At 55.4% G+C, this 57,671-nt stretch carries 44 protein-coding genes and 4 pseudogenes (1 of these 48 cut by a window edge); 10 read left to right on the plus strand and 38 right to left on the minus strand.

What is annotated here, in order from left to right; genetic code table 11:
- Both BLL42_RS28795 and BLL42_RS28800 read left to right on the plus strand, forming a co-directional pair.
- Positions 1 to 4,112, plus strand: partial view of a PAS domain-containing hybrid sensor histidine kinase/response regulator gene (locus tag BLL42_RS28795; RefSeq protein ID WP_071556084.1) — the 3' portion only. The gene continues 436 nt to the left of window position 1, outside the view; only the last 4,112 of its 4,548 coding nucleotides appear in the window; its start codon lies beyond the left edge, outside the window; the stop codon is at positions 4,110 to 4,112.
- 11 nt (positions 4,113 to 4,123) lie between these two features.
- On the plus strand, positions 4,124 to 5,059 hold the full coding sequence (locus BLL42_RS28800) for a diguanylate cyclase (RefSeq protein ID WP_071556085.1): 936 nt from the start codon (positions 4,124 to 4,126) through the stop codon (positions 5,057 to 5,059).
- Positions 5,060 to 5,381: 322 nt separating this feature from the next.
- Here BLL42_RS28800 and BLL42_RS28805 read toward each other — a convergent pair whose 3' ends face one another.
- The 14 genes from BLL42_RS28805 to wbpA all read right to left on the minus strand — a co-directional run bounded on the left by BLL42_RS28805 (position 5,382) and on the right by wbpA (position 24,124).
- On the minus strand, positions 5,382 to 6,611 hold the full coding sequence (locus BLL42_RS28805; RefSeq protein WP_071556086.1) for a glycosyltransferase family 4 protein: 1,230 nt from the start codon (positions 6,609 to 6,611) through the stop codon (positions 5,382 to 5,384).
- Positions 6,608 to 7,849 (minus strand): glycosyltransferase family 4 protein, encoded by a 1,242-nt coding sequence (locus BLL42_RS28810; RefSeq protein ID WP_071556087.1) that lies wholly within the window; start codon positions 7,847 to 7,849, stop codon positions 6,608 to 6,610. The genes BLL42_RS28805 and BLL42_RS28810 overlap by 4 nt, the downstream gene beginning before the upstream one ends.
- Entirely contained in the window at positions 7,839 to 9,767 is a 1,929-nt protein-coding gene (asnB, locus tag BLL42_RS28815) for an asparagine synthase (glutamine-hydrolyzing) (protein ID WP_071556088.1), read from the minus strand. Before asnB ends, BLL42_RS28810 begins: the two co-directional genes overlap by 11 nt.
- Positions 9,768 to 9,781: 14 nt before the next feature.
- Positions 9,782 to 12,874, minus strand: coding sequence for an NHL repeat-containing protein (locus BLL42_RS28820; protein ID WP_071556089.1), 3,093 nt, complete (start codon positions 12,872 to 12,874; stop codon positions 9,782 to 9,784).
- Between the two features lie 81 nt (positions 12,875 to 12,955).
- Positions 12,956 to 14,287, minus strand: a complete 1,332-nt coding sequence (locus tag BLL42_RS28825; protein ID WP_081427392.1) for a glycosyltransferase — start codon at positions 14,285 to 14,287, stop codon at positions 12,956 to 12,958.
- A gap of 14 nt (positions 14,288 to 14,301) precedes the next feature.
- Entirely contained in the window at positions 14,302 to 15,507 is a 1,206-nt protein-coding gene (locus BLL42_RS28830; RefSeq protein WP_071556091.1) for a synaptonemal complex protein 1, read from the minus strand.
- Between the two features lies 1 nt (position 15,508).
- Entirely contained in the window at positions 15,509 to 16,384 is an 876-nt protein-coding gene (locus BLL42_RS28835; RefSeq protein ID WP_071556092.1) for a class I SAM-dependent methyltransferase, read from the minus strand.
- Positions 16,381 to 18,156, minus strand: a complete 1,776-nt coding sequence (locus BLL42_RS28840; RefSeq protein ID WP_071556093.1) for an ABC transporter ATP-binding protein — start codon at positions 18,154 to 18,156, stop codon at positions 16,381 to 16,383. The genes BLL42_RS28835 and BLL42_RS28840 overlap by 4 nt, the downstream gene beginning before the upstream one ends.
- Positions 18,156 to 18,938, minus strand: coding sequence for an ABC transporter permease (locus BLL42_RS28845; RefSeq protein WP_071556094.1), 783 nt, complete (start codon positions 18,936 to 18,938; stop codon positions 18,156 to 18,158). Before BLL42_RS28845 ends, BLL42_RS28840 begins: the two co-directional genes overlap by 1 nt.
- 2 nt (positions 18,939 to 18,940) lie before the next feature.
- Positions 18,941 to 20,029, minus strand: coding sequence for a non-hydrolyzing UDP-N-acetylglucosamine 2-epimerase (gene wecB / locus BLL42_RS28850; RefSeq protein WP_071556095.1), 1,089 nt, complete (start codon positions 20,027 to 20,029; stop codon positions 18,941 to 18,943).
- On the minus strand, positions 20,026 to 21,120 hold the full coding sequence (locus tag BLL42_RS28855) for a DegT/DnrJ/EryC1/StrS family aminotransferase (RefSeq protein WP_071556096.1): 1,095 nt from the start codon (positions 21,118 to 21,120) through the stop codon (positions 20,026 to 20,028). The genes wecB and BLL42_RS28855 overlap by 4 nt, the downstream gene beginning before the upstream one ends.
- On the minus strand, positions 21,117 to 21,701 hold the full coding sequence (locus BLL42_RS28860) for an acyltransferase (RefSeq protein WP_071556097.1): 585 nt from the start codon (positions 21,699 to 21,701) through the stop codon (positions 21,117 to 21,119). Before BLL42_RS28860 ends, BLL42_RS28855 begins: the two co-directional genes overlap by 4 nt.
- 7 nt (positions 21,702 to 21,708) lie before the next feature.
- Positions 21,709 to 22,659: a Gfo/Idh/MocA family protein gene (locus BLL42_RS28865; protein WP_071556098.1), complete on the minus strand. Its 951-nt coding sequence runs from the start codon at positions 22,657 to 22,659 to the stop codon at positions 21,709 to 21,711.
- 121 nt (positions 22,660 to 22,780) lie between these two features.
- Positions 22,781 to 24,124 carry a UDP-N-acetyl-D-glucosamine 6-dehydrogenase gene (wbpA, locus tag BLL42_RS28870; RefSeq protein WP_071556159.1) on the minus strand — a complete coding sequence of 448 codons (1,344 nt, stop codon included), beginning with the start codon at positions 24,122 to 24,124 and terminating at the stop codon, positions 22,781 to 22,783.
- A gap of 555 nt (positions 24,125 to 24,679) precedes the next feature.
- Between wbpA and BLL42_RS28875 the strand changes: the two genes are divergently transcribed.
- Complete coding sequence (locus BLL42_RS28875) at positions 24,680 to 25,120, plus strand: DeoR family transcriptional regulator (protein ID WP_071556099.1); 441 nt, start codon at positions 24,680 to 24,682, stop codon at positions 25,118 to 25,120.
- A 111-nt stretch (positions 25,121 to 25,231) separates the two neighbouring features.
- Here the strand turns inward: BLL42_RS28875 and BLL42_RS28880 are convergent, their stop codons facing one another.
- From BLL42_RS28880 to BLL42_RS28915, 7 genes are all read right to left on the minus strand, one after another.
- On the minus strand, positions 25,232 to 25,714 hold the full coding sequence (locus tag BLL42_RS28880) for a hypothetical protein (RefSeq protein WP_071556100.1): 483 nt from the start codon (positions 25,712 to 25,714) through the stop codon (positions 25,232 to 25,234).
- On the minus strand, positions 25,702 to 26,502 hold the full coding sequence (locus BLL42_RS28885; protein ID WP_071556101.1) for a winged helix-turn-helix domain-containing protein: 801 nt from the start codon (positions 26,500 to 26,502) through the stop codon (positions 25,702 to 25,704). Before BLL42_RS28885 ends, BLL42_RS28880 begins: the two co-directional genes overlap by 13 nt.
- Entirely contained in the window at positions 26,502 to 28,166 is a 1,665-nt protein-coding gene (locus tag BLL42_RS28890) for an EAL domain-containing protein (protein ID WP_129587045.1), read from the minus strand. The genes BLL42_RS28885 and BLL42_RS28890 overlap by 1 nt, the downstream gene beginning before the upstream one ends.
- 531 nt (positions 28,167 to 28,697) lie before the next feature.
- Positions 28,698 to 29,729, minus strand: a complete 1,032-nt coding sequence (locus BLL42_RS28900; protein WP_071556104.1) for a hypothetical protein — start codon at positions 29,727 to 29,729, stop codon at positions 28,698 to 28,700.
- 58 nt (positions 29,730 to 29,787) lie between these two features.
- Positions 29,788 to 30,435, minus strand: a complete 648-nt coding sequence (locus BLL42_RS28905) for a ZirU family protein (RefSeq protein WP_071556105.1) — start codon at positions 30,433 to 30,435, stop codon at positions 29,788 to 29,790.
- Positions 30,436 to 30,534: 99 nt separating this feature from the next.
- A complete protein-coding gene (locus BLL42_RS28910; protein ID WP_071556106.1) occupies positions 30,535 to 31,104 on the minus strand; it encodes a hypothetical protein in 570 nt (189 codons plus the stop codon).
- A 15-nt stretch (positions 31,105 to 31,119) separates the two neighbouring features.
- Positions 31,120 to 32,787, minus strand: coding sequence for an inverse autotransporter beta domain-containing protein (locus BLL42_RS28915; RefSeq protein WP_071556107.1), 1,668 nt, complete (start codon positions 32,785 to 32,787; stop codon positions 31,120 to 31,122).
- 356 nt (positions 32,788 to 33,143) lie between these two features.
- Here BLL42_RS28915 and BLL42_RS28920 point away from each other — a divergent pair, with 356 nt between their 5' ends.
- The 3 genes and pseudogenes from BLL42_RS28920 to BLL42_RS31220 form a co-directional block, all read left to right on the plus strand.
- Complete coding sequence (locus BLL42_RS28920) at positions 33,144 to 34,121, plus strand: IS5 family transposase (protein WP_071550144.1); 978 nt, start codon at positions 33,144 to 33,146, stop codon at positions 34,119 to 34,121.
- 1,643 nt (positions 34,122 to 35,764) lie between these two features.
- Positions 35,765 to 35,989, plus strand: a pseudogene (locus BLL42_RS30690) (SDR family oxidoreductase); the annotation flags it as partial.
- 48 nt (positions 35,990 to 36,037) lie between these two features.
- Positions 36,038 to 36,217: pseudogene (locus BLL42_RS31220) on the plus strand (IS3 family transposase); the annotation flags it as partial.
- A gap of 13 nt (positions 36,218 to 36,230) precedes the next feature.
- On the opposite strand, the gene BLL42_RS28930 reads toward BLL42_RS31220, so the two are convergent.
- The 7 genes from BLL42_RS28930 to glcD form a co-directional block, all read right to left on the minus strand.
- Complete coding sequence (locus BLL42_RS28930; protein ID WP_071556108.1) at positions 36,231 to 36,668, minus strand: hypothetical protein; 438 nt, start codon at positions 36,666 to 36,668, stop codon at positions 36,231 to 36,233.
- Positions 36,669 to 36,892: 224 nt separating this feature from the next.
- Complete coding sequence (locus BLL42_RS28935; protein WP_071556109.1) at positions 36,893 to 38,593, minus strand: L-lactate permease; 1,701 nt, start codon at positions 38,591 to 38,593, stop codon at positions 36,893 to 36,895.
- Positions 38,594 to 38,747: 154 nt separating this feature from the next.
- A complete protein-coding gene (locus BLL42_RS28940) occupies positions 38,748 to 40,961 on the minus strand; it encodes a malate synthase G (RefSeq protein WP_071556110.1) in 2,214 nt (737 codons plus the stop codon).
- A gap of 102 nt (positions 40,962 to 41,063) precedes the next feature.
- Positions 41,064 to 41,462, minus strand: coding sequence for a heme-binding protein (locus tag BLL42_RS28945; protein ID WP_071556111.1), 399 nt, complete (start codon positions 41,460 to 41,462; stop codon positions 41,064 to 41,066).
- 95 nt (positions 41,463 to 41,557) lie between these two features.
- On the minus strand, positions 41,558 to 42,775 hold the full coding sequence (gene glcF / locus BLL42_RS28950; RefSeq protein ID WP_071556112.1) for a glycolate oxidase subunit GlcF: 1,218 nt from the start codon (positions 42,773 to 42,775) through the stop codon (positions 41,558 to 41,560).
- Positions 42,776 to 43,831 (minus strand): glycolate oxidase subunit GlcE, encoded by a 1,056-nt coding sequence (gene glcE, locus BLL42_RS28955; protein WP_071556113.1) that lies wholly within the window; start codon positions 43,829 to 43,831, stop codon positions 42,776 to 42,778.
- Positions 43,831 to 45,330, minus strand: coding sequence for a glycolate oxidase subunit GlcD (glcD, locus tag BLL42_RS28960; protein ID WP_071556114.1), 1,500 nt, complete (start codon positions 45,328 to 45,330; stop codon positions 43,831 to 43,833). The genes glcE and glcD overlap by 1 nt, the downstream gene beginning before the upstream one ends.
- Positions 45,331 to 45,586: 256 nt before the next feature.
- On the opposite strand from glcD, the gene glcC reads away from it, so the two are divergent.
- Positions 45,587 to 46,357 carry a transcriptional regulator GlcC gene (glcC, locus tag BLL42_RS28965; RefSeq protein WP_071556115.1) on the plus strand — a complete coding sequence of 257 codons (771 nt, stop codon included), beginning with the start codon at positions 45,587 to 45,589 and terminating at the stop codon, positions 46,355 to 46,357.
- Positions 46,358 to 46,667: 310 nt separating this feature from the next.
- Here the strand turns inward: glcC and BLL42_RS31225 are convergent.
- Positions 46,668 to 46,856: pseudogene (locus BLL42_RS31225) on the minus strand (hypothetical protein); the annotation flags it as partial.
- Between the two features lie 213 nt (positions 46,857 to 47,069).
- Between BLL42_RS31225 and BLL42_RS30155 the strand changes: the two are divergent.
- Positions 47,070 to 47,216 carry a hypothetical protein gene (locus BLL42_RS30155; RefSeq protein ID WP_161492376.1) on the plus strand — a complete coding sequence of 49 codons (147 nt, stop codon included), beginning with the start codon at positions 47,070 to 47,072 and terminating at the stop codon, positions 47,214 to 47,216.
- Positions 47,217 to 47,701: 485 nt separating this feature from the next.
- On the opposite strand, the gene BLL42_RS28970 is transcribed toward BLL42_RS30155, so the two are convergent.
- Entirely contained in the window at positions 47,702 to 48,205 is a 504-nt protein-coding gene (locus tag BLL42_RS28970; protein WP_071556116.1) for a winged helix-turn-helix domain-containing protein, read from the minus strand.
- An 811-nt stretch (positions 48,206 to 49,016) separates the two neighbouring features.
- Here BLL42_RS28970 and BLL42_RS30700 point away from each other — a divergent pair.
- Positions 49,017 to 49,975 (plus strand): annotated as a pseudogene (locus BLL42_RS30700) (MFS transporter); the annotation flags it as partial.
- A 151-nt stretch (positions 49,976 to 50,126) separates the two neighbouring features.
- Entirely contained in the window at positions 50,127 to 50,780 is a 654-nt protein-coding gene (locus tag BLL42_RS28980; protein WP_236722021.1) for a DUF3313 family protein, read from the plus strand.
- A 233-nt stretch (positions 50,781 to 51,013) separates the two neighbouring features.
- Here the strand turns inward: BLL42_RS28980 and BLL42_RS31270 are convergent, their stop codons facing one another.
- The 8 genes from BLL42_RS31270 to BLL42_RS29010 all read right to left on the minus strand — a co-directional run bounded on the left by BLL42_RS31270 (position 51,014) and on the right by BLL42_RS29010 (position 57,603).
- On the minus strand, positions 51,014 to 51,247 hold the full coding sequence (locus tag BLL42_RS31270) for a YuaM family protein (protein WP_071556118.1): 234 nt from the start codon (positions 51,245 to 51,247) through the stop codon (positions 51,014 to 51,016).
- Positions 51,248 to 51,671: 424 nt separating this feature from the next.
- Positions 51,672 to 52,646 (minus strand): OmpA family protein, encoded by a 975-nt coding sequence (locus BLL42_RS28990; protein WP_330220791.1) that lies wholly within the window; start codon positions 52,644 to 52,646, stop codon positions 51,672 to 51,674.
- 15 nt (positions 52,647 to 52,661) lie between these two features.
- The gene (locus tag BLL42_RS30910; protein WP_330220792.1) at positions 52,662 to 52,796 is read right to left on the minus strand and encodes a hypothetical protein; all 135 of its coding nucleotides are present in this window, start codon (positions 52,794 to 52,796) and stop codon (positions 52,662 to 52,664) included.
- A gap of 23 nt (positions 52,797 to 52,819) precedes the next feature.
- Complete coding sequence (gene tssE / locus BLL42_RS28995; protein WP_071556119.1) at positions 52,820 to 53,260, minus strand: type VI secretion system baseplate subunit TssE; 441 nt, start codon at positions 53,258 to 53,260, stop codon at positions 52,820 to 52,822.
- Positions 53,261 to 53,263: 3 nt separating this feature from the next.
- On the minus strand, positions 53,264 to 53,722 hold the full coding sequence (gene tssJ, locus BLL42_RS29000) for a type VI secretion system lipoprotein TssJ (protein ID WP_408004043.1): 459 nt from the start codon (positions 53,720 to 53,722) through the stop codon (positions 53,264 to 53,266).
- 350 nt (positions 53,723 to 54,072) lie between these two features.
- Positions 54,073 to 54,912 carry a MipA/OmpV family protein gene (locus tag BLL42_RS29005; RefSeq protein WP_236722022.1) on the minus strand — a complete coding sequence of 280 codons (840 nt, stop codon included), beginning with the start codon at positions 54,910 to 54,912 and terminating at the stop codon, positions 54,073 to 54,075.
- A gap of 1,408 nt (positions 54,913 to 56,320) precedes the next feature.
- The gene (locus BLL42_RS29990) at positions 56,321 to 56,545 is read right to left on the minus strand and encodes a hypothetical protein (RefSeq protein ID WP_129587046.1); all 225 of its coding nucleotides are present in this window, start codon (positions 56,543 to 56,545) and stop codon (positions 56,321 to 56,323) included.
- A gap of 119 nt (positions 56,546 to 56,664) precedes the next feature.
- Positions 56,665 to 57,603, minus strand: coding sequence for a p-hydroxyphenylacetate 3-hydroxylase reductase component (locus tag BLL42_RS29010; RefSeq protein ID WP_071556121.1), 939 nt, complete (start codon positions 57,601 to 57,603; stop codon positions 56,665 to 56,667).
- Positions 57,604 to 57,671: the final 68 nt, after the last annotated feature.

The following is a 57,671-nucleotide window of genomic DNA, read 5'->3' on the forward strand; positions in this document are numbered from 1 at the left end:
TTGTCCAGTATGTCGCACCGGTTGAGGGAAACCAGCCTGCAATTGGTTTGGACATCGCTTCGGAAACGTCGCGGCGGGAGGCTGCCCAGTCCGCGATACAAAGCGGCGTAGCCCGGATTACTGGGCCCATCACTCTGGTGACCGCATCGAAACCGCAGCAGTCTTTCCTCGTTTTGATGCCCATCTTTCGCGGTGGTGTGACTCCGACGACCGTTGCTGAACGAGAGGCAGCAGCTTTTGGCTGGAGCTATGTCGTGTTGCAGACAGAGGAGGTACTCAGAGGCTTACGCATAGAAAATGAGACAGTGCATTTGCGATTGAGGGATATCACTGTCCCAGGGCAAGAGAAGCTATTTTATGAAAGCATCGACGACTCGACTAGCCATGGAACGCTGATGACCCACCAGCTGGAGCGTGAGGTATACGGGAGACGATGGCAAGTTGAACTCAGCGCGCACCCATTGTTCATCCAGCGCCTGAATCAGGTTTCACCAAAGGTCGTCCTGTTGATGGGTGGTTTGCTTACTCTACTCCTGGCTACGCTGGCAGGTGTTGTGAATGTCAGCCGTCAACATCGGCGCCAGATATTCGCGGAGCAGGCAAGGCTGGCCGTCATTGTCGAAAGCTCGGCCGATGGCATTATTGGAAAAACACTCGATGGCATCGTCACCAACTGGAACAAGGGAGCCGAGCACCTTTTTGGCTATACCGCCGAGGAGGCTGTGGGCCAAACACTGGTCAGTTTGATTGTTCCTGAGGCGCTTGTAGCTGAGGAAGCCCATATCCTTGCCAGCATAAGGGCGGGGGAGCGTGTCCCCAGCTTTGATACCCAGCGCCGTCGCAAAGATAGCCGGTTGATCGATATCTCCGCTAGCATCTCGCCCATTTATGGCGAGGGTGGTCGCGTCATTGGAGCCTCCACGACGTTAAGGGATATCTCGGCGAAAAAAGCATCAGAGGCCCGAATTCTCGAACTCAACTCCAACCTGGAGGAACAGGTGGCGCAGCGAACTTCAGAGTTGCGGCATCTCAATCTGTTGTTGGGCTCTGTGTTGCGTTCGGCCACCAAGGTTTCGATCATTGCGACGGATCTCGATGGGGTTATCCGTGTGTTTAATAAAGGCGCCGAGCATTTGTTGGGTTATGACGCTGATGAGTTGCTGGAGCAGCGCACACCCGAATCGATACATATGCCAGAGGAAATCGCTGCTCGCAGCATTGAACTGAGCGAGGAGTACGCTCAGGCAATCGATGGTTTCCGTGTGTTTGCCCATAAGCCTGAGCTTGAAGGCGCAGAAACCCGAGAGTGGACTTACATACGTAAAGACGGCTCGCGTTTTCCTGTCACGCTGGTGGTCACCTCCATGCGAGATACCGATGGGGTACTGAGCGGTTACCTGGGCATCGCGGTAGACATCACCGAACGTAAAGAGGCGGAAAGGGAACTGGCTGCGAGCCTGAAGACGACACTGGAACAACGTAGCGAACTGATGGCGGTGCATGATCAGCTGCTGATGGCTGCTGAAGTGGCCGAACTGGGCATCTGGTCCTGGACGTTGGCAGACAATGTCTTGACGTGGAATGACCGCATGTTCGAGTTCTACGGGCAGCCACTGATGTTGCGCAATACTGGCCTGAGTTATATGCACTGGTACTCGCGTATTCATCCCGAGGATGCTATAGCTGCGGCTGCAAAGCTGAATGCCGCCGTCGAGGGGACTGATGTGTATGACACAGTTTTCCGTGTCGTTCGCCCGGATGGACAGGTCCGCTTCATACATGCAGGCGCGCAGGTCGAACGCAGTCCAAACGGTGCAGCTTTGCGCGTGACGGGTATCAATCGGGACATCACTGTCCAACGCGAGCTAGAGTCACATCTGCTTTACGCCAAGGAACAGGCCGATGCAGGGAGCGCGGCAAAATCGTCGTTCCTGGCCAACATGAGCCATGAAATACGTACTCCGATGAACGCCGTGCTGGGTATGTTGCAGTTGGTGCAGAATACTGACCTGAATGATCGTCAACTCGACTATGTGACCAAAGCGCAGACTGCTGCGAAATCACTTCTGGGTTTGCTCAATGACATCCTCGATTACTCCAAGATTGAGGCCGGCAAGCTGCAACTCGATGTGCACCCATTCGAACTCGAACCGCTCATGCGTGACCTCGCCGTTGTGCTGGCCGGCAACCAGGGCCAGAAAGAAGTAGAGGTCATGTTCGACCTGGACTCCAATCTACCCAACGACCTGATAGGCGATAGCCTACGACTGCAACAGGTGCTGATCAACCTGGCGGGTAATGCTCTCAAGTTCACCATGGAAGGCCAGATCGTGGTCAGCGTCGAGCAACTGCTGCGCACGGAAAATGCTGTGAGCTTGCGCATCGCGGTTTCTGATACTGGCATCGGCATCAGTTCGGAGCAGCTTCAGCGCATTTTTGAAGGATTCACTCAGGCCGAGGCTTCAACCTCTCGGCGCTTTGGTGGCACAGGTCTGGGCCTGGTGATCTGCAAGCGGTTGGTCACCTTAATGGGTGGTGAACTTCAGGTGGAGAGCCAGCAGGGTGTCGGTAGTCACTTCTGGTTTGATATCACCCTGGATGTAGCGCCGACTTCGCTGCTGAAATCTGCCTGCCCTAAAGTCGATGTGTCTTTACGGATACTGGTAGTCGACGACAACGCCATGGCGGGTGAATTGCTGTTACGAACCGTTCATGCATTGGGATGGGAGGCCGACCACGTGAGTGGTGGCACGCAAGCGGTGGAATGGGTGAAGAAAGCCCAGGCGCGAGGCACAGCCTACGACGTGGTGCTGATGGACTGGCGGATGTCCGATATGGATGGGCTGAGCGCTGCGCAATTGATCCATCAACAGGGCAACGGCGTACCTCCTCCAATGATCATTATGATTACCGCTTACGGCCGCGAAGTGTTGGCAGACGCCCACCAGGCGGGAGACGCTCCATTCGTGGGGTTTCTCACCAAGCCTGTAACTCCCAAGCAGTTGGCCGACGCTGTTAAGCGAGCGCTCAACGGCAAAGGTCTGCCGCAGTCACTCCCGTCCAAATCAACTGTTGACAGGTCGCAGCGTCTGGCCGGGCTGCGGCTATTAGTGGTGGAAGACAACATGCTCAATCGGCAGGTTGCCGATGAGTTACTGACAGGGGAAGGCGCTCAGGTAACACTGGCTGAGGGTGGACTGGAAGGTGTGAGCAGGGTGATGGCAGAGAGCGTGCCCTTCGACGTCGTGTTGATGGATATCCAGATGCCGGATATTGATGGCTTGGAGGCGACCCGTCGCATTCGATCAAATCCACGCTTTGCAGCGCTGCCGATTGTGGCGATGACCGCGAACGCCTCCTATACCGACCGTGAGGCGTGTCTTGCGGCGGGGATGAATGATCATGTCGGCAAACCTATAGACCTGGAGCAACTTGTCGTAACGCTGCTCTTTCAAGCGGGTCGCGAGGATAGCCAAGCATCTCAAACTGTGGGGCAAGCCAATACAGGAGAAGGCGTCATTGAGCCTCGTGCATCGATCATCGGCCGCTTTGGCGGTAACCTAGGGTTGATCCGCAACGTGCTGCGTAACTTTGGCCCCGAACTGGAAACACAGCTTGTCCGGTTGCGCGATCAGATCCAGCGGCAAGACGCACCGGGGGCAGCTTCTGTGCTCCACACCATTAAAGGGAGCAGCGGCACCATGGGTGCCAAGGCGGTGTCGCTGCTGGCCGGTAACCTGGAGCACACACTAAAACACGGAGATGCAGAATCTGTGGCGAGCATCTTTGCAGACCCAGCATGGTTTGACGAATTGAGCAGGTTACTGCAACGAAGCCTTGAGCAAATGGATGACGATTTTGGTCAGAGCCCGCGTGCAAAAAGCAGTGCTGACGAAAGCCCCTTGGCTCCGGCGCAATGGAAAGAGTCCCTAGAGGAGATTTTGCTGTTGCTGGAAGCAGGTAACCTTCAAGCCATAGAGATGGCAGACGCATTGGCGTCAAAAACACCACAAGCCTTGCGCCCGCAGTTCGACGAGATGGTTGCCATGCTGCAGTCGCTAGACTTTTCTGCTGCGGCGCAGATTGGTCGTGAACTTTTGAGATCTGCCTGATGGAACAATCGATGGGAACCTGGTTAACGCATCCCCATAACCGTCAAAAACTGCTTATTGTCGACGACCAACCGACTAATATCCGGGTACTCCATGAGCTGTTTCGTGAGGACTGTGATGTGTTCATGGCCACCAGCGGTGAGCAGGCGATCACACTATGTCGGACTCAGCTACCCGATCTGATTCTGCTTGACGTGGTCATGGAGGGCATGGACGGGCATGAAGTATGCCGTCGACTCAAGGCTGACCCTGCGACCCAGGATATCCCCATCATATTCATTACCGCACAGCAGCAGGAGTCGGATGAGGTACTAGGTCTGGAACTTGGCGCGGTGGACTTCATCAGCAAACCCATCAATCCGATCATTGTTAGAGCCCGTGTGCGAACACACCTGACCCTGAAACTACAGAACGATCTGCTGCGCTCCATGGCGTTGATGGATGGCCTTACTGGAGTGGCAAATCGACGAAAATTCGATGAGGGTATATTGGCGGATTGGAGGCAGTGTTTTCGAGAGCAAAAGCCACTTTCGCTTATTTTAGTGGATGTCGACTTTTTTAAACGCTACAACGATCAATACGGACACCAGGCAGGAGATAGCTGCCTGAAATCCGTTGCCCAAGCATTATCTGAAATGGTTAGACGGCCCTATGACTTGGTCGCTAGGTATGGTGGCGAAGAGTTTGCCTGCGTTTTGCCCAATACAGGTATTTCTGGGGCGGTCGAAATTGCAGAAAAAATGCAAGAGCGTATCCGAGCACTGGGTATCGAGCACTCGGCTTCTGATGTAGATCGTGTGGTAACTATTTCTCTGGGCGTCGCAACATTGACGCCCAGTGGTGATCTTGAATTCCAGGCTTTGATAGAAGCTGCGGACAAGCAACTCTACGAAGCGAAGAAAGCTGGCAGGGCGAGGGTATGTTCATCTGCAATATCGTCCAGTTAAGAGCCCCCTTTTCTTATTACATTTTTTGGTTGGGTCTCAAGGGCGAGCATTGAATCAAGAACTTGCGCCAATCGAGAACACCCAGTAACTGTCCGCATTTTACCGAAAGCCTCTAGGTGTAACGGCTCGCGTTTGAAAGCATCCGGGCTCACAATCAAAGCGATTTCCAGCTCAGAGTAACCGCAACCGACGGACTGGCCAATTGATAAAGTCGTCAACGCCATGAACTAACTGACCAAGGATAGCCAGCCTCCACGCATCAAGCCTACAAGGGCACTAACCTTCGAGACGGGGCAGATCTCCAATTGACTGCGCGAAAGTCTCAGCCAGGTCCAACAACTTTCTGTAATAACTCAGTCATCGTCGCTCGGCTTGAAGCCGCTTCAAAATTACTTTGAATGTACCGTACCGCGCTGCTGCCCATATCGAGCCGGCGAGTCTCATCACTCATCAACTCACTGACAAAGGTTGAAAGCTGCAGAGCACAATTCGGAGCAAATATAATGCCCGCATGAGCAGCCTTAACTATCCCGGCAGCCTCCCCACCTACACCACATAACACCGGCCGACCGCAGGCCATGTAATCCAGTAACTTTGTAGGAATAGCTCCTTTGAATAGAGGAATATCCTGCAAAGTTACTAGACACAAATCCGCGGCATTAATGAAACCACGCGCCAAATTTTTGGATACCGGAGCCAGCAGCAGCACATTATCGACCTTCAACTCTGCAATACGACCCTCGATATGCGAGCGTTTCATACCATCGCCAATCAACACGAAAAGTGTTTTTTGATCCTGACAATGCATGGCAGCATCAACAATCACATCCAGATTATTGGCCTCGCCCATCGCCCCAAAATACAAAACAATGCTTCGTCCGTCCCAGCCATGTATTCGACGAATCTCGGCCCCCGCGTCGGGATCGGGATAAAGCATCTGGGTATCGATACCACAGGTAATCACTTCTAGCTTTTCTGCGGGCCAGCCACGCCGATGAATATCGTCGCGAATGCCATGGGTCAAGGTAACAATTCGCTCTGCCTTGTCGTAAAGCAGTCGCTCCATCCATGACATAACGGCAATCAGAGGTCGGTTACTCAGAATCCCCATCTGCACGGCAGACTCTGGCCACAGATCTCGCACCTCTAAAACCATCGGAATACCGCGCAGCTTGCAGACCAGCCAGACGGAGAACATAGGGAAAATGGGTGGTGAAGAAACGAGTACGACATCCGGATTTCCAGCCCGCAACAGTCCAATGGGCGCCGTCAGTGAAAATGAAATGAAACTAAGCAAGCGTCCCAAGTAGCTGCGGTGCAGTTCGCTGTAGGTGTAGGTACGAATGATCCGCACCGCACCGTCCTGCTCCCGCCGCAACAGGCGCCTGTACCAAGGGAGAACCGGTTGATCGCGGCGCATGTAGCCGGCCTCGCCAGAGACCACTGTTACCTCATGGCCATTGGTAGCCAGATGCTGGGTGAGTTCATACACCAGCGAGTGCCCCGGCGATGAGTGCCCCTGATAGTACTGGTAAACCACCGCGACCTTCATTTGAACGCCCTGTAGAGATGCTTGAGGTTCTCACCTTCCCTCTGCCAACTGAGCTCCTGTCGAACGACAGCAAGGCGCTCACGCCAGCATTGTTGGCGCAGTTCATCGGCAAAGAATTGCTCGATCATCTTCGCCATGGCCAACGGCGTGGTCAAATCACCAACACAACCGATCTGATTGCCCTCAACCAAACGCCGCAACTCCGGTAAGTCGCTGGCCAGGATGGGTAACCCGGCAGCAATGAACTCGAACAACTTGTTCGGCGTGCAGTAGTAATTGTTCAGGCAAATCGCCTGATAAGGAATCACACCAGCGTCCGCTGCTGCCGTCACCTCAAGCAATTGCGTTTGGGCGACTGCCGGATGCAGATGTACGCGCGACTGCAGCCCCTTGCGCTTGATCAAGCGCTGCAGAGCATCGGCAAGCTGGCCATCCCCCAGCAATACAAGATGAACCCCTGAATCGCGCAGCAACAGCATAGCCTCGACCAGTTCAAGCAAGTTGCGTCCGGCAGAAAACCCACCCTGAAACAACAAGACGCGATGCTCGCGAGGAATGCCGAAGCATTCATGCAAATACCAAGAGCGTGGCCCAAGCGGTTTGATGCGCTCGGCGTTATGAATGACTGCCACTTCTGTCAACCCATAGCGCGCCTCTAGCTCACGAGCAATCGACGGATTAACTGTAATCACCCGATCACAGGCATGGATATACCGGCGCTCAATCTTCGCCCATCTCGCCCGCTGCCCGCGCGCGAACTCTTGCGCGCTGTACAACTCATGGCTGTCATAGATCAAACGGGCGCCAAACTCACTGGCCAACGCCCGACCAACAGCAAGCATCGGCAGATCATGCGCAACCACGATATCAGCCACATGCTGACGGCCATCAGCAAGAAACAGATTCAGATAAAAGCGCTCCTGATCGACCAAAAATCGCCAGGCAAAAGACTTCAGCAATCGCATCAATTGGCCATTCATTGGCAGATACCGACGAACCAGCCTATATACCTCGAGCACGCAATTCTCCCGCCGCGCCATTGACTCGGCCCGGGCACCGATTCGTACAACGCGCGGATCGCCCAACACTACCGATCCATCCAGTGGCCTCGCCAAAATGGTGACCCGCCAGCCGTCCTCCTCCAAGCTGTCTGCTTGGAGAAGTATCCGTCGATCAATCTGCCGGTCGTCGCACAACATCAGCACTCGCCGCGCAGGCGCCTTGAGGTCAGATGCCACTGGGCTTCATATCTCCGTCGATGAAAATGCGGTGCCACAGTTCCAAGCACAGCAGGCCCCAGACTACACGACCGAACTCGCGCTCGTTGCCCAGGATTTTCTCCACCGCTGTCACGTCATACAAGCCGCGCTGACGTGCACGATCAGACAGCAGTGTGTCGCGCACAAAGTCGCGCGCCACGCCCTTGGTCCACTGCGTGAGCGGCGTCGGAAAGCCCATCTTGTCCTTACGATCGAAAATGCTCTGCGGCACCGCACTGCGCACCGATTCCTTGAACAGGTGCTTCATCCGCCCTTCGGCGAACTTGATGTTTGGCGGGATGGTGGCCATGAACTCCACGATGCGGTGATCCAGCAACGGCACCCGCGACTCAATGGAGGCTGCCATGCTGGTACGGTCCTCCACATGCAACAGTGCCGGCAGCGAACCCTTCAAGTCGAAATAGGTCATCCGGTTGACCAGCGAATGCATCTCGCCACGGTTGAAAATGCGCTGGAACGACTCGAACGACGAGTAGCCGCTGCCGCTATGCAACGCGCCCTGATTGAACAGTTGCGCCATGCCCTCGCTGCGGTCCAGCAAGCTGAAATAACGCTGGTCATAAGAGGCGAACAGGCCGTTTTTCCACAGACCTTGCAGCATCGGCTGGTAGGTCGCCAGCAGCGGCAGGTTGGGCACGATAGATTCCAGCGATACGGCATAACGGTTCTGGTTAGCCGTCTGATAAATGGCGCCCGACAGGCACTTCTCCAAGTACAACGCCATATAGCGGGCGTAACCGATAAACAGTTCATCACCGCCCTGCCCGCCCATGACTACCTTTACATGCTTGGCAGCCAACTGCGACACGTAGTACTGCGGAATCACCCCAGGACCGGCCAGCGGTTCGTCCATGTAATACATGAGGCGCGGCAGCATATCCGCCAGCTCGTTGCTGGCCGGAATATAGATTTCATTGTATTGGGTGCCGGCAAACGCAGCGACATCCTTCGCGTATCCGGTCTCGTCGAACTGCGGCCCTTCGTTGAACGCTCCGGTAAAGGTGTTCATCTTTTCGCCGCCCAGCATGCGCGAGGCCAGACAGACGATGGCGCTGGAATCCAGACCACCAGACAAATGCGCACCCAGCGGCACATCCGACCGCATATGCAGGCGGATCGAGTCGTCGATCAAGCCCGACAGCGTATCGACGAAATAACGCTCATCGTGTTCTTCATCAATGTTGTAATGCAGGTCCCAGTACTGGCGCGTCTGCACCTTGAGCGTTTCGCCCTCGTACCATGCCGACAGGCAATGGCCCGGCTCCAGTTTATCCACACCTTGGAACAGGGTTTTCTCATTCAGGCAGAACTGGAACGTCAGGTAATCCTGCAGACCGTCGGGGTTGGCCTGCGCCTTAACGCCGCCGTCGGCAGTGATCGCCTTGATCTCCGAGGCGAACAGCAAACGGCGACCATCGAAGTGGTAATAGAACGGCTTGATGCCGATGCGATCACGGGCGCAAAACAGGCGCTGTTCATGCTTGTCCCAGATGGCAAACGCGAACATCCCCAGCAGGCGATCCACAAAACGCTCGCCCCATTCGCGGTAGGCGTACAGCAGCACTTCGGTATCCGAATAGCTGTGAATGGGATGGCCCTTACCGATCAACTCGCGGCGCAACTCCAGGTAATTGTAGATGGCGCCGTTGAACACCACGATAAAGCGACCGTCTTCGGTCACCATCGGTTGTTTGCCGTGTTCGGGGTCGATGATGGCCAGGCGCACATGGCCCAGGCCAACCGGCCGGCGTTCGTCCAACCAGATGCCATCTCCGTCGGGGCCGCGATGGCGGATGGCGGACATCATTTTTTTCAGCGAGTGAGTGATTTCATCGCTGTTCCCGAATGTTGCTAGCGACCCTGCTATTCCACACATACAACACACCTAAATTAAAAATATGGAGAAATCAAATCACGTGACGAGGAGTAAACATTCTTTATGTTCGCCCCATAAAAAAAACCTGCCCCTCTAAACGCCCTAAGCACCGGATTAACTTGATAGAAACTCGGATCCGCAGAGTACTTACACGCCCCATCTATCATCGCTGAGAGGGAGCAGCGATATTCAATGCCAAGAGTCGGGTCATATACATATTTCTCACGATCAAACTCGAGCTCAACAACACTGTGCACACGGCCATCATTTGCACTTACATCGTAAACTTTCCACACCGTATTTTTAGGTAACTTACTAACAAAAACTAAAGCATAGTTCCCACAGTGCGCATTTTCGGCAGAAGCAATAAGACGCTCAAGATCATCCAACGACTGCTTGGTGTTATGGGATGCAGAACTAACGCCGACTCCATAATGAAGATTCTTGCTGACGGCACGGGCAAGTCGCCGCGCGGCGGCATTGCCACCGGTTCCTTCCACGGAGTAAATCGGGGTAAACGATCTAAGAAGAAGCCTGCCCTGGCCTTTGCCTTCCAACAATCGAACCCTATAAAATGGATACCTGCTCTGGGGCTTGACGGCGATGTCTGAAAAGAAAAAATTCGAAATACTATATGGATCCCCGACATTAAACTTACCGACAGAAACCTCTCTACTAAATGTCGGACTGGCAGAACCAAAAACCTGAACAAGCGTGCCAACCTCGTCAGCCGAATACCAACCCAAATTGAGACCCACAAGTGAACTATCAGAAGAACTAGAAAAACAGACCGAAGAGGTTTCTAAGCTTTGCGCCGATAGATAGTCATTTAGAGAGTTAGTTTCAAGCGCTTCTGTGCCATACCCTAGATAGTTACCTCCCATAGGACAGTGTACAAAAGCGAACAGGTGAGACGGTACCATGGCGGATTTCGCAGCAGCACTAAGAATTGGTTTCACCTGGCGTAAAATCAAGCGATTTTGCACCCCGCCGTTTAGCACTTTTATATAAAATTTGGAAAAGTCACTTTTATTATCAAATGTAAACTGCGAAGTCGCATAACCACCAACCACAACAACCTTAATTCCGGAGTACTTTTTTAAAAGCTCCCAATGACTGCCCTCACCGCCATCTCTTCCATATATCTCAAGAGACTTCGGCGCCGTTTCTACATCATTCCAAATCACGTCAAGACCAATTACAGATGCATCCCCTTTAACCGACACACAAAGGGACGAGCTTGGCAAGTCAACTGCCGAAAGGTAATCGTTCAAGGTATCTGTTTTTAGAATTTCCACCCCATATCCCTGATAGTAGGTGGCGCCTTCACACCCCTGATAATCCACGTTAACTTTTTGCGAGGCCATCGGTGAGATGCCACTTATCATGCCGACCAGCGAGTACTCATCAAGCGAAATGTAAGGTAAGTTAGAAGTTTCTCTAAAATAAGAATAAGCAGCTTTTTTGAGTGCGGAACGATCACAAGTAGACTCAGAGCATTGGTCATACGCAAGTTTGAACTCTCGACCTGCAGCAGTTGCAAAAGCCGCATCGAGACGGGTCAAAAATTGATCATAGTCCAGCCCGAGGTCCGAAAAAGCGAGCACCGAATACAAGGCGGTTTTCTCGACCCAACCAATATCATCTAGGCGTCCATAATATTTAGCACCAGCGTCCTTTATATCTGCTGATAGCCTCTCAAAATTTACACTTTTACCGATTCCTGAAACTAGCGATTCACCAACCTTCCAAGAGTCGAGATCTATCAGTCTCGGGATCAAGACATCGGGATAACCATCTTTATGAACCACCCCGAGCAATGTCTGAGAACTGGAGGAAAAAATAATATCAACATCACTCTCGGTATACCCCTGAAGAAAATATATATAAGCCCCTGTATTAAAGAGGCTTCCACTATCAGGGATATTGAGAACAGGTCCAGATTTTTTCGGACTGAGGTTACCAAAGCCTAATCGATATGCCTCACCTCTTAACTTGACACTAAATTCTGACATATCGACATAACCCTTCCATTCCTGGCCAAACACGGGGATAGACTTGGTCTCGCCAGCTTCTGGCTTTGACCACCGCTCTTCGGAGAACGAAAGCCTTTCGCTTACATCCATGTCGTCAGAGTTCAGGAAAAGAATTTCACCTCGCATAGATGAAAGAACCATTAACTCCCCGTCTACTGGAACCGCCGCGTAGGGATAGTTGAATAAATTTTCCGAGGGGCCGTTACCTCCAGTGTAACGGATTACGTCTAACGTCGAGGAATTTAAAACACTCACGAACCCCGACTGAGGGTCGGCCACTACCAACTCGTCTTTATTAAGTGAAAATATAGAAGTCGGCCAAATGTACTGAGACTCCATTGGATTCCAACCCAGAGAGCCTTTAGAGTTAATGATTTTCCCTGTCTTGATGTCGATCTCATAAACCTTTCGCTCCGTTAGTCCTGTCGCAAAGACCTTTCCGCCACTAACAGTAACTCCGTGCGCCTGCGCTATTGCCGCGCTCCACTTTTCCTCTTTTGAATCAAGATCAAAAGCGACTATGGTTCCCGCATCATAGTTTGCGGAGATAAGCAGATTAGCGGACTGATCAACCACCACATTCTCAGGCCCTCGAGTATCCACCGACGAGTACTCGCCCTCAATTAAATACTTGCATCCAGCAGCATCCAACGAACCTACCAATATATTGTTTGCTTTGTAATTTGCAACATAAAGCTTCCCATTACCTCCGACAAAAACGCCCGTCGGATTATATGTAATACTCTCCAGAAAGTGCTGTTGATCCTCCGACAACCTCGCTTCTTCTACATCACCAAAAACGCTCTCTGCAGAAACCTTGCAGAGCGAGCCAGCATCACGATCTAAAACAAGCAAACTGACGTAGTTAGCGATCACAAATTTGTTATCGGCTAGCGGAGCAACTGAAACGTAATTATTTTTCGAGTTCAAACCTTGATCATTTGACACTGCCAACAACTTCACTGCCGAGCCAGCTTGCAAAGGCACATATCCGTGTTTCTCTTCCGAGCACCCGGATAAATACCCGACGCACAGCGCAACTACAAAAAAAATACGCCAACTAGTAGTCATAGCACTCTCATTCAACTCAGATTTCACTCAAGGCAAGCGCACTTTCGCGCAAAGCGCTCGTATTTTTCAGGGTGGGGTCAATCAAACGCGTTGTAATTTTTCTAGCAATTTCTGCATCGCATCCCAAAAAATGACGTCTTGTGCCGACCAAGCAAACTCGCTTCTGCGCTGCTCAATCGTCCCGCGCCAATTCGGGAAATCGCCGACAGCGAAGGCCATGTCGATGGCGCGGGCTATCTGCTTGGCGTTGGCCATGGTGGCGGAGTGGCCGAAGCCATTGGCGCGCACGAATCGGTTCAGTTCAGGCGAGTCATTGGCCAAAATCGGCAAGCCGGCCTGAATAAATTCGAACAGTTTGTTCGGGGTGCAATAGTAGGAGTTCAGGTCTACGTGCGGGTACGGAATGATGCCGATGTCCGCCGAGGCGCTGTGTTGCAGTAGTTCGCTCTGCGGCACGGCGGGCAGGAAGTGAATACGTTTACCCAGCAATTTCAGGTGACTGGCTTTGGCTTTGAGTAGGTCGCCAAACGCACCAAAGCCCATCATCACCAGATCGACATCGTTGGTTTTTACGTGGGCCATAGCCTGGATCAGGGTTTCCAGGTTGCGGTGCGGCGCGAAGCCACCCTGGAACAGCAAGATACGCCGCTCGGCCGGCAGGCTCAGCTTCTCACGCAGCAGGTCGTAACGCGCCGCTGGGTCGAAATCGGGCAACGGGTCGATGGCGTTTAGCAGGGTCACCGGCTTGGCAATCTGATAACGACGGGCCATTTCATCGCCGATGGATTCGTTGACGGCGAACACCAGGTCGGCCTTCTTGATGTGCTCGGCTTCGGCTTTGGAGCAGATACGCCGCTGCACGGCGGAGAAGGATTTCTGCTCCGGGTAGAGTTCGTGTGCGTCGTACACCAACGGCACGCCCCAGGCGGCAGCCAGTTCGGCGCCGGCTTCGAGGGCTGGTAAGTCATGCACCTGCACCAAGTCGCTGGGGAATTCCTGGCCATGGCGGACGAACGCATGGCGGAAGGGCAGCGGGTCGTGCATCTCGCGGTTGCGGTAGCGCATCAGCAGGAGCGCTTTGTAGAGCGCCCAGTTGAGGCGGCTGGCGTAGTTGAACAGGCGCTGAAACATGCCCTGGCCGTTGGGGTAGCGATTAGCGCCCCAGTTCAGCACGTCGTTGAAGCTGTATTGCCGCTTCATATAGCCGGTGTAGGTGAGGTTTTCCGGAATGATGAAGTTCAGGCCGATACGGGAGAGCGCAATACCTTCCGGTGTTTGCTCATGATGTGTATCGCCGTCGTGCGATAACGCCAACAACCGCACGGCATGCCCACGGGTAATCAAGGAAACGGCCTGCGCCACAACCCGACGATCTAGGTTCTGATCGTGGCACAGCATTAAAACGTGAGCCATTTTGCTCCTCTCCCTTACTTCTTGTTAACCAGACAAGCCAGTGTGTTCACTGCGATGCCCACCCGGTTTTCCATGTGTTGATCGAGTTGCGCCAACCGGACCTGGTTGGCGTGCAATTGGTCCTTGAGGTGTTGGTTGGTTGCCTCTAGCTCGGAAAGGCGCCCTAGCGCCTCTTGTATCTGGGCTTGCGCTTCTGACGAGCGCTGATGGAAGTACTGGTCTTGCTGTTGCTGCATTTCGATATGGTTTTGCACTTGCCGGGTGAGCGCGTCGCGCTCCGCATCCAGATTTTGCAGTTGTACGATCAAGTGGTCGGTAGCGGCGGCGCGTTGGCTGAAGACGTCGCGTTCGGCGTTAAGATTTTGCACCAGCACCGCGAGACGATCAGCATCAAGAGCACGCTGAAGGAGCGCATCGCGCTCGGCACCGAGATTCTGTACCTGCACTGCCAATCGATCGACTTCTTGAGCGCGATGGAGCAAGGCATCACGCTCGGCAGTGAGGCTCTGCAATTGCACCTGCAGACGATCTGCCTCTACTGCACACTGCAACAGGGCGTCCCGTTCAGCACCGAGGTTCTGCATCTCGACAGCCTGGCGGTTGGCGTCTGCGACCATCACCGACAAGCCGTCGCGCTCAGCGGTCAGGTTCTGAATCAGCACCCGCAACTGGTTCCGCTCGGCGGCCTGCGCTTCGCTGTGCACGAGCGCCGAGTCGCCTTGCAATGCGCTGTCGAAGCAGGCCTGCAGGCCTTCGAGCACCTGAGCAGGTGTGGGTACGACAGCGGTCATGCTGGGGCTTAGGGTCGCTGGGTCGAACCACAGCGCCTGGGTAACTTGCACGTACAGCGGCTGCGGGGTATCGCTCACTTGCAGGTAGCGGCAGGCGTTTTCGTCACTGGCAACCCAGAGTACATCGGGCGCATGGCCGAGTTGCACGCTGGCGAATGGCTCGGCGTTGCCGCAGGAGGCGAGCACGCCGTAGTAGCCCGCCACCGGTGCGCGGGGCAGTTGATGCGTGCTGTGGGCCTGGCCGTCTTCCAGTACGCAGCCATCGAACAGGCTGCCGATGCTGTCTTCGAGCATCAGTTGCAGCGCGCCGTGACTACCAGATTGACGGCTTACCCGCAGCGTCGGCGCGGCATCGAACAGCGGAAACTGCAGGCGCCAACGGCCGTCGGCACTGGCTACCCGTTGGGCAACCTGACAAAACGCGCGCAAATCAGCGATGGGGGGGGTAGTTGAAATCGACTCTGGACGCGGGCAGCGATCTCGCCTCGGCCAAGCGCGGCGGCGGCAGCGTGAGCTCCGCGTTATCACGTTGGAAAATCACCAGAATTTCACTGTGGCTGCGGCAATAGCGTTGCTTGGCCAGGGCCGGGTACAGCTGTTTGGCCAAGGCCTGGGCCAGCAGCGACTGCAGCGGTTGCTCGGGCGCTGCGGCATGCCCGCCGCTGCCGCAGTGTGGGCAAATAGCCAGATCCCAGCCCGACCACTCGCCCAGGGCATTGCGGCGCAAATGGGTTTCCGGCGGCAGCATGGCGCTCCATGGTTCGCCCGACAGTACCGTCGCGCGCACGTGCCAGCCGGCTGGTGCACGGCGGTGCAGGTCAGCGATGTCGTAGCGACGCTGGTGCCAGTTGACATGGTAGGTCTCGCCACAGTCGGCGCAACGAGCGGTGGCATCCAGCAACTCTTCGCGAAACGGCACTGCCACCAGCACCGCTTCGCCGGCGACGCGAAACAGCTCACTCCAGGCGACAGCCTCTACGGCGTCGGGCATATGTTCCAGAGTGTCGGTGCTCATCACCAGGTCGAACGCCGCACGGGGAAACGGCAGTGCCTGGGCATCGCCCAATACGCTGTGAAATGGCAGGCGTGAAAGCGCTTCGGCGCTGCTGTCAAGGCCGACTATTTTCGGTGCGCCGGGGGCGGCCAGGCGACTGGTCAATTTGCCGTCGCCGCAGCCAACGTCCAGCACCGAGTCGATACCGGCGGGCCAGAAGTCTCGAATGGCTTGCGCCAGATTGCGCTGGCCGGTCTGCAGGGCTTGGTCCCAGACTTGGGCTTCGCCGTATAGGCGTGTGTCTTGACTCACGACAGCAACTCCCAATGCACGGGTTGATTGACCACGCCGATCTGTACATGAATGCCAGAGGGCGGCAGTACTTTCAGGGCGTGGCAACGGTCATGCAGATCGTAAGAGGACGGTTCCACCGCCGAGGCCAGGTTCAACTCGCGGAACAGGGCCACCGATACCAAGTAGTCCCCTGGCCCCAGCAACAAGGGCGCGAAGTCGACGCGTACCCCACCTTTGCCTTCCAGTTGCGCGAAACGCTGGCCGCTCAGGCTGGCGATTACTTGCATCACGCAGGTGCCGTCCGGGCGGTAGATGGCTACTACGGGAATCGGATCGAGCACCGCCTGGCTGGCATCGAAGGCGATCACGGCAAAAGCTGGCTCGCCGGTAATCAAAGTGTGGCGGCGGGCGCCTACTGCGTCGAAGAAACCAAAACCGGTGATCCGTACTTCGCCGCTGCCGTAGCGGTCGTCACTGCTCAGTTCCTGCAGGTCGGCGAGCAGTTCGTCGCGCAGGTTGCGGCCCAAGCTGAACTCGGTTTGCAGAGCCACGCGCAGGTTGGTCCAGACCTCGTCGTTGCCGGCCACTATTTCCGCCAGCGGGCAATACACGCCCTGCTCGGGATCGTATTGTTCGAGCAGCACCGGATGGCTTTCGCTTTGGCGCACGTACAGTTGCACCCAAGCACCGTCCGGCACGACGTCGGGCCAAGCCAATTGCAATGGGGCGTGCTGGTAACGCCCACCGAAGTCGCCGAACGCCCAGCAAGCGGCGTTCGGCGGCAAGGCGGCGCGCTGCCAGTTCATAAACTGAGGGTCGACGATCAAGTGGGAGCCGCACGCCTGTGCACCGGCCATATCGATGCTGCCCAACTGCCCGCTGGCGTCGCCATAGTTGACGGCAGCCACCAGCAACGGTTGCGTCGGTACTGCGCCGTCTCGGCCTACCAACCGCAGCAGGCTGGTTTGCCCGCCAGCGGCGGTCAGCGCCGACACCTGCCCACGGGTGAGCGACATGCTTTTGGCGCTCACGCGGCGCTCTTCTTCGTCGCGGATGCTGGCCAGGTAGGCCTTGCTCACTGGTAGTAACAGACCGTCCTGACGAATGCGTCCACCTTCCAGCCAGATGCCGCGGTCACAGAGCATTTGCACCGAACTAATGTCGTGGGAGACAAACACAATGGTGGCGCCCTGGCTGGTCAGCGCTTTCATGCGCTGGATGCACTTACCGAGAAAGTAAGCATCCCCGGCGCCGAGAATCTCGTCGATGATCAGCACTTCGGGGGTAATAGTGGTGGCCACGGCAAAGGCCAGACGGGCGTACATACCCGCCGAGTACTCCTTCACCGGGCGCAGCAGAAAGCTGTCCAGTTCGGTGAAGTCGGCGATTTCTTCGATGCATGCATCGACTCGCGAGGGCTCAATGCCCTGGTAAGCGAGCGCCGAGCGGATGTTTTCCAACCCGCTGAAGTCCGGGTGAAAGCCGGTTCCTAGGGTCATCAACGCTTGCACCTGGCCGTTGACGCGGATCTGCCCGGCGTCGGCGCGCATCTGCCCAGCGATTAATCGCAGCAGCGTGCTTTTTCCGGCGCCGTTGCGGCCGATCAGGGCTACTTTTTCGCCACGGGCGATGTTCAGGTTAATATCGGCCAGCGCCTGAAACAGGTCGTAGCGGCGCTTGGACACCGGCCAGCCCAAGGCATCCAACGCGCGCCAGCCGGGATGCTGAAAGCGGCGGAACGTCTTGCTGACATCAGCAAGGGAAATCGCGCAGTCGGAAATGGTTGGCATCAGGCGTGGTCAGCAAACAAGGGTTTGAGGCGCAGGATAAGTGCCCCGCCAAGGGTGAACAACACGCAGGCAAACAAGGCAAACAGACCGAGCTGTTCCAGCGGTACTTCACCTCGCATCAGACAGGCACGATACAACTCCATCAGCCAGGCCAACGGGTTTAACAACAGCAAAGCCTTGAGACCTTCTGGCACCATGTTGGCGGTATAACCGATGGGCGAAACCATCATCAGAAACAGCACCAGAATCGGGATGGCTTGCTGCAGGTCGCGGAAAAAAACCGTGAGTGTCGCAGTAATCCAGACCAGCCCCAGCACCATCATGATTTGCAGCAGGTAGATTACCGGCACCAGCAAGTGGGTCCAGTGCGAGCCGTGGTAATGCAGTACGGCGCCCCACAGCAAGAGCATCCCCATGCCCATGGTGGTGTGGCCGATTAGCACTTCACGGGCCACCACCAACTCGATAGGAAACAGGGTGTTCATCAGCAGGTCGCGGCTGGCAACGACGCTGGTGGTGCCGGTGCCAAACGCCTCGGCAAACGCCAGAAACGGCACCAGGCCACTGAACACCACCAAGATGTAATCCATGGTGCCCAGGCCCGGGATACGCACTTGCAGAATCTGCACGAACACCAGGCTGTACATGCTCAGAAATAGCAGTGGATACAGCAGTAGCCACAGCACGCCCAAGGCATTGCCGCTGGTACGTTTCTTCAAGCCTTGCAACACGGTGGCGTAAAGAATACGTCGATGTCTGAGCAAGCTGGCCAGGGCACCCATGTTCAACCTTCTTTCAGCAGTTCTTCGAGGATGAGACGGCTGGCGAAAGCCGAGCCATAGGGCGAGATCAGATCATCGGCACGGCCATCGGCGAGGTTTGTGAACGCGTTAATGATCCGTTCATAAGACGCACCCACCAGTTGGTTCCAGCCCAACTCGACGGTCTCTACCCACTCGGTTTCATCGCGCATGGTGATGCATGGCACTCGGTAAAAAAAGGCTTCTTTTTGCACGCCACCGGAGTCGGTGAGAATCACCTTAGCGGTTTGTTCCAGAGCGACCATATCGAGAAACGCCAACGGCTCGACCACGCTCAGCGGCTCGAGCAGGTGTTCTAGCTCAAAGCCGCCAATCAGCTTACGGGTGCGCGGATGCAGCGGCAGCACCACCGGCAGTTCACAGGCGATGTTGGCTAGGGCGCGGAGAATGTCGGTCAGGCGTTCACGTGAGTCGGTGTTCTCGGCACGGTGACAGGTGGCCAGGGCAAAGCCCTTCTCGCTTAGCCTCAGGATGCTGAGAATTTTGCTGTTGTCGCGGGCACGGTCGCGGTAGTACTGCGCCACATCGAACATCACGTCGCCAACGTTGTGCACGCCCCGATTCAAGCCTTCACGCGCCAGGTTATCGACGGCCAGTTGCGTCGGGCACAGCAGCAGGGTGGACACGCGGTCGGCCAGAATGCGGTTGACCTCTTCGGGCATGCGCATATTGAACGAACGCAGCCCGGCTTCTACGTGAGCGACCGGAATATGCAGTTTGGCTGCTGCCAACGCGCCAGCCAGCGTAGAATTGGTGTCGCCGTAGACCAGCACCCAGTCAGGCTTCTCGTCCAGCAATATCTGCTCAATGCCTTCAAGCATCCTACCGGTCATCACCCCATGGGTGCCCCCGGAGGCTTCCAGGTTGTATTTTGGTGCCGGGATCTCCATCGCATCGAAAAATATTTGGGACATATTCGGGTCATAGTGCTGGCCGGTGTGCACCATCACTTCTTCGATCTTGCCTGGGTGCTTGAGAATTTCCCTCGAAACAGCGGCCGCCTTGATGAACTGCGGGCGAGCACCAACGATAGTGACGATTTTGCAGGTCATACAGATAAACTCGCTTTCAGGGCGTTAACGACAAGCGTCTGGGTGGTCTCGTCGAGATACGGGTGCATAGGTAAGCTCATGACTTCACTAGCCACCAGATCGCCGACGGGCAAAATCGCCGATGCGTCGGCCACGGCCGGCTGGCGGTTCAACGGAATGGGGTAATGCACAGCAGTCGGCACACCAGTTTGCTGCAACTGCTGCTGCACGTGCTCACGGTTACTGACACGCACTGTGTATTGGGCCCAGGCGCTGGTGTTGTACGCTTGTACTTGAGGCGTGGTGGTGATGCCTTGCGCTTGCAGCAGCTGGTCATAACGACTGGCAGCGGCTTGGCGCAGTTCCAATTCCTCGGCAAATATTTCTAACTTGGGAAGCAGGATGGCCGCTTGCAGGGTGTCCAACCGGCTGTTCACGCCCACACGAATATGGTGGTAACGACGGTCTTGTCCGTGACGGGCGATCTGGCGCAATGCCACAGCCAATGCATCATTATTGGTAAACAGCGCTCCACCGTCGCCGTAGCAGCCCAATGGCTTGCTGGGGAAAAAGCTGGTACAGGCGATCGGGGTCAGGCTGCAGGAGCGGCGACCTTTATAGGTGGCCCCAAAGCTTTGCGCGGCATCTTCGATCACGGTGATGCCATGGCGGCTGGCGACAAGGTTGATGGCGTCAAAGTCTGCGCACTGGCCGTACAGCGACACCGGGATGATGGCGCGGGTCTTGGTCGTGATTGCCGCTTCCAGCAGGGCCGGATCGAGGTTGTAGGTGTGCGGTTCGATATCGACATACACCGGTTTGGCGCCGAGCAAGGCGACCGTTTCGGCGGTGGCGATATAGGTAAAACCGGGGGTGATCACTTCATCGCCAGGGCCGACGCCAATGGCCATCAAGGCGATCTGCAGAGCGTCAGTACCGTTGGCCACACTGATGCAGTGTTTTACCCCGACGAAGGCCCCCAGCTTGCTTTCCAACTCGGCTACTTCCGGGCCGAGAATGTACTGACCGTGGGCCAGTACACCGGCAATGCCGGCATCGATACGCGCTCTGAGGCGCGCCTGTTGGGTTTTCAGGTCGATGAATTCGATCATGCTGCCGGTTCCCTGCTTAGCGTTTCGCCCTGTAGGACGTACCGCGCACCGGTGTGTTCGCAAAGAGCGCTGCCTTCGCCATTGATGGGCAGCGGCAATTGCTCGCCGTACTCGCTCATCCAGCCGATCTGCTTGCCGGGCACGCCCACTACTAGGGCGTAGGCCGGTACGTTTTTGTTGACCACCGCACCGGCACCGACAAAGGCAAACTCACCAATGGTGACGCCGCACACGATGGTGCAGTTAGCCCCCAGCGTGGCGCCCTTGCCTACCAGCGTGTTGCGGTATTCGGCTTTGCGCTCGATCAGCGAGCGCGGGTTGTAAACGTTGGTGAAGACCATGCTCGGGCCACAGAACACACCGTCGCCGAGGGTGACGTTGTCGTACACCGAGACATTATTCTGAATCTTCACGTCGTCGCCGATCACCACTTTGTTGCCGATGAAAACGTTTTGCCCCAACGAGCAACCCTTGCCGATACGGGCACCCGCGCAAACGTGAACAAAATGCCAGACGCGACTACCGTCACCGATCTGCGCGCCCTCATCGACGACTGTGCTGGGATGAACCTGATAAGCCATAGCTGCCTCAGCGCAACAGACGAGTGATGTACGGATGCCCTTCGCCATCGCGGGCGGTAACCGGCTGCACGGAGCGGATCACATCAACGGTTTCGACGCAGTGGCGGGCATCCTCGATGCCAGAGCCTTTGCCGTCGAGAATCGCCTGATAGCTGACGGTGTGCAGGTCGGTGAAACCTTCGGAAAACTCGACCTCCTGGCCATCGACGGTGATCGAGCGGTAGGTCGGTTTCTTACCTTTCACGGCGTCTGGCAGGTCGTTGGCATCGATCGACAGGAACCAGCGCACGCGGGCCTTCTCATACTCCAGGTAACCGGCAGCCTTGTGCTCGCAGCTGTAATGCACGACGTTGCGCTGCAACTTGCCGAAGATGAAATGCAGCATGTCGTAGAAATGCACACCGATATTGGTGGCCACGCCAAACGACTTGCGTGGGTCACCCTTCCAACTCTCCATGTACCACTTGCCGCGCGAGGTAATGTAGGTCAGCTCGACCTCATGCTTGTGCGCAGCGGCACCGACCTGCACGCGGTCTTTAAGATCGATGATCGCCTGGTGGTGACGCAACTGCAGAATGTTCCACAGGCGGCGGTCGGTTTCACGCTCAGTCAATTCCAGGTCGTCGAGCATGTACGGGCTCGGCACCAGCGGTTTTTCGCAGATTACGTCGCAGCCCAGGCGCAGGCCGGCATTGATGTGCGGGTGGTGCAGGTAGTTGGGGCTGCACACCGAGACAATATCCAGGGCCTGACCAGGTTGGCGCTTCAGCGCCCAGGCATGGTCATAGAAGCGCTCGAACTCAGTGAAGAACTCGCTTTGCGGCGAGAGACTGTCGATGATCCCCACCGAGTCATTGATGTCATAGGCGCTGACCAGATCATTGCCAGTGTCCTTGATGGCACGCATGTGGCGCGGGGCGATGTAGCCGGCCGCACCGATAAGAGCGAAGCGTTTCACAGAAAGTCCTCTAAAAAACTTTTAGCTACACAAGGCATGAACTATCCGGAAGAGCAAAAAAGCAGTGACTCACGCACTCTTAATCTATCTCCGTGCAGATCTTGCCTTGAGTGGCAGACCGTCAGGCCTTAATGATGTGCTCAGAAGGCGCGCGATACTTTCCGCGGCTGTCGACAATGAGGCGCGCCTTCGACCGGATAAGTTCGTAATCAAATCTGTCATGATCAGTTGCCAACACCACGGCATCGAAGGAGACCAAGTTTTCTGCTGTTAGCGGCTCGCTGGAAAGCTCGAAATGATGCTCGCGCATCTTAGGGAATACCAGGACGTGAGGGTCGCTGTAGGCCACGATGCCACCCTTAGCCTCAATCATCTCCATAATTTCCACGGAAGGCGACTCACGCATGTCATCTACGTTCTTCTTGTAGGCGATACCCAACACCAGCACGCGACTGCCCTTGAGCGCCTTGCCATGGTTGTTCAAACCATCCATGAGCTTACCAACCACGTACTCAGGCATGGCCTTGTTGACCTCGCCCGAAAGCTCAATGAAACGGGTATGCAAGCCGTACTCACGCGCCTTCCAAGTTAGATAGAAGGGGTCAATGGGAATGCAGTGACCACCGAGTCCTGGCCCCGGATAGTAGGCGGTAAAACCGAAGGGCTTGGTGGCGGCAGCATCAACAACTTCAAAGATATCGATGCCCATGCAGTCAGCCACCACTTTCATCTCGTTAACCAGGCCGATATTGACCGCGCGATGGATATTCTCCAGCAACTTGGTCAGCTCGGCAGCCTTGGTAGAGCTGACAGGAACCACCCGATCGATAGCCTGCTCATAGAGCGCGATACCGACCTGCAGGCAGTTCGACGTATGGCCGCCGATAACTTTTGGAATGGTTCGCGTTTCAAAACTGGGATTACCTGGATCTTCACGCTCAGGCGAGTAAACCAAGAAGATATTCTCGCCCACCGTAAGGCCGCCCTCCTGAACGCGGGGCAGTAACTCTTCCTCAGTTGTACCCGGGTAGGTAGTGCTTTCCAGTGAAACCACCTGCCCCGCGCGCAGATAAGGCTTGATCGCATTGGTGGTGTCGATCACGAAGCTCATATCCGGCTCGCGATACTTGTTCAGCGGAGTCGGTACACAGAGAATCAGCGCATCGCACTCACTGACTCGACGGAAGTCAGTGGTCGCCTCGAAGCCGGATGCACGAGCTTTGCTGATGCGCTCACAGGCAATGTGCTCAATGTAGCTCTGACCAGCATTGAGCTTGGCGACTTTATCGACATCAATGTCGATACCGAGCACACGATAACCTATAGCGTTGTAGCGAAGCATCAGCGGCAGACCGACATATCCAAGCCCTACAATACCAACAACAGCTTCCTTACTTTTATACTTGAGAATACTTGACAACTGGCAACTGGCAACTGGCAACTGGCAACTGGCAACTGGCAACATGACTGGTAACATGACTTGCTTCGCCAGCATCCATCCAAAACGCTCCATAAACTCAAAGAAAAAATCCAAATTTCTTGCAGGGCGGCGGTAAAAACGCCTTGTAAAACGCCCGCAGGGGCTGCCTCGCTCATTGACCGTGGCCAGCGCATCTCAGCACTAAGCGAGCAAGGCTGCGGCACTGACCAGCAATCAACCAGTGAAAAACAATGAAAAGTTATCAAGACAGCAAGAGCGGCCCTCACACTCTATCTGCTCTACATTGGCGGATGAAGCTTCAGGCATCCGTCTTGAGAAGATCGCCCTCTGACGACGGTACTCTGCATTGCCCCACCCACTTGCCGACTCGTACTTTCACACATATCACAGTGATGTCGGACGGACGCTTCTGGCTGCACCGCCAATGGACACAACGCCGCCGCGCGCCCACCCAATCTCACAGCAATTGAGGCTGAGTTGAGTACGACTTACACTTGGCGGCGCCGAGATCCGCCGGCTCGCTCAGTACGAGCTGATCTGGTCTATAGTCAGTGGATTAGCCAAGTCAGGGGCTCAACAATGACAACACTAGACGAGCAATTAGAGAAGGCATTCATAATAGCCTCCTTCACTGCAAATCGCTTTCTCGTCGACCATATGCGACGGGCCTCACACGAGCTAAATCTTGACTTGGAGTCCCTAATAATTCTGGGGGTTTTAGCTCATGCAAATATATCGACTTCCATAATTCCAGGACAGTCTTACAAAAAACAAATGCCAATCTCGATCAACCCGATCAGGACAAGCGACATATCAGCAATATGCAACATCCCAAAAGAAACAACACGTCGAAAACTGAAAAAACTAAAAGACAGGGGGATTATAAACAGGAACCATGAAGGCCTCTGGCTCATCAACCCTATCGGCATTGATGAAAAAACCAGATTATTCACCAAAGAAATGATCAAGCGACTACTACAAACAGCCAAAAACATTGAAGCCATACTAGCGAGTCAGTAGGCAAACTGTAGTGACAGTAACTTTCACAGATAGCGACACACACCAACTTACGCGACACTAACCGAAAGTAAACAAGTCACCCCACACACCTTGAAACTGCTATTTAACCTATCACTCAGCGCTTACCCCAAAGCAGCGCGTGCGTACAAGCTCCTTAACATAGAAGCAATTGCCCTCATCTCCTGAATAAATATTAATATAGGTTAACTCACCACCCACTTTCAAATAATAGACCTGACTGAAAGCATCATCATCACCGTCAAATGCCGGTGACAACTTCGTGATTGGCTCCGACCTTGCAGAGACCGTACGAGAAATGAAGTCACCGCCCATACGGCCGACAACCTCGCGATAGGCAGACCTAGACCAACCCCAACTTTTTTGGAACTCCAAAAGGCCGGTCTTAAAAAAATTTATCCTTGAGGCCATTTTCACCTCATCGCCTGTACTTAGAATCATCTTGCCTTGGGCAAAAAAGCTACCAGATACTCGACTGTGATAGTTATTATAAAAAACACCAACGTTAAGCATGATCAATACTGCCAGAAAAACCCCTAGCAACCCACAGACTTTAAACCGCTTTATCGCAAGCATTCGGTAAACTCCTGCTCGGCGAGAAGATCAACCCTTGATGCATGAACATAGAAGGCTCCTGCCTTTCCTTCAGCCGAGAGACAGCTAATTTCATAGAAATCATGCATCTTGCTGAAAACAACGACGGCGCCCTGAACAGGCATCTCGGAAAGTTTAGCAATCGAAACCTTAAATCGCTCCCTCAGCCCCTCCGTGCCCCTTCCTCCATCGCCGACATAGATAAATCGGTTACCGTTCACAATTTCGCCCTGGAAATCAGGTCTTTTTAAAAATAACAATTCATAGTCGATTTGCCCATTTAGCAAAAACAACTGAAATAAACACAAAGCGCCCAACAAGGCCTCTTTCCATCTAGAGAAAGAACCAAACACAACTGGCTGCAGCGCAGGCAGGACTGCTGACTCGGCCACAACAAGTTCACTCAATTCAACCACCGGCTCTCCCAGCAAGTATTCCGGATTAAACATATAGCCTCTACGGGGTACTGTCTGTATAACACTTTTGGATATTTCGTCATCCAGCACCTCACGAACCAATTTTATCGACTGGTTAAGATTGTTCTGCGAGACAACCCGGCCACTCCAAGCGTACCGAAGAATTTCTTCACGCTCGACCATTACACCCGCTTTAGAAATTAGCAACTCCAATAGCCTAGAAGAGGTATAGCCCAAGTCTATTTTTTCCAGTCCGCCTGCACCGACAACCCTTATCACCATCTGCGCCGGATAGAATTTAATTTTTCGGGCGTCTGATAGCGGGCTTTTAATAATAATTTCCTGAGTACTCATCACTGCACTTCAAATTTATTGGTATCATCCAGTCGCGCGACTGGAATATTACTGCCTGCATCGCGTCCAGCGCTCGCTGTCACGATGCCAATGAACTGCTCTGCAGGCATCGGTTTAAAATAGTAATAGCCCTGTGCATACTTAACCCCTACATCCAGCAGTGGATTGACCTGCTCGCGCCCTTCAATGCCCTCAGCAATCACAACAAGATCAAGGGAACGTGCGATTCTGATAATGTGCCACCACATAGTGTCTGCAGAGTACATTTTATCTAGAGTAACAAAAGACTTGTCGATCTTGATAATATCAACCGGCAGCCGCTCCAAATAAGCCAGGTTAGAACTTCCCGCACCAAAATCATCAAGCGCAATCTTGTAACCCAAATCATGAAGATAATAAAGTTGCGCTTGTGCTGACTCCCCAGCAACAGTGAAGGATTCGGTAATTTCAAACACGAACTGCGCGGGACGAATCTCAAATCTCAATAAAATATTATGTAATTTCTTGGCTATATCAGGCGCAGCTAGGGCTACGCTCGACAGATTGATCGACACATATTTGTTCTCCGTACACGAGAGCAACACCGACATATCTTTGGCAACTTGCTCACAGCACCATTCAGTCAACTCCACGATCATCCCATTGGCCTCGGCCAATGGGATGAACTCAACCGGCGATATCGAACGATCATCTAGGGTCCAGCGCATCAGCGCTTCAGCGCCCATGACCTCGCCACTGCGCATGTCCACGATCGGCTGATAGAACATCTGCAACTGACTCTCTTTCAAGGCGTTCTTCAACTTTGCCCGTAGAGAAAACTTCAGCCGATAGACCCGGCTGACGGTATAAACCAGCAGAAAAAAGAGCGCTGCCAAGGTGCCCACGCACAAGAGAAGCAGCCAGCCCCAGACCGTTTTGTAATACGCAGCAGGTACGGAGATAAGCGCTACCAGATCACTCCACTTGACCGGGTAGGCATAGAACACAGCATCCTGGGTGCGCACTATCGTCTCGGGGGTTGCGACAGCCTCCGCGGAATAGTCGATGGCATGATTGGCCAATACGGGCACCGGCTTGCCGCGCTCGAACAGCGCAAAGGAAACATTTTTGTCCAGCGCAAGGGCATCCAGCAGGATGCCCTTATTGATCCGCACATGAACCCGATTTTCCCTGATCAGAATCTCTCCGGCATCCAGGGTCGCACCGACCCCAGCATTGAACCAGTAAGTTCTGGTCGTACCGTTGCCATTGACCGGATACCCCGCATGACTCTGCTCGAAGGCAAACGCACTTAGCCCCCCGGACTCCGACCCATACGAGCTGCACAGCCCTCCGCCATCCACTTTCAATGCTGTTTCATAGATAAAGCGATTGGCGTCGACCAATGCAGCCTGGGTCAGGAACACCTCTTTACGACAAGCATTGCCTTGCTCTTGATTAAATATATCAAGATCATGCAATTGCTCAAACACTCTGGAAATCTGATTACGCATCTCCACCAGCTGACTGGCATTAAAGCTGCGCGTGCGTTCAAAAAGATGAGTAAAGTAATGACCTACCAGATACTCAGTCAGTGCAATCGATACAGCCAAAACCATACACCCACCGAGCGACGCTAATAACACTTTGTTATTAAACCCCTCATCACCAAGAAGCCATTTCACAAATCAACACCCACGCACACAAGAGGAGAGCTGGAATCATCCGGGGCGCGGGCAAAAATTAAAAATTAATTGGTGTGATTTTCAGTGAGCGCAGATTAATCGCCGTGAATTCGCCCCTCTTACGCACCCACCTATAACTCGTTTCTATAGACTGCCCTGAGATGCGGCCATGAGAGCCCCCCCTGATAGGCACGTTGTCCTGAGCAAATCCCGCCAGCACTCAATTCACCCACTCACCTGCAGGCTGAGGGGCCGAGAGTTTCAGCGGAAAGTCTTGATTGTCCATCAGCCGTGTAAACTTGCCATCGACCGTTACGCCATTTTCCATGCACAACTGGCGATAACAAATCACGCCGCTACGTTGAAGCGCTCTTTCATCCTGGCCAATGCCACCACCTCAAGCTACGCGCCGGCCTGGGTCGGCCGCCACCACGGACTTCGCGGCCTAGCCGCGCCTTAACAGCCGCTCCCGTCGCCGTCCATAGGCGCGAACTTGGCCGCAATAAAATTCAACGCCCCACACAGGGCGAGTCAGAGTACACACGCCACCTGGAAGGTGGAGTAAGACTCGACATAGTTGGAGTCACCATTACTCAGAGAAACGCCGTGGCGGCTGTCGGAAGACCAGTAGGTGGAGGGCGCGCCGCACCACCCATGCAGATTGCACATATCAGTGTTCATCACAACCACACCTTCCATGCTACGAGTGGCATTGACAAACAGTTCCAGCAATTCATCTTTGGTTGGCAACCTGGCGCCATTCCCCACAGTGTATTTGCAATAGCTGTCAGCACCTGACCAGTTACGCGGGAGCCCATCCGGTTTTGAAAAATTTATCACCTGGAGCCCCGCTGGCACGACCACCGTCTGCATCACCTTGGCGGCATCGCCGACGCTAGGCTCGCCCGTCGCGGATCGGGGCGTCACGCTAAACGTCAGGAGCTTGCCCACATCTGCCGGCATCAATTGGCGGCTCTGCTTATTGCTGCCGTGCGCGATAGCCGAGCCCCCTATCAAGATCGATAGGTCATCCAACAACCAGTCGAAGGTCGAGCCCGATTCCAGATCGCCGTCCGCATCGCTGTAGGCATAGCCCCCCGAAGTCACTAGGTCGTACTGATAGACCGAGTTAGCCAGTGGGCTTAGCGTGGCGACCGGAGCACTACCCTGGGTAGTGATTACAGTGGAAAGTGCCGGATCACTCTGTGCGGGATCGGTGCTAGTCGGATCGGTCGCGACCAGCGCCTCAACCTGCAGCGCTTTACCATTGCCATCGCCTGGCAGCAGGGTATAGCTATTGCTCTCCGCGCCGCCGATGGCGACGCCATTCAGCAGCCAACGCCAAGTGGTGCCCTGTTCTGCATCACCATCCTCATCGCTAAAGCCAGACGTTGCGGTGACGGTGCTGCCCACCACGACGGGCGCAATGCTCTCTAAAGTCGGCGCAGCCACCGGCGCGCGGCCCTTGACCGTAGGCGTGTTAGCTACTTGCTGCGCCCACAGGCTCGTGCTGAGCGAGCATAGACACGTCAAGAACACCAAACGCAAAGGTAGTACAAACATGTGTATTCCTCTTAAACAACGCCACCCGCCGTTAAAGGCCGGATGGCAATGGCTTATGTTAGTTGGCTACGACTTGAATCATACGTTTCTGATCGCCTTTCTCCGGTGTATAGGTGTCGCTGGTAGCGGAGGGAATGTCCACAAAAGCGCCGCCGCCCAACGGCTCGATCTGCCACTGGTAGCTCACCACGCCGCAAGTGCCAGCGCACGTCGGCACGGCGGTCAGGGTCGAGGCCACAAGGGGATTGCCGGTATAGCCAGTAATCTGCACCGACAACAAATAGTTGTTGGCTGCCACGTCGATTGCCGCGGCGCTGGCCACCTCAGCGCCAACGTCAGGATCGGTGATGCTCGGGTCGGTACGCGGCGTTGCATACAGAGTGATGCTCGTGCCCAAATCACTCGCTGTGATTGTGTAAACGCTATCGGTCCCTAGATTATTGGCGCCATCGCTCCAGCGATAGGTCGAGGCGATCGCAACATCGCCGTCCACATCGACGAAGCCATTGTCGCTCGCAGTCAGGGTGTCGCCGGTGTCTATCACGCCGTTAGCGTTAACGTCGTTATGCGTCACTGTCGGCGCCGCCATACTGGGCACGCGACCCTTGACAGCGCTGGTCGGTGTGGAAACCACGGCGAACGCCGAGCCGCTGATGACCAGCCCCAAAGCGAATCCAAGGGCGTGTACACGGTACTGTTTGATCATAATGTACTCCTTTTGTGTGTTTGATTTTCGAAAGTTCTTTACTGATGGACGCTATCGTCAACGCCGGGGCCGTCTCGGCAAGGAAACAGCCCGCTCGTTTTACGGCACGCTGACCCGAATGGCTTTTTTCTGGTCTTCAGGCCGCACGAGATAGGTAGAGGTTGTTGCATTGCTGATCGGGATGTAGGACCCCGAACCTACACTGGCTTGGATTTCCCACTGGTAACCGTCGGCCGGCACATCATTACAGACCGCCGAGCAAGTCAGTCGCGCTTCCAGCGTCTGGCCCACAATCGGCGGGTCGAAGGCCAGCAGCCGGCCATTCACATACACCGCCACCGCGGTTAGCGTGAAACCCGCAGGCGTAGACCCTTCGACCGTTACCCGGGCGGTGTCATCGGCGACTTGTAGATAACCGATCGGTATGTCGGCCGGCGATAGTTGCGCATAGGCGGAAATCGATTGCAGGGCGAGCAATGACCCGGTAACGAGTGCCCGCAGCAGATTACAGCCATAGAAGGACATGGCCAGGTGGTTGGATCGTGCAGAAGCGCGCGACATTTGGGCAGGCAGCGACGCATGTGCAAACGCTGCGAGGTCTGCTTTTTTAGACCGGGCATCGAGATGGCAGCTAGCGAGGCGCTTGAAGTTGAATATGGATTGTTTCATTACGGGCGCTCTCGCTTAGTTCTTCGGCATGAACAGGTAGGCCGTCAGGCTAATTACTTGGGCTTGCGCCCCTTTAGCCACGGTCAACTGTCCTGTTTGTGCGTTGACGGTTACTTCGTCTGCCGCAGCGGCTGGGCTGATACCGGTGATGTCGTAACGGACGACCCCGCCAGCGGGCACGCCCTTGACTGGGGGGGCGGCGTAGAAGACTGGCCCATTGGTGTTGTTGGCCGGGATCGCCATATCATGGATGGCAAAGCCAAAGTCGAGGTATTTCGCTTTCTGCTTGTAATCGAGCACGATGTTGTAGTTGCGATCGACGAATTCCTTGCGGGACTGTTCAAGGGGTTTGATCGCCATGCCCTTGCCGCTACCCGAGAGTTGCGCGCCCAGGTCCTGATCGAAGCTCCAAGTGAAGTTGGCACTCAGCACCCATTGACCATCGCCACTCTGAATTTGCTGGCGTTCCGCCGAGACACCAATCAGAGGTATCGGTTGCCACTTAAGCCCCAGGCCATAGCCCTTGGGGTTTTTTTCCAACTGCCCACTGCCGTATGCATCCACTCCATCGCCCTTCCACTGGAAGTATTTACCCGTAACGGCAAACGACGGGGCGCCAGGCAAGCTGGTTTCGGCGCGAACATCCCAACCCTGGGCAGGACGCTCATAGAGGTCCTTGCGCAGGGGGTCGGTATTGAGTTCGTGGCGACTCGACTGTTTCCAGTCACTTAGCGGCGTGTAGTAGTTGGTAGCGAAACGGCTTTGCTCGGTCCAAAGCTCAGCACCAATTCCTAGTCGGGTATGGTGGCGGGAAAAGTCTTGGTCGATGAAGGTGTTGGCCCCCACCATCAGATCAGAATTGAACTGATGGCGGTAACCCAAACCGAAATTGCCAATGGTGCGCTCATCAAAGGTTCGCGCACCGACCTGAGTAAACAAGATGCCATCCTTGCTCTCAAGCAGGGGATGCAGGTAGTCCAGGTTCAGGTCAACATCATTGCTGGCCGTACTGGCCTGCACACCCACACGAGCCTTACCGGTGCTGTTTAGCAAGCCCTCAATACCTTGTGAGATGCCACCCGTTGCCGCTCCTAGCGCCTGCTGCTCAAGCTGCTGGCTAAGCACCGAACCGGGAGACTGATCTGCCCGGCCCCGACCTAGCATGCCGTCAACGGTTGTGGCTGCAGAAACGAGCGTGCTCTCAACCTTTTGGGCCTGACGATTGGCCTGCTCTTTTTCTACGCCGGCTTGCGCGGCAAGGGGCTTTGCCGGCGCGGGCACCAACACCCAATCACCGGCCTGCAAACTGCTGACCCGCTCATTACCCATTAACAGCGCGTTGAGATTGCGCAACTCGCGTTCCGAGCGGTTGACACTCAACGCCAGAGCACCCAACGGCTGCCCCTTGCGCAGGGCCTGTAGCACAAAAGCAGGATACAGTTGCGACTCGCCATTGGCCTGCTGTTCAACCAACAGCGCGGGCCCCAGCCAGCCTTGCATCTGCGCCTGTCGCTGCTGTGCAAGCAAGTCCGCGTCCTTTACGTCAAAGCGTTGAGCCACCTGTACAAGGGTTTCGCCCTTGAGCGGCACATAGAGCACATAGACCTGACGGGCCGTCTGTTTCGCATTTGCTTGAAGCGGCGCGGCCATCGGCCCAGCGACAACCTGCATGCCCATGCCCATGCACATAACAGCCAAGCCGACACGTAGCGAGCCACGTAAGCGCATGTGATTATTGCAAACAGGAAAAGGCACCCTGGGAAATTGGGAAGGGGCAACAAGGGACTGACGCATCTATTTAGGCACTCGACGACGAGAAATACAAAAGTTGCCCAAAGCGCCAAGACGCTGACGAGCAGGGAGCAGGGAGCAGGGAGCAGGGAGCATCAATGCCTCGCCAACAAAAACAAAATGACAAGTGGTGATTTACAGTGAATTACGCGCAGGAAGCCGAACTTAGGCTCCCTAGGGAAACTCTGAAAAAGACTTTCAGATTTGGTGAAATAGCCGCCTGATCCGAACACGACGGTTGAGCCCCGATGAAACAGATGTCCTTCGCCGATGCCGAGTACGCCGGCAAACGTAAGCAGACCCGCCGCGAGCGTTTCCTGATCGAGATGGATCAGGTCGTGCCCTGGAAGGGTCTGATTGCCTTGATCGAGCCGAATTATCCGAAAGGCGAAGGTGGTCGTCCGGCGTATCCATTGATGGCGATGTTGCGGGTTCATCTGATGCAGAACTGGTTCGGCTACAGCGATCCGGCGATGGAAGAAGCGCTGTACGAGACCACTATCCTGCGCCAGTTTTCGGGGCTGCATCTGGATCGGATTCCCGATGAAACCACGATCCTCAACTTCCGACGTCTGTTGGAAAAACATGAGTTGGCCGGCGGGATTTTGCAGGTCATCAACGGTTATCTGGGCGACCGTGGCCTGATGTTGCGCCAAGGTACGGTGGTCGATGCGACGATCATTCATGCGCCGAGTTCGACCAAGAATAAAGAGGGTAAACGCGACCCCGAAATGCATCAGACGAAGAAGGGGAACATGTATTTCTTCGGGATGAAAGCGCATATCGGCGTCGATGCCGAGTCGGGTTTGGTGCATAGCCTGGTGGGCACGGCGGCCAATGTGGCGGACGTGACGCAGGTCGATCAGTTGCTGCATGGCGAGGAATCATACGTGTCTGGCGATGCCGGTTACACCGGTGTGGACAAGCGTCCTGAGCATCAGAATCGCAAGATGATCTGGTCGATTGCCGCACGGCCCAGCAGCTATAAAAAACACGCGAAAAAGAGTTTGATCGGGCGCCTGCGGCGCAAAATCGAATATGCGAAAGCACAAGTCCGGGCGAAGGTTGAGCATCCATTCCGAGTGATCAAGCGTCAGTTTGGCTATACGAAAGTGCGCTTTCGCGGCCTGATGAAAAACACCGCGCAACAGGCCACGCTATTTGCCCTGTCGAACCTGTGGATGATGCGAAAACGGCTGCTGGTCGCGGGAGAGATGCGCCTGTAATGCGGGAAAAGCGCCTTGAAAAGGCGTCGCTCAAGGGTGAAACGATGAGTTAAGAATAGGAAAGGTCTGATTTCTGACCAGCCAGCGTTTTTTGAACCTCTACCAACGAGGGCATCAAAAATCGCTGACTACTTCAGACCTTCCCTAGGGCTTGGTTTACCCTTTTCCGCATCAGAAAAATGCTAGCTCTTCTACAGTCTCCCAAGCTCTGTAATGTATGCAAAGAGAAGACAGTGAGAGTCCATAGTGCAGAAAAGACAGGGCGGGGGATTTTTACAAGATATTTGCTTGACATATTTGAGCACACACAGAGCCAAATATAACTGAATACGCTCAAGCGTAAGTTGCGCTACGATACTGATTATAGTTGTATGCAACAATCTACCTAGCCATAGCTCCTTGTTACTCCGGCTATCTTCACACGATACTAATATCAACTTCGAGACATGCACAAACTCGATCAAAAAGCCACAACACCCCATTCACCTTGATGTTTTTCTTCATTGACATTCGCTTCTTTTCAAAAAACCAGATCGTATCGCCCCTCCCCCTCAATCAGCAGTGTAAAATCACTAGTATCAACAGCCGGAGTCAGATTGAAGCAACCGCAACGATTCAGAACTCATTCTAAATCTATCGACTGGAAGGGGGAACGCTCTAGGATCAATACACCCAAATTCAATTATGGGTCTTATAATCACTCAATCTCCTACAACCTGCGGCCGGTGGTTTTCGGGAGTGAACACTCTGGAAACCTGCATATAGAGGAAAATTAAATCTACGAATCTGCACTGAAATACAGTGGGCCGCGCGATTGCCAGCACACCTGCACAGGTTAGTACCCGGATGTTGCAGCTGGGGCTAGGCGTCAATCACCCCTGAAGGAACATCACGTAAGTCAACAGTCAATCCTGCCGCAGGACGCCATCCTAAATGACAGCGATGACGGCCCGAGTCCAGCAGGACCTGACTGGGCCTCCGACGGTTTTGCGGACGCTGCGAAAACTCCCCGAAGATTGATTACCATCACTCGCTACGCTTTTACACGGTATGGCACAAGCGAACACAGACGCACCCAATTTCGTTCTAGTGAGCTTGGCCAACACACCATCAGTAGCCATAAAAGACCGCGCAGAGGAAAGACAAAGATAGAGCTCAGTTCTCGAGCGCTGCATAGACACCTCATCGAAATGACGCCCGCATTAAACGGGCGCCGTATTGCTTTTAGTGACAGTGAACTTTGCCTGCACTATTATCCATGTGACAGCACTGCCCAGGCGGTGAGCTTTTACGACAACCTCCACCGTGGGCAAAAATCGCAGTACTAGCGAGCATTAATAACATCAAAACAACAATCATTTTCATGGTTATTCTCTTTTGTTGCTGTATCACCGACCCACCCAAGTCTGCCTGAGTCACCCGCAACCCGCCCTGAAAAACAGGAAGTTCCCTAGCCTTATTACGCAGCTAAGAAACTCCCAGCCATGCGCATCGGAGATGCAAAAACACCATACCCAAAACACCACTCAATCAAAGTGAAAAACTCTGAATTTGAATTTTCCGCTACTGCTGCGTAGGCCATATACTTTGTCAGCGCTCACCGAACCAGCCTCGCCAGAACTTCCTGGCTCATGGATTGTGAGGCGCTTGCGCCACCAAACACCCTGAGCAAGCAGGTCGACATCACTGATCGCGCCAAGCTGCTTACCGCAGTTGCCGAAGCCGAAGAGCGTTTTGGGCCGGTCGATGCCTTGTTCAACAATGCCGGAGTAATGCTCTTAGCTGAGATCACCAAGCAGAACCCAGCCGAGTGGGATCAGATGATCAACGCTAACGTAAAGGGCTTGCTCAATGGCGTTCACGCAGTTTCGCTTGAGGCGATGGTGTCCACCTATACACACACGCCAGCCACATTAGCTGGAGTCAAGCACTCGCTTGGTAGCAAAGGCGATAGCTACGACAACACTTTGGCCGAAGCCACCAACTGACTGTATAAGGCTGAGATGATTTACCGTCAGCCATGGAAGCGCCGCAAGATAGTAGCGTTGGTAACCTCGATGGGACACTGGCACAACAATGAGTCGCTGCTGAGCTCAGATCGCTTTAGCTTCAGGCTATCTTATGCAAGGCCAGACTACTTGCGTAGTTGAGTAGCCGTAGCAGTAGGTAAGGACGAATGCGGTCATGCGTCAGTGGCGGCGTCACTCTAATGACCTCTTTGGGAAAAGAACGCCCCAACCCATGCCATTGGCTTTTCTTGCTTGATGAATCACCAATTAGCATCAGCTTTGAGGCTTGCCCGGTGCTCACCAGCGCCTCAAGGGCGTCACGTTCTTTCTGGCGAAACTCATCATTGATGCTAGCCTCTTGGCAAACAACCACATCAAACTGCCGACGCTCCTCAATCAGAAGTTCAATGTCACAGGCATCAATCGCCGGAGTCAGTTTGAAGCAACCACACTCATTTAGAAGCTTCTCAAAGCCAATTAACTGGAAGGGATGACGCTCCAGAATCAACACGCGTAAATCAAGCACTTGCACAACCATCGGAATACCTCGCGCCAAGAAGAGTCGCCGACGCTTAATTACGTCGAGTCCAGCATGGGCGACCTGCCTGTAGCGAGCGAATGAAATGAGCTTTGTAGTGCTGAAATCTGATGAGCACAGATGATTAATCGGGAGAAGGTATCGAATATGCGCAGAGGCACCGAGCGATGACTCTCTAACCTCCGCGACCAAACCAATGCGTAGTGCTCGGCAGAATACTGGGCTCAGGGCACGACCAGCAGTGGATCGGCAATGCCCATGCCGTACATGGCCAGCATAGTAAGGCCTCCAGCTGCCAGCAGATAGTAGAGAGTCGGCAGCATAGTCTTGCGCAGGGTAATCCCTTCGCGGCCTAGCAAACCCACGGTGGCAGAGGCTGCCACCACGTTATGGATAGCGATCATGTTACCCGCTGCCGCACCCACAGACTGCGCCGCCACCATCATGCTCCCGGATAGCCCCAATAGACCGGCGGTATTGAACTGGAACTGCGAGAGCATCAGGTTGGACACCGTATTGGAACCGGCGATAAAGGCCCCCAATGCCCCTACCACTGGTGCGAAGAACGGATACACGCCACCCATGCTGTCGGCCACCAGTTGCGCCATTGCCACAGGCATCGACACAAGATCGGAGCCGTTTACCCCAGAGTTGATCAGAATGCGCACCATGGGGATAGTGAAGATCAGTACAAAACCAGCCCCCAGCAGGGTCCGACTTGACTCGCTGACTGCCGCAGCCAGTTCGCTAAAACGCATGCGGTGCATAAAGAAGGTCACCAGCACCACCAAGCACAAGATTCCGCCCGGCAGGTAGAGGGGCTCCAGGGCTCCAGAAACACCGGTTTCGCCGAGGATATTCTGCCAGCCGAAGCTGAGTGAAATCATCGCAGCCTTGAGTTCGGGAAAGCTACGCGACAGAACCAGAAAGATCGCCAGCAACAGGTAGGGTGCCCAGGCCATAGGTACGGACACTGGCGTCTTGCCGGCTACTTCCTCGATCTTCATCTCGATCTTGCCCATCCACTCGGCTGGCCAGTCTTTAGCCTCGGCGAAATCCCAGGTTTGCTTGGGTAGCAAGAAACCAGCCTTGGCTGCAGGCACGACAATTGCCAGGCCGACCAAGGCACCGATAATCGAAGGGAACTCGGGGCCGAGAAACACTCCGGCGGCCATGTAAGGCAACGAGAAACAGAACGCGGTGAAAATGGCGAAGGGAGCCACCGCCAGACCTTCACGCCACGACTGATTCTTGCCGAAGAAGCGGGTCATGATCATCACCATGATCAATGGCATCAGCAGACCGATCAGACCATGTGTGATGGCCACCCGCGAGTAGATCAAGTGGAAGAACATCTCCCAGTTACTACCAACCGCCACCAGCTGTTCGCTTATTCCGCTTTTGTCCAGACCGCCCCCCACGCCCACTAGAATCGGCGTACCCACCGCTCCGAAAGACACAGGTGTAGATTGCACCATCATCCCAAGCACCACGGCCGCTAAGGCTGGGAAACCGAGGGCGACCAGTAGCGGTGCCGCCACAGCCGCCGGCGTGCCAAAGCCGGAAGCCCCCTCGATAAAACAGCCAAACAGCCAGGCCACGATAAGCGCCTGGACCCGGCGGTCCGGACTAATATTGGCGAAGCCACGGCGAATCGCACTGATAGCTCCAGAATGCTTGAGGGTGTTGAGCAACAAAATCGCACCGAAGATGATCCAGAGAATCCCCGCGGTGAGAATCAGGCCCTGTAGGCTGGAGGCGATAACGCGGTTGAGGGACATGTCCCAGGCACTCAGGCCGATTATGGCCGTGAGCAAGAAAACCGCCGGCATGGCGTATTTGGCCGGCCAACGAAAGCCGATCAGCAGTACGCCGGCCAGCACCAGTGGTACAAAGGCTAGGATGGACAACAGTGTTTGACTCATGGTTAGTTCCTTATTCTTTTTGTAAACCACAGTTTCCGGATTGTATCCGGCGTCACACATTTGGGCCTTGCCGGCCCCTAGCACGGTCCAGGTGCCCCGGACCGCAACATTCCCATGCTCGAAGCGCCTCAGGCCATGAGCTAGAGAAGCAGGTTTAAATGGCCCCGACTAACCAGGCACGCGGGCCTAAATTAGCCTTTTGTTTGAAGCGAATACGCCAGGCATGCAACAGGGGTTCGGTATAGCCGCAGGGTTGCTCGCGCCCCTTGAAAACCAACTCGCTAGCCGCCTGGAAGGCGGCCGAAGTGTCATAGTTACTCGCCATCGGCCGGTACAGTGGATCTCCGGCATTCTGTACATCAACTACTCGCGCCATTCGCTGCAGGGCCTCCTCAACTTGGGCGCGGCTGACCACGCCATGGTGCAGCCAATTAGCGATGTGCTGGCTCGAAATGCGCAGCGTAGCGCGATCTTCCATGAGGCCGACGTTGTGGATATCCGGCACTTTTGAGCAGCCCACGCCTTGCTCGACCCAGCGCACCACGTAACCGAGGATGCCCTGGCAGTTGTTGTCAAGTTCCCGCTGGATATCCGCGGAACTCCAGTCGGACGCGGCGGCAACCGGCACCGTCAGCAGGTCATCGAGCAGGCTGTCGCGTTCCCCGGCCCGATCTATTTTCTCCAGTTCAAGCTGCACCACCTGTACATCCACCTGGTGGTAATGCAACGCATGTAGCACTGCTGCGGTGGGTGACGGCACCCAAGCGGTGTTTGCCCCGGCCCGAGGGTGAGCGATTTTCTGAAGGAGCATATCGGCCATAAGATCCGGCATGGCCCACATCCCCTTCCCGATCTGGGCGCGCCCCCGAAGGCCGCAGTTGAGGCCGACCAACACGTTGTTGCGCTCGTAGGCTTGAATCCAGCGCGCGCCTTTCATATTGCCCTTACGCAACATAGGCCCGGCTTCCATGGCCGTGTGCATCTCGTCGCCGGTGCGATCGAGGAAGCCGGTGTTGATAAAGACCACCCGCGCGCTGGCAGCGGCAATACAGGCCTTGAGATTGATACTGGTTCGCCGTTCCTCGTCCATGATGCCCATCTTCAGCGTATGCCGCGGTAGACCGATAAGGTCCTCAATACGTTCGAATAGCAGGTCAGCAAAAGCTACTTCCTGCGGGCCGTGCATCTTCGGCTTGACGATATAGACGCTGCCGCAGCGCGAGTTGCCAGGCCGATTGAGGTCGTGCAGAGCAATTAGGCTGGTCATCACTGCGTCGAGGATGCCCTCAGGAATCTCGCCGCCATCTCGGTCGAGGACCGTTGGGCTGCTCATCAGGTGGCCCACATTGCGCACAAACAGCAGCGAACGGCCATGCAGGGTCAGGAGCGATCCGTCGACGGAGATGTACTCACGATCTGGGTTGAGTCGGCGCACGATGGAGCGACCACCTTTCTCCAGGCTCTCACAGAGGTCGCCGCGCATCAGGCCCAACCAATTACGGTAGATCAGCAGCTTATCGGCGGTATCCACCGCAGCGACCGAGTCCTCACAATCGAGAATGGTCGACAGTGCCGCCTCGATCAGCAGGTCCTTGACCCCGGCGGCATCGGTCTGACCGATCGGGCTGCGCGGATCAATCTGGATTTCCACGTGCAGTCCATGATTCTTAAGCAGTACGGCCAGTGGCTCCAGAGCAGGGCCCTGGTAACCGACAAACTTCTTCGGCTGCCGCAGGCTGCTGTGGCTGCCATTGGCCAGTCCGACCTGCAGTTGACCTGCAACTACCCGGTAATTGACTGCCTTGGCATGGGAGCCACTGACCAGCGGCGCAACTTGATCGAGAAAATTGCGGGCAAAGGCGATCACTCTAGCCCCGCGCATTTTGTTAAAATCAAAGCCCTTGTGCGCCCCGCCCTCTTCGCTGATCGCATCGGTGCCGTAGAGCGCGTCATACAGCGAGCCCCAGCGCGCATTAGCGGCATTCAGCGCATAGCGCGCATTCATCAACGGCACCACCAACTGCGGCCCAGCCTGGCTGCTGATCTCGTAGTCGACTTTGGCGGTGCTGATCTGCACCTGCGCAGGCTCCGCCAGCAGGTAACCTATAGACTCAAGAAAGGTGCGGTATGCCGGCATATCGATCACTGGGCCGGGATGACCTCGATGCCAGGAATCCAACTCGGCCTGCAAACGCTCGCGCTCGGCGAGCAGAGCGCGATTTTGCGGTGCCAGATCATGTACAAGTGCTGCGAAGCCAATCCAGAATGCTTCAGGCTGCAGGCCCGTACCAGGCAGCACGTCGTGGTTAACAAAGTGTTGCAGGCTGCAGGCCACTTGCAAGCCTGCACAGTTCACGCGATCAGTCATCACTAATTTCCTTTCCGAGGATTGCGGGATAAGCCCTATGTCCAGCTCAACCTGCCGTCTCCCCACAGGTCGAAGGCCGTCTGCTGATGGCTACGCACGTGTTTACAGGGCTACGATACCGGCTTTGGCCACTTGAGCATCCTGCTCGGCCTTGACCCCGGACACCCCTACAGCACCGACCACCTGGCCATCGACCTGGATCGGCACACCACCTTCTAGGGACGTTAGCAGCGGCGCAGAAAGGAAGGCACTGCGCCCGCCATTGACCATATCTTCATAACCCTTCGATTCGCGTCGCCCGAGGGCCGATGTGCGTGCTTTTTCGGTGGCTATATAGGCGCTGATGGGCGCACAACCGTCGAGGCGTTCCAAAGCTAAAGGGTGGCCGCCATCATCGACCACTGCAATGGCCACGGCCCAGCCGTTGAGCTGCGCCTCGGCGCGGGCGGCACAGATGATTCGGATGACTTCACTCTGGCTCAGTACTGTTTTGTGGTGCATGTCCTGCCTCGTATTTGTATTTGTTTGACCCAGTTGGATCCGGGTAGTTATTGCCGCCGCAAGACACCTGGCCGGCCCCGGCGATGCGCAGGTAGTCAGCTCATTGCGTCGTCCACCAGCTCAATCCAGTGCCGCACCGGGGTGCGCCCAGCACCGTCGAGATGGGCCTGGCAGCCGATGTTGGCGGTAACAATTACATCTGGCTGCCCGCTTTCCAGAGCATTAAGTTTGTTGTCACGCAACTGCCGCGACAGCTCCGGCTGGGTCAGCGAATAGCTGCCGGCCGAACCACAGCAGAGATGGCTGTCGGCCACCGAAGTAAGCTGAAAACCGAGGTCAACGAGCATCGCCTCGACTGCGCTACCGAGTTGTTGGGCATGTTGCAGGGTGCAGGGGCAGTGGAAGGCCAGGCGTTGGTTGGCACGAATGCCGAGACGCTCCAGCGGTTCGCCGCGTAGCACTTCCACTAGGTCCTTAGCTAGGTCACTCACCCGCTGCGCCTTAGCCGTATAGAGCGGATCGCGAACCAGCATTCGAGCGTAATCTTTGATGAACGCACCACAGCCACTGGCGGTCTGCACGATGGCTTCGGCACCCTGCTCGATAGCAGGCCACCAGGCATCGATATTCCGCCGGGCCCGCTGCAAGCCCTGTTCCTGGGCGTTAAGATGGTAGTCTAGAGCTCCACAGCAGCCGGCCTCGCGCACGGGCTGAACACTGATACCGAGACAATCAAGCACCCGCGCCGCCGCCGCATTGGTATTGGGCGATAGCCCCGGCTGGACACAACCCTCAAGCATCAAAACACGCCGACTGTAAAGCTGCGGTGGGCGGGGCTTGGCGACACGCACTTGACGCGGCAGCTTTTCCTGCAACCCTGCGGGCAGCAGCGGACGCAACGCCTGACCGGTGTAAGTCAGAACTCTGAATAGCGCAGGGCGCGGTACCACCTGGCGCAAGCTGGCCCGCAGCAGTCGCTCGCTGAGCGGTCGAGGCACTGCCTGCTCGACCATTGCACGGCCGATATCCAGCAGGTTGTGATAGTCCACCCCCGACGGGCAGGTGGTTTCACAATTGCGGCAGCTCAGGCAGCGATCTAGGTGCAGCTGGGTCTTGGCTGTAACGGGGTTGCCTTCGAGCATCAATTTGATCAGGTAGATTCGTCCGCGTGGACCATCCAGCTCGTCGCCGAGAAGTTGATAGGTCGGGCAGGTGGCGTTGCAGAAGCCACAGTGCACGCAGCTGCGCAAAATGCTTTCAGCTTCTTCGCCGCGCGGCAGCGCCCTAGCCTGCTCAGTTAAATTGGTCAGCATCTAAACCTCTGCATACATGCGGCCGGGGTTAAAGATCCCCTGAGGGTCGAGCTGTGCCTTGAGCTGGCGCTGATAGCGTAGTAACGGAGCGGCCAGAGGCTGGAATGGACTATCGCAATGATCGGCCGTGAAACAGCTGGCATGCCCACCAACGGCTGCGGCCGCTGCGCGAATATCACTGGCCACAGCACTGGACTTCAGCCAGCGCTGGGCACCGCCCCAATCGATCAGTTGCTCGCCAGGCAGGTTCAGCAGGGGGCTGTTGTGGGGCAGTGATAGTCGCCACAACGGTTGCGGATCTCGGAAAAATGTCAAGTTATGTTCGTTCAGTTGCTTCCAGTAGCCTGTATCGAGGGGCTCACCGCCGAGCCGTTCGCGGGCCGCAGCCACTGAGCCCTCACCACCTTCTAGGCGTAGGTGCAGGGCCTTTCCATCGTGACTGGCAGCGCTGATCGGCAGCGGCTGCTGACCCCACTCAGCGAGTTTCGCCAAGGCATGCCCAGCGTCCAGATCTAGGCGCAGACTGAAGCTCTGACGCGGCTTGGGCAGAACCTTGAGGGAAACCTCGGTAATCACCCCCAAGCAGCCATAGCTGCCGGCCAGCAGGCGTGACAGATCGTAGCCGGCGACGTTCTTCATTACCTCGCCGCCAAAGCGCAACTGTTTGCCAAGGCCGGTGATCAACCGCGTACCGAGAACCATGTCACGCACCGCCCCAGCCCAAGGACGGCGTGGTCCAGAAAGACCCGTGGCTAGCATGCCGCCAACGGTGGCCGTAGCGCCAAAGTGCGGTGGTTCGCAGGTAAGCATTTGCCCAGCAGCATCCAGCACCGCCTGCAGTTCTGTCAGCGGGGTACCGGTACGGGCTGTGATAACTAGTTCAGTTGGATCGTAGCTGACGATGCCGCGATGGATACGGGTATCAAGCACCTCACCGACGACCATGCGGCCGAGGAATATCTTGCTGTTGCCGCCCTGAATACGTAGCGGCGTTGAGTTATCGAGGGCCTGGCGGACCTGCTCCAGCAACACGGCGCTGGCATCAAAGTCGGGCATCAGAATCGCTCCAGCTCAGGAAAGGGTAGTCGGCCGTGATGCACGTGCATGGCACCAAATTCGGCACAACGGTGCAGGGTCGGAATATTCTTACCGGGATTGAGAAGACAGTGGGGGTCGAAGGCCGCCTTTACTGCGTGGAACAGGGTCAACTCATCGCTGTTGAACTGACTGCACATCTGGTTGATCTTCTCTAGGCCCACGCCATGCTCGCCAGTGATGCTGCCGCCGACCTTTACACAGAGTTCGAGAATCCTACCTCCGATGGCCTCGGCGCGCCCTAGTTCGCCAGGCTGGTTGGCATCGAATAGAATCAAAGGATGCATATTGCCGTCGCCAGCATGGAATACGTTGGCCACGCGTAGGCCATATTCGGCAGATAGCTCGGCAATCCCCTTGAGTACCCCAGGCAATTCGCGGCGAGGGATAGTGCCATCCATACAGTAGTAGTCCGGCGAAATGCGCCCGACCGCAGGGAATGCGTTCTTGCGCCCGGCCCAGAATTTCACCCGCTCAGCTTCGTCGCGAGCCAGACGCACCTGGCTGGCTCCGGCCTGCTGCAGTACCGCGCGCACCCGCTCACACTCGTCCTGAACGTCAGCCTCAACGCCATCTAGCTCACAGAGCAGAATGGCCTCGGCCTCCACAGGGTAGCCCGCATGGATAAAGTCTTCGGCGGCGCGGATGGCCAGGTTATCCATCATTTCCAATCCGCCGGGTATGATGCCGGCAGCGATGATGTCGCCCACAGCGCGCCCGGCCTTTTCCACCGAGTCGAAAGAGGCCAGTAGCACCTTGGCCACCTGGGGCTTGGGCAACAACTTGACAGTGACCTCAGTGACGATTCCAAGCATGCCCTCCGAGCCGGTGAACAGCGCCAACAAGTCAAAGCCCGGCGCATCCAGGGCATCGGAGCCGAGCGTCAGGTGCTCGCCGCTGGCCGTGAGAACCTCCAACTTGAACAGGTTATGTACGGTCAGGCCGTATTTCAGGCAGTGCACGCCGCCAGCATTCTCGGCGACGTTTCCGCCGATTGAGCAGGCTATCTGCGAAGATGGGTCAGGCGCGTAATACAGGCCATAGGGCGCGGCGGCCTGGGAAATTGCTAGGTTACGCACGCCGGGCTGGACCCGCGCGCTTCGTCTGCCAGGGTCGATGTCGAGAATTTTGTTGAGCCGCGCCAGCACCAATAAAACGCCCTGCTCCAGCGGCAGAGCGCCACCGGACAGGCCAGTGCCGGCACCACGCGCCACCACCGGCACGCCGCGCTGATGACAAATCTGCAACAAACGCTGCACCTGTTGCAGGCACTCGGGCAGAACTACCAGTAATGGTGTGGTGCGGTAGGCAGATAGGCCATCACATTCGTAGGGATTAAGGTCTTCCTGGTTGTGCAGCACCTCCATATCGGGTATCTGCGCGTGCAACTCGGCCAATAGGGCCGGTTTGTCGACCCGAGGCAGCGGGCCGTCGACACGCTCGTCGTACAAAATGCTCATGGCAGGCTCTTTAAAGTAAGCGTTATTCTTGTTGGGTCGGTTCCGGGCAGTGATATACCCGGACTGGTGTGCAGGCATCATTAACCCTGCAAATCCACAACGTCCAGCTAGCATGCAATTGGTCCTACCAGTTTTCTTAAGTGGCCATTCAGCACAACAGCGCGAAATCTCTTAGAAAACATGGATATCTGCCTAAATTGGCCGCATACAACCATCCATTCACAAACTGGTACGACCAGTTCGGCAGGGACCGATCATGACGAATGTAGACGTACCACGACGCCAGATCAGCGACGTCGTCACGGAAAAGATCGAACGCTTGATCGTCGATGGCGTGCTCAAGGCTGGCCAGCCACTGCCCTCGGAACGGCGCCTGTGCGAGAAGCTCGGCATTTCCCGCTCAGCCCTGCGCGAGGGGCTCAAAGCGCTACGCGGACGCGGAATTATCGAAACCGCCCAAGGCCGCGATTCACGAGTGGCCAATCTCAACAGTGTCCGCGATGCCAGCCCACTGATGCTCCTGTTCGGTTCGCAACCGCGCACCCTGTTCGATTTACTGGAAGTGCGCGCCCTACTGGAAGCGGAATCAGCTCGCCTAGCAGCACTACGCGGCACTCCAGCGGAATTCGCTATGCTGACCCGACGCTATGAGGAAATGCTGGCCGCCCACGCACAGCCGGAGGGCTTCGAAGCTCAGGATCATGCGCGCCTAGACCTTGCCTTCCACCTCTCGATCTGCGAAGCCTCGCACAACCCGGTGCTGCTGCACATCCTTCAGTCGCTCACCGACCTAATGCTCAGCACGGTGTTCGCCTCGGTCAACAATCTCTACCACCGCCCACCACAGAAACGCCAGATTGATCGCCAGCACACTCGGCTCTATCACGCCATACTCGAACGGCTGCCAGAACAAGCGCAACGTGCAGCCCGCAACCATATCTACAGCATTCGCGATAACCTCAAGGAAATCGAACAAGACGAGCAACGCCTGGTGCGCATCACTATACGCTTGGAAAGCTGGTCATAGCAGGCCATTCCGCGCCAGTTAGCAGGGCTGGGGCTCGAACGTATCCCCGGCGAAATCAGCATTCTCAACCTCCCTCGCCTGCTAAAAAACACGACCTAGCTACCGGCATCCTGACAATAATCCGTGCCGAGGGCTCTCATGGTGAGAGGACCTGATCAATTGTTGCTCGGAGGAAAGTAGGTGACAGTGCTCGCACCAAATGTGCAAGCACCGGCGTATCTTCGAACTTAATGTCGGATTGGTTCCTAACACTGAAACCTGATCGAATCGCAAGCGAAACTAGAAGGTAGGTGGGGCATGGTGTATGCCTTTTCTCCCCTACTGGACCGGTGACTCGGGCAGTCTGGCTGACCAGTACTGACGGGCGCGTGACCAGCGGCGGACGGTAGAACACGTCCCAGGGAATGGCGCTGAAGCTGTTGCGACAACCTTGGGTGAAGCCATCTTCAGACTTCACGCCGCTGGTGGTCGCCTCCTCCAGCGCCTGCGGCTGCTTGCCTTACCGATATAGCTGCCGTTGCTTCGGGTGTCCGACGGAGTCGGTCTGAATTTCATCCATGCCAGCCCCGCACTCGCCCACACCAACCTGCGCGGCCCCGGTTACTACCACTGCCCCCAAGGAATCCCACCATGCTGCCTCATCCGACCCTGGACACTCGGCATACTCGCGGAGGCTCTTAGCATGAGCCGACAGTCGTCAGGTAGCGCCATTATGAAACTCAACAAGCCAGCCACCTGCGCCACGATTTATTGCGACATTGCTCCGATCGTGAACAACGCTTGGAAGATCGCAGCCATGACCGAGACGATCCTGGCATACCTTGGGCTGGTGACTGTTCTCTATTTCGATCAGTTCTAGCTGAACCTGAGATGGCTCATCGTGACGCTTTGAACTGCGCGCACTTTCGGCATGAGCGCCGACTAGGTCACGGTGGCACTGGCTTACCCGCAGCAATGGCAAGGTGAAGACACAAGTACGCTAGGGGCCTTGATCCGTGCGCGGGGGGACCCATGCGCAGGAAACCATCGGTTTGTTTGACGCTTCCTAGCGCGCTCCGATCCACGCCACGCGGGTGGATCACATCGACCTCAACCTGCAAACCCGTTTCGGCAGTGGTTACAGCGAACAGCACTCTCAAACCAGATGCTGCCCTTGCGGGTCCTCCGAGGTGATCCGAAACAGCTTGGACTCAGCAGGGAGCATTTCGAGTAAGCCCTTGGGGAGCCACAATGGATGAACAACATCTATTGGCTCGCCTGCGAACTGGCTGCTTATCAGAGTGTCATGCGGCTCGATTGTCGGTAACCGCAATGCCAATGAGATGGCGCTGGGGTGGGTCTATCTCAGGTGCTGGCTGTTGTCATGGTGACTAATAACCCAAGCCCAAAGCCAATTATCGAGGAAATTCCAGCAACGAGCGCTTGGGACATTTTAAACCTGGAACGCTGCTGCGGGGCTACTGGTCGATTTTCTGAGTTTACCGGCGGCATACGTGCCGCCGGTGTGTTGGTGCCGGGGACTACCTCAATAGCTACGGTTAATGTGTAACCAATCCTGGGTACTGTGCTGAGCGCATTTTCAGGAAGGTCAAATGCCTTCATGGCAAGGCGCATCTGCCGGATTGCCTGAACCAAGCTGTTGTCGGTGACCTCAAGCCCGAAACTGCCCCACGCCTTCTCGATGATGCTCCTTTTTTTGACCACCTCTCCATTGCCATCGAGTAGGGCCTTGAAACACCTGCCGGCCACGCTTCCAATCAAAACCTTATGGCCCGCATCACTCACGGATGTCATGTATGAGTCATTGCTGTCGAATAGAGCTTTCCCCCCGATCAAGTAGATGGTCATGCTGATACACCTCTGTCGAATTAATCGACGGCCAGACTATCAACGAGGCACAGGGGTGTACATGCAAAGGCGCCCACTTTGGGCTTGAGCCGACTTTAACGCCCCACGAAGCCATACCAGTAGGGCGCAGACAGGACAAGTCGCATCAAGCCATAGCCAGACCTCGGACAATCAAATGCAGCTGGAGCACCTTCTGCCATGCGAGAGGATGACCTTCGGCGACGCTTTACGACGGCTATACCACCTCATCACGCCGCCCTTCACTCATCCACTGCCCGGCCATTTCAACCACCTCCAGCGTAAGCCGGGTCTGGCCCCACGGCGCCATTAACCGCTGGCAAGCCCTGACCAGTTGATACTGCGCCTCCAATAGCCCTGGCTGACCTGCAAAAAGCGCTTAGCCACCTATCTTTCCACAACCCCAAACAGCGGCTACAGTACGTCGCATTGAATTTCTTCGATCCGCGAGGCCAGTTGGGCCAGGTAAACCCCAGTGTGCAGGGCCCGAAACTGTTTGTTCAGCAATTCCGCTCCGACCAGCAGCAACACTATACCGCCGCAATCGTCGCCGCAATGCCTCGGGAGAGGTTGGCTGAGGTCTTTCGACGGCGAGGGGACGAGACCGGCACCGAGGGTCGAAAAAGGTCAACAAAGCCCCGTGGAACTATCGGACCTGTCATTGGCGATGCGACGGCCCGATCGGTCCTGATTGTCCACCAGATAAGGCGAGTCCGCGAGAACGAAATCCACGGCCAGATCAGGCGCTGGCCGGTGCAAACTCCATTGTCGTTTAAGCCACGAGGGGCGATTAGGGGCACTTGTCCGCCACTACGATCGACAGGCGGCCTTTTTGCGAGAACGGCTTGCGGCGTACTGGTGGGCTGGCTGCCGCAGCCGTCGTCCTAAACTCGTTCTGGCTGTTCTGCCCGGGCACTTTCTTTGGTAGTGCCTATGCGGCGGTCGTATTGTCTTTCCGCTTCGCGGCTGCTGACGGTGTCTCGCCCGCAAAGCGTGCACTCGCGCTTTCCTTCATAATGAGGGCAGCGTGCTCACTGGCGTGGTCGGCCCGCAGTTGGTCACGCACACGATGTACCTTTGGCCCACTCATATGTTTGCGGCAACCTTCCTTACGCAGGCTGCCGTTGCCGCACTCTCGGCGTTAGTGCTGCTGGATGTGTGCCTACCCACCCCCAGCGCCACACAAGTTGCGCGCGGACGCCACCCCCCTGGCGCAGATCATTCGACAATCGCGATTCATCACTGCGGTCGTGTGCGGCGCGGCCTCCTACATGCCAATGAACTTTCTCATGACGGCCGCCCCGCACGCCATACATCTTTGCGGTCACTCGCAGCAAAGTTGCCAATTTTGGCCTGGCTTTTTTCACAGGGCGGCTTATCACGTGTTTTGGCGCGGGGCTTATCGTGGCCGCCGGCCTGGCGCTGACTGGCCTGTCAGCGACAATCAGACTTACCGGCTTTGATGTTGCCCATTTCTGGTTGACCTTGACCCTACTTGGCGTAGGATGGAACTTCAGCTTTGTCGGCGCATCGACGCTGGTACTGCAATGCCATCGGCCTGAAGAGAAAAACAAGGTGCAACCCCTCAATGACGTCATCATCTTTGGAACCATGGCTGCTGGCTCTTTCGCTTCGGGAGGCCTTCTAGCCGCCTATGATTGGGCAACTGTGCTGTGGGTTTCGTTAATTCCCTTGGTAATTACCGTGTGTATGCTTGAGAGCGGAAAATTTCAGGCCGAACCACCGACGTAAGATCGTGCCTGGGTTGCGGGCAGATCCATATAAGGTTGCTCAGACCTTGAGGACAATGTCGGGGAACATTATACTACCGCAATCTAGCTTACCGCTCGCGCAACGCGCCACTGAATATAATCTGTTATTCCCAATAAGGATCAGGCAAAAAATGTTTTCTCTTGGTATCAAAATCTTGCCAATATGGATGGCTATTTCGATGTTAGGGCTTTCCGGATGCGCACCAACAAAAATAGCAATTCCGGACGATTATCCTCAGCTAAAAGCGAGCGCTGACGAACGCGATACTTTGATATACGTAAAGGAAAACGCCAACCTTGGAAACTATAATAAATTCTACGTGGCGCCTATCGTTATCGAATCTGATGGAGTTGGCAGTTCAAATTCTATAACGAAAGAAGAAGCGATCGAGATCGCTCATTATGCAGAGAACAGACTTCAACTCAGTCTTGGCGAGAAGTTGACGCTTGCCCCCCGCCCGGCTCCAGGCGTGCTGAGTATACATTTTCGAATAATCGCCCTTACGCCAACGAGCAAAGCACAGATTGTAATGATGGTCCCGCCGTTTGCGCTAGTTAATTTATTAAGCTCCAAAGGGCTGTTTCTCGGATCAATTACGTTGGCGGGGGAGGTTTTTGAGGGCATGGCTTTAGAGCCAAGCGTGGCATTCGTTGGAACACGTAGCCGGCCTGGGGCAGATGCAACCGTCGCCTTTTCTCGCTTGGCAGTCGCAGAAAAGATTATTGACCAAGCCGCTGTGCGTTTAGCGGTAGATTTGGAAAAAGCCCGCTCCCGCCGACAATAAGCAATGATCGTGTCCCAGACTGAATGGAACCCCCTGATAGCCACTTACTTGAAGGCTTCGAATCCATAGTTCAAGGCTCGCAATCAGTGGCGGGTCGTCAACAGTGGTTAAGCCGATGCCGGTTTTGCATAGAGCCCGGCCATGCTGGTCCCTCAGATCGTCAGGAAGCTCAGCCCCCCCCGAAATACACAAAATCATTGCTGATAGAACCTTGCTCACACTCGTATCCCGGGCTACATGCTCAGGATTGAGCGAACCATCGGGACGAGAGCGAAAGGAGTCGCGCTACTGCCATACTGCGCTTTGCGCAGGCCGAAAGTAGATGCTGTCTCCACAGTTTTGCTTACGGCTGTCTTCTCCCCGAAAAATTGCCCTGTACGTTCACTGATACGTCTAACTTCACGCTCCAGCCAAAACCGGGCGTCCTTCAAAGCTGCGGACTCGTAATTAGCCAACCGTTCAGCCATCGCTTGCTCATGACGAATCTCATCACATAGCCCCTCAAGTGCCAGTTTTTCCAGCGAAAAGCCAGCAAAAACGAAGCCACCGTCGGTGCAATTAATGTGGACATGGCCAATAACATGAAAATTGAGCTCATCAGCAACACAAATATTTTGGCATATATAGACGGAGGTCTAGTGCCATAGAAAAAAAGAAGCATCCATTGGCGACAAGAAAAAGCAGAGAAAGCCCCAAACACCAATTGGCGATTACTTGCGCCTTTTTTTCCAAACCTGTACGCCGCACTTTTCGTGGTTCACAGCGGCTTAGCTCTTTCAGTACCTGGATCGTTCGATCGATTAAAGGTGACATTCGCGCTCCATGATTACTTAATTGACGATTCTTAAAAATCTAAACAAGCGTTCTTTTCCATTGCAAACAACTCCTGCTTTAATAGCCTGTAGAGGGCCGCGCACAAGCTTCCACTTGCGGCACCAAGCGGATATCCACCCGGCGGTTGGCCGCTCTCCCGGACGCGGTATCATTGCTGGTAATCGGTTGACTGCCTGCCGCCCCCTGGACAGCAAAACAGTTGTCGGGGATGTCGCCCATACGTTGCATCCAGTCGCGTACTGCCAAGGCGTGAGCGTATGAGATTTGAAGGTTCTGCTCCGCGTTACCCGTGGTGTCGGTGTGCCCGACGATCTCAATCAACCAGCCGGATTGAGCCTGTATGCTGGCCAAGGCATTGATCAGCACCTTGGTCGAGCCTGCCTTGAGTTCGGTGCTGCCGGCATCGAACAGCGACAAGCTGTCCAACTGCACCGGTTCGGCCCCGGCCGGGTGCTGTTGTGAAGCGATAAACCAGCCAAAACCGCACGCCAGGGCGACGGCGACGAAAAACGCAAATAGCCACAAAGCAAAGGAGCGCTTATGGGATTTCGAGGCAGCAGGTGGTACCTCAGGCATCGGGTGGGCGGGCAAGATGACCACTGGCATCACAAAAGCCGGCTCCGGGACTCTGGTTGATATCGGCAACCTTTCACCCGAAGCGCCGTTACGCTCTAGACGGTGTATCAACCCACCGACCTGATGACACAACGCCTGCAACGTGACCAGAGGCACCTGTCCCTGGCGCGCCAGTTGCATGGACAGTCGCTCTAACTCACTGTCCAGACGCACCAGCGCGGGTAACGTCCAGGCAGTGATCTCCAGACTCCGTAGCAATGGCTGCAACTGAGCGAACAACCAGGCCAGGATATCCAGGCGCACGGTGGTCATGGGCGACCACACGCTGGACCACTCGCTGCACAGCGCCTCGATCAGTGTCACCCCTTGCGCCATGCCCTCCAGCCCGTGGCGTTGGCTGCGGGCCAGGGCAAAAGAGGCGGCGGTTTGCAACTCTGCGCCGTTGTTGTGAAACAACGTCAGGCACAACTGCTAGACCTTCGCCCAGTCGACGTCCGGGCACGCAGGATGGCTCAGTTTGGCCAACTCATCACGCAACGCTGTAAATTCGCCGAAGCCACGCGGGTCACCGCCGACCCGGATACGCATTTCAAATAACGCCGTCATCCAGCTTCCCTTCTGTTATAGGTTTACGGCTTTGACAGGTAGTTCTGCCGCTTCAAGTGACGCACCAACACTTTCCCCTCAGGCGCCAGGGTCGTGCCGAAGGTCACCCGCTCGCCCCCTTTCAGTTGCGCGTCCAGAACGTACTCCAGATGGCCAGGTTGGGTCTGTGGCAGCAGTTCGATGTTCACCGCCGCCAGTCGCGGTTCGTACTTGAGCAAGGTATTGACCAGCGTGCCCATCAGCCCATGCGCTGAGGCGGGCAGCCCTTGCAGGATCAGGCCCATGTCTGGCAGGCCGTAGTCTGGCAGGTGACTGAGCGATCCCGCCCGGCTGCTGAGGATGCGCTGCAGGTTGTCCAGCACCGATAGGGTGTGCTGGTCCTCTTCCCGGACGCGATACAAGTCCAACTCACCGTCGAAATTCTGCAGAAGCATCTCGTAGAGCGAAGGGTTCAGTTCGCTCACGACTTACTCCTCCGCCAAGGGTTGCAGGGTCAGCCGATTGTTGCCCAGTTCAATGACCCGTGCCCGGTCTGGGTCCAGGTCATCGCGAGTCAACGTCAGGCGCCAGGTGTTTTTTTGTGTGTCGGGCGTGCGAAACAACGCCACCACGGTGACGAACTGAGCGTCTTTATGCAGAGGCATGTCCAGCTGTGCGCCCTCCCCGGGTTTGACCACCATGGCTTGTTGGTCCAGCAGATCGGCGCGCAACAGGTTGTCGGCATCACTTAGCACACTGTCATAGGTCGCCTTGTCCACGACTTTGTTGTCGCGCAGTTGATACACACGCACCACGGTGGGCACGGATAAGCCACTCATGTCCGTCACGTCGATGTTCATCGCTGCCCGGCCGGTAAAGTCCAGGTGTAAGGTCTTCACTTGTTTGTAGAGGATTGCCTTGACTGTAGACTTGGTGGCGTCGGACACGATCTGAGTCAACCCGCACCCGCTCAGCAGTGCACCGAGCACCGAGCACCGCCACCTTCAATAGATTAAAAACGGTACGCGACATGCTGTGCCTCTCTGCATTGGGGGTTGCTATGTGCTTTTTAACTGTCGCTTTCAATATTATCGGCGACCTTGTCGACACCCCGAACGCTCAATCCGGAGCCTAGGTTGTGAAACTGCTCAGCGTTGCGACACATCCTGAACCGAGTATGAAAATGATCAACTTAGCAACCGTTTTTTTGAATGGACAAAAGCTCTTAGGCGGAGACCAAACTCCGAATTTTCCGAGCGGGAACCGAGCCAGTCGCCCTGCGTTATTTCACTTAAATTTAGAAGCGATAAAAATAACCGAAACCGACACCGTACTGAGTGTCCTTTTCAACCAATGGGCTGTCTTTGATCGCCCCTCCCATTCGAGTGGCGCCCAGATCAAAGAAAACCGAGTGATTAATCGCCAAGAGCCAATCCATACGTATGCCAGCCTCGGTATTGACTGTTGAATCGCCCTGGTAGCGCTGGCGCCCGCCAATCACTTCACCTGCAGCTACGCCGTAGTAGTAGTCCACATAGTTTTTGTCCACCCACTCGGCGACCAGTCGCGGCGTAAAGCCAAAGGCTCCAGCAGAGAATCGATGATCGATCTGCAGTTTTGCACGAGATCCTTTGCTGTTATTCATGGCGTCAGTAAGGACTTCGGCTGACAATCTAACCAACTCAGATCTCCAGGTAGCAACACCACCTACCCAGAAACTGCTATCGCGATCACTCATGCCTCGAAGAAAAGAGGAATCACCTGATTCGTAGCCTTCGCTGATGTATTTTCCGCGCAGACGGAACGTCACAGGTCCTACCGATGGTAGTTTTAAGTCCACACCGGAACCGAACACGTGAATATATTCGCCCTCATAAGTCACCACTGGAAAGCCGCGTACTTTGTCGTCAAAATCACGATAGACTCGATAGTCAATGCCACCTGCAAACCCGATGGCCCACTTTGAATCGCTGATTTCAGTTTCCGCTCGGCGCTCGCCAGACGACTTGGCCAAGGTGTCTATGGTCTGCGTCGATGCAGAGGCCATGGACTGGCCACCGACAGCAAGAATTGCCAATGTCGCCGATAGAGTGCGAACGGGCTTGAATGAAAATGCAGAGAAAGCACGTGATGACATGATCGAATCGCCTGAAAAAATACTGAAAGGCCTAGCCTGAGACCGGCAGGCTCCATAAAACAACCACCCTTCAAGGGTCCCGATAAAAGCCCCCTATCCAGTACCAGCGCAGCTTTGGCGGCACTTCACTTCCTCCCCTTCGTCATGCATACCTCTTGTCCGGGTTACCAAATTACGACTGTTCTGTATCTACGCGCATGCAACTGGTATGCGTAGACTGAAAATGGGTCGAAAGCTTCAACTTTAAGCGCCACAAGCACGTTAACGACCGTTTTGCAACCATCCAAAATGGTACTATCGAACGATCAATCAGTACACACCCGACTTTAAAACAAGATATTGCGACGCAACACCTCTGACCAGTCCATTGACTCACTGTCGATTTCACGATTGAACAGGTTGTTGACGCGCAGCTTCCAACAAAGTGTATCTGGCGGCTGAGCAGTCCCAACGAGAGCAGGGGACGCTAGGCCGCTGATTTAATGAGAAAAAACTAGGCGTTTCGACCGCACAGAGACGAGATATTCGACAGACAACTTCGATATATATGCTGCTTCCTTAACGCTGAGTAGTCTGCACAGCTGCGAATTTCCGGCTGAGGGGATGTCGTTTACAATCTTGATCAGGAACAACGTAACGTTGCCGCTGCCTTTCGCAACACGATCAATCAGATCTTCTGATATCGCTGTCAATCATAGAAAACCCGCGCCGCTCGACTATCAGCGTGTAATCACATTGGTCGCTCACTCACAGAGCCCTTTCAGATTACTGATTACTGATTACTACTGTTGGGGCACAACAACAGGGCCAGTAACTTGCGATGTGAATCCTTGACCGCCTGTATAACCTGTTGTGCTTTATCCTTAACCATTTGCACCACTGGCGAATAGACTACTGGAGCCAACACCGTTAGAGCATTTTGAATGCGAACTTGCGCTTACAATCATGAAGATTTTCCTCGGACAGTAGAAACAGCTTCAGCATGCAATGAAAGGTCTGAAGTAATCAGCTATTTCTGATGCCCTCCAGGGTTGAGGTTCAAAAACACTAGCCACTCAGGAGTCAGACCTTTCCTGCTCGGAACTCATCGCCCCCCTTGAGCAACTCCCCCTAAAGGCGCTTTACCGCATCACAGGCGCACCTCTACCGCAATCAGCAGTCGTTTTCGCATCATCTACAGGCACGACTGTCAATCAGCCTCATATCGCGCCCCAAGCTGCGCAGCTTGCCAGCCCAATGGTGGGCGCTTCCACAGGCCTCCATACTGATCAGACACTACGGCATGATGGCAAAAAGGTGATGACTTGGTCGCATTTGAGTTGCTTCCTCAGAACGGTCTTGCCATGCTCATTAACACTGCGCACCTGAAGTTCATTTTCAGCCAAGTCGATACTAACGGTCATAATTTTTATACCGGACGCTCCTCTTGATTTGTGGTTTCTAGGGCCCTTCCACTATGGCACGTTGAGACCTCTGGTTCCGGGATCGCGGCATAGATCGCCTTGAAGCGGGCGTAGATCATACGGATATGACTGAACAGTTCACTGAAGCCATCGCGCCCAGTAGCAACATCAAGATCCTCCCAGCGATCATTGAAGGCCTCGTGCTTGTCCTCATGCAACTTGATGTTCACTATGAATTACAGCCTCTGAACCCCCAGCATCAGCGCTAAAACAAAGCCCCTGCCGAGATCCGGTGGGGGCTTTGTTTTAGCCGAGTTCAACTCAGCGAGGTCGCCCTTGCCTGCGCCTGTCAGTAAGCGCCGATCAGTTGCTTGAGCATGCGTTTGAACGTTTCGATCTGCTGCGCCGAGAACTCGGCGAACACCCGGCCCTGCTGCTCGGAGGCAATGGTCCATAGGGCTTCAGTCTGCTTGACGCCCTCGACGGTCAGGCCGAAGTAACCGGCCAGTCGATCCTCCACCAGGCCCTTGCGCTTGAGAATATCCACCGACTGTTCGATCTCACGCATCGGCATCGCCACTTCGCGCTGTAATCCATTCATATCCAGGCCCTCATCGCTCTCCAACACCATCAGCATGCGCGCCTCACTCGTGCGCAAACCGCTGGATAGCTGGAGTGGCTGGTAGTCGGCCTGGTAGCTGCGCACGGCCTGGGTCATCAGGTAATATAGGTTATGACTCAGACGGCCCTCAAAGGCGCTTTTCTGGGCGTCTTCAGGGCGCGATGTCAGACGCGGATGCGGCAGCACCGAGGAGTAGGCGCCCTGGTGATAGAGCAATGGCGACCGGCCGAAGTCATCAAAGGCCACGACCTTACCGATCAGGATCCAATGATCGCCACCGTCTACCTGCTGGTACATCTGGCATTGAAACCGCGCGGCGCAATCGCTGAGCAGCGGTGCGCCACCGGCGCCCTCTTCCCAGGTAACCCCGGCAAACTTGTCGTCCCTAGGGCGGGCGAACTGATTGGACAAATCAATCTGGTCAGCCGCCAGAATATTCACCGCAAAGTGGCTGGCATCGTTGAACACGTCATAGCTGGTGGAGCGTTTGTCGATGCTCCAGAGAATCAGCGCCGGGTCCAGCGAAACCGAGTTGAAGCTATTGGCCGTGACCCCCACCTGACGGCTACCAATGGCCGCCGTCATGATGGTCACACCCGTTGCAAAATTGCCCAAGGCGCGGCGAAAAGCGCGCGGATCGAAGCCCGCGTCTGATGGGTGGGTCATGTTGTCCTCAGTGCCGGGCGAACCCGGCAGGTCGATACGTGAAAGAGGGTACCCCTAACCAGGGGATG

Origin of the sequence: Pseudomonas frederiksbergensis (assembly GCF_001874645.1) — a bacterium.
GTDB classification, from domain to species: domain Bacteria; phylum Pseudomonadota; class Gammaproteobacteria; order Pseudomonadales; family Pseudomonadaceae; genus Aquipseudomonas; species Aquipseudomonas frederiksbergensis_B.

What these genes read in the sequence shown, in the direction of transcription:
- BLL42_RS28800 (WP_071556085.1), top strand. Translation starts at nt 4,124, where the DNA reads ATGGGAACCTGGTTAACGCATCCCCATAACCGTCAAAAACTGCTTATT.
- BLL42_RS28805 (WP_071556086.1), bottom strand. Translation starts at nt 6,611, where the DNA reads ATGAAGGTCGCGGTGGTTTACCAGTACTATCAGGGGCACTCATCGCCG.
- asnB (WP_071556088.1), bottom strand. Translation starts at nt 9,767, where the DNA reads ATGTGTGGAATAGCAGGGTCGCTAGCAACATTCGGGAACAGCGATGAA.
- BLL42_RS28820 (WP_071556089.1), bottom strand. Translation starts at nt 12,874, where the DNA reads ATGACTACTAGTTGGCGTATTTTTTTTGTAGTTGCGCTGTGCGTCGGG.
- BLL42_RS28825 (WP_081427392.1), bottom strand. Translation starts at nt 14,287, where the DNA reads ATGGCTCACGTTTTAATGCTGTGCCACGATCAGAACCTAGATCGTCGG.
- BLL42_RS28840 (WP_071556093.1), bottom strand. Translation starts at nt 18,156, where the DNA reads ATGCCAACCATTTCCGACTGCGCGATTTCCCTTGCTGATGTCAGCAAG.
- BLL42_RS28845 (WP_071556094.1), bottom strand. Translation starts at nt 18,938, where the DNA reads ATGGGTGCCCTGGCCAGCTTGCTCAGACATCGACGTATTCTTTACGCC.
- wecB (WP_071556095.1), bottom strand. Translation starts at nt 20,029, where the DNA reads ATGACCTGCAAAATCGTCACTATCGTTGGTGCTCGCCCGCAGTTCATC.
- BLL42_RS28855 (WP_071556096.1), bottom strand. Translation starts at nt 21,120, where the DNA reads ATGATCGAATTCATCGACCTGAAAACCCAACAGGCGCGCCTCAGAGCG.
- BLL42_RS28860 (WP_071556097.1), bottom strand. Translation starts at nt 21,701, where the DNA reads ATGGCTTATCAGGTTCATCCCAGCACAGTCGTCGATGAGGGCGCGCAG.
- wbpA (WP_071556159.1), bottom strand. Translation starts at nt 24,124, where the DNA reads ATGTTGCCAGTTGCCAGTTGCCAGTTGCCAGTTGCCAGTTGCCAGTTG.
- BLL42_RS28875 (WP_071556099.1), top strand. Translation starts at nt 24,680, where the DNA reads ATGACAACACTAGACGAGCAATTAGAGAAGGCATTCATAATAGCCTCC.
- BLL42_RS28880 (WP_071556100.1), bottom strand. Translation starts at nt 25,714, where the DNA reads ATGCTTGCGATAAAGCGGTTTAAAGTCTGTGGGTTGCTAGGGGTTTTT.
- BLL42_RS28885 (WP_071556101.1), bottom strand. Translation starts at nt 26,502, where the DNA reads ATGAGTACTCAGGAAATTATTATTAAAAGCCCGCTATCAGACGCCCGA.
- BLL42_RS28900 (WP_071556104.1), bottom strand. Translation starts at nt 29,729, where the DNA reads ATGTTTGTACTACCTTTGCGTTTGGTGTTCTTGACGTGTCTATGCTCG.
- BLL42_RS28905 (WP_071556105.1), bottom strand. Translation starts at nt 30,435, where the DNA reads ATGATCAAACAGTACCGTGTACACGCCCTTGGATTCGCTTTGGGGCTG.
- BLL42_RS28910 (WP_071556106.1), bottom strand. Translation starts at nt 31,104, where the DNA reads ATGAAACAATCCATATTCAACTTCAAGCGCCTCGCTAGCTGCCATCTC.
- BLL42_RS28915 (WP_071556107.1), bottom strand. Translation starts at nt 32,787, where the DNA reads ATGGGCATGGGCATGCAGGTTGTCGCTGGGCCGATGGCCGCGCCGCTT.
- BLL42_RS28920 (WP_071550144.1), top strand. Translation starts at nt 33,144, where the DNA reads ATGAAACAGATGTCCTTCGCCGATGCCGAGTACGCCGGCAAACGTAAG.
- BLL42_RS28930 (WP_071556108.1), bottom strand. Translation starts at nt 36,668, where the DNA reads ATGGTTGTGCAAGTGCTTGATTTACGCGTGTTGATTCTGGAGCGTCAT.
- BLL42_RS28935 (WP_071556109.1), bottom strand. Translation starts at nt 38,593, where the DNA reads ATGAGTCAAACACTGTTGTCCATCCTAGCCTTTGTACCACTGGTGCTG.
- BLL42_RS28940 (WP_071556110.1), bottom strand. Translation starts at nt 40,961, where the DNA reads ATGACTGATCGCGTGAACTGTGCAGGCTTGCAAGTGGCCTGCAGCCTG.
- BLL42_RS28945 (WP_071556111.1), bottom strand. Translation starts at nt 41,462, where the DNA reads ATGCACCACAAAACAGTACTGAGCCAGAGTGAAGTCATCCGAATCATC.
- glcF (WP_071556112.1), bottom strand. Translation starts at nt 42,775, where the DNA reads ATGCTGACCAATTTAACTGAGCAGGCTAGGGCGCTGCCGCGCGGCGAA.
- glcE (WP_071556113.1), bottom strand. Translation starts at nt 43,831, where the DNA reads ATGCCCGACTTTGATGCCAGCGCCGTGTTGCTGGAGCAGGTCCGCCAG.
- glcD (WP_071556114.1), bottom strand. Translation starts at nt 45,330, where the DNA reads ATGAGCATTTTGTACGACGAGCGTGTCGACGGCCCGCTGCCTCGGGTC.
- glcC (WP_071556115.1), top strand. Translation starts at nt 45,587, where the DNA reads ATGACGAATGTAGACGTACCACGACGCCAGATCAGCGACGTCGTCACG.
- BLL42_RS30155 (WP_161492376.1), top strand. Translation starts at nt 47,070, where the DNA reads ATGAAACTCAACAAGCCAGCCACCTGCGCCACGATTTATTGCGACATT.
- BLL42_RS28970 (WP_071556116.1), bottom strand. Translation starts at nt 48,205, where the DNA reads ATGACCATCTACTTGATCGGGGGGAAAGCTCTATTCGACAGCAATGAC.
- BLL42_RS28980 (WP_236722021.1), top strand. Translation starts at nt 50,127, where the DNA reads ATGTTTTCTCTTGGTATCAAAATCTTGCCAATATGGATGGCTATTTCG.
- BLL42_RS31270 (WP_071556118.1), bottom strand. Translation starts at nt 51,247, where the DNA reads ATGGCTGAACGGTTGGCTAATTACGAGTCCGCAGCTTTGAAGGACGCC.
- BLL42_RS30910 (WP_330220792.1), bottom strand. Translation starts at nt 52,796, where the DNA reads ATGACGGCGTTATTTGAAATGCGTATCCGGGTCGGCGGTGACCCGCGT.
- BLL42_RS29005 (WP_236722022.1), bottom strand. Translation starts at nt 54,912, where the DNA reads ATGTCATCACGTGCTTTCTCTGCATTTTCATTCAAGCCCGTTCGCACT.
- BLL42_RS29010 (WP_071556121.1), bottom strand. Translation starts at nt 57,603, where the DNA reads ATGACCCACCCATCAGACGCGGGCTTCGATCCGCGCGCTTTTCGCCGC.